The organism is Actinomycetes bacterium (assembly GCA_035489715.1).
Lineage (GTDB): Bacteria > Actinomycetota > Actinomycetes > JACCUZ01 > JACCUZ01 > DATHAP01.
Genome location: DATHAP010000061.1, coordinates 1 through 42,359 on the forward strand (window position 1 = coordinate 1; position 42,359 = coordinate 42,359).

Consider the following 42,359-nt stretch of genomic DNA (forward strand, 5'->3'; position numbering starts at 1 on the left):
GGAACGCCCTGGCCGAGGTCGGCCTCGACGTCGACCAGGTGCCCGTCGACCCCGACCAGGGCGACGCCATGGGTCCGGGCCAGAGCCACGTCAGGCCACCCCGCGCACGTGCTCGACGACCGCCGGGCCGCGGGCCGGACGCAGCACCCCGACCAGGTCGATCCGCACGTCTGGCAGGTGCACACCCGACGCCGAGGTCCACGCGGCGGCCAGCCGGCGCAGCCGGGCCGCCTTGCGCGCGGTCACCGCCTCGAGGGGATGGCCGAAGCCGGTGCCTCGGCGGGTCTTGACCTCGCAGAAGACCAGGACGTCACCCTCGCGGGCCACGATGTCGAGCTCGCCGGCCGGGCAGCGCCAGTTGCGGTCGAGGATCACCATCCCCTGCCCGCGCAGGTGCGCCTCGGCCACCCGCTCGCCGTAGGCGCCTACCGCATCCGTCGCCCGCATGCCTCAACGGTGGCGGCCCGGGCACTCCCAGCAGGGCGCACGATGCCGATCTGTGGACGAGGCGGCACGTCGTCGTGCTGTGGACGGAAGGAGCGGCGCGGTCGTGTCCCAGCGGCGCCGCCGGGGCACGATGGGCCCGTGCCCGGGCAGCTCGACGGACTCCCGCTCGGCTCGCGGAGCCGTCAGTACGCGCGCCGCGGCCGGGGGAACCTGCGCGACCGGGTGCTGCGGCTGCGGCAGCGGGCGTTCCTGATCGCGCAGGTCGCGGTCGCGGCCGCCGCGGCCTACTGGATCGCCCACGACCTGCTCGGGCACCAGCAGCCGTTCTTCGCACCGGTGGCGGCGATCATCTCGCTGGGCATGTCCTACGGGCAGCGGCTGCGCCGGGTCGGCGAGGTCACCGTCGGCGTCGCGATCGGGGTGCTCGTCGCCGACCTGTTCGTCCGGGTCGCCGGCGTCGGCCTGTGGCAGATCGCGTTCGTCGTCGCCGGGTCGATGACGGTCGCGGTGCTGCTCGACGGCGGCCCGCTGCTGGTCACCCAGGCCGCCGTCCAGTCCGTCTTCGTCGCCCTGGTGGTGCCCACCGCCGCGCAGGGCTTCGACCGGTGGGTCGACGCGCTGGTCGGCGGCCTGGTCGCCCTCGCGGCGGCCGCGATCGCGCCACAGAGCCCGCTTCGTCAGCCGCGACAGGCTGCGGCGGCCGTGCTCGAGGAGCTCGCGGCGTTCCTGCACGAGGCCGCCGAGTCGCTGCGGACCGGCGACCGGGCGCGGGCCGGGCGGACGCTGGAGCGGGCCCGTGCGACCGACAGCGTCCTCGAGGACCTGCGGCAGGCGGCCGCCGAGGGCATCGAGGTCGTCCGGCAGTCACCGTTCCGCCGGCGGCACCGCGACCAGGTCTTCGGGGTGGCCGCACTGGCCGAGCCCCTCGACCGGGCGGTCCGCAACGCGCGGGTGCTGGTCCGCCGGGTCGCGGCCGCCACGCGGTACGACGAGACGGTGCCGCCGGCGTACGTCGACCTCGTCGCCGAGCTGGCAGACATGTCTGACCGGCTCTCCGACTGCCTCGAGGACCGTGGCCTGACCGCGGACCTCCGCCCCGGGCTGCAGCGCCTCGCCGCCCGGTCGTCGGCCGTGGCGGAGCCGGCCCAGCTCTCGTCGACCGTCGTCCTCGCCCAGGTCCGCTCGATCGTCGTCGACCTGCTGGAGCTCACCGGGCTGGACGAGGACGACGCGCTGGCGATGGTGCCCCGCCCGGGCGAGGAAGGCTGACCGTCGGAGGCGCCCCAGCGACCGACCGACGGACCGACCGACCGACGGACCGAGTGAAGGAGACGACATGACGCGAGTGGTTCACTTCGAGATCCAGGCCGACGACGTGGAACGCGCCAAGGCCTTCTACGGCTCGGTGTTCGACTGGTCCTTCCAGGACTACGGCCGGATTGCCGGCGCGACGTACTGGGGTGTCGTGACCGGTCCCGAGGACCAGCCCGGCATCAACGGCGGGCTCCTGCAGCGCCCCGCGCCGGCTCCCGCACCGGAGCAGGGCACGAACGCGTTCGTCTGCACCGTCGGCGTCGCCGACTACGACGAGACGGAGCGCCGCATCGTGGAGGCCGGCGGGGTCGTGGCGCTGCCCAAGATGGCACTGACCGGCATGGCCTGGCAGGGCTACTACCTGGACACCGAGGGCAACACGTTCGGCATCCACCAGCCCGACCCCGAGGCGAGGTAGCCGCGCGCGGACCGAGACCTAGGACCCCGGGGGCAGGTCCACCGACAGCTCGGAGCGGGCCAGCTCCTCGACGTTGACGTCCTTGAAGGTGAGCACCCGCACGTTCTTGACGAAGCGCGCCTGGCGGTACATGTCCCAGACCCAGGCGTCGGCCATCGTCACCTCGAAGTAGACCTCGCCGCCCTCCGTCGAGCGCGGCTGAACGTCCACGGAGTTGGTGAGGTAGAACCGGCGCTCGGTCTCGACGACGTAGGAGAACAGCCCGACCACGTCGCGGTACTCGCGATAGAGCTGCAGCTCCATCTCGGACTCGTACTTCTCGAGGTCCTCGGCACTCATCCGACCAGTACCTCCTCCTCCTGCACGCTCCCATCCTCCACGCGGACGAGGGTCCGTGACGGCACCCGGGGGTCCCCGGGCACCCGGCGCGCCACGTTGACGTAGGAGAACCGGTGCTCCGGGCACGGGCCGTGGGCGTCCAGAGCGGCGTTGTGCACAGGGGTCACGTAGCCCTTGTGCCCGAGGAAGTCGTACGTCGGGAAGCGCTCGTGCAGGCCCGCCATGATCCGGTCCCTGGTCACCTTGGCGACGACCGACGCCGCCGCGATCGACGCGCTGACCCGGTCGCCCTTCCACACCGCCAGGGCGGGCGCCGGCAGCCCGCGGATCGGGAAGCCGTCGGTCAGGACGTAGGCCGGGACGACGTCGAGCCGGGCCAGCGCTCGCCGCATGCCCTCGACGTTGCACACGTGCAGCCCCGTCCGGTCCACGTCGCCGGCCGGCACCACCACGACCGACCACGAGACGGCCCGCCGGACCACCTCGTCGTAGACCCGGTCCCGGGCAGCGGGGGTGAGCAGCTTGGAGTCGGCCAGCCCGGGCACCTGGCCGCGGCGGCCGGTCGGCAGCACGACGGCGGCGACGACCAGCGGCCCGGCGCACGCGCCACGGCCGGCCTCGTCGGCCCCGGCGACCGGGGTCAGGCCGGCCCGATCGAGCGCGCGCTCGTACGCCCACAGGCCGCCCTCCCGGCGCACCACGAAGCGCTGTGCCACTCGCATCGGGGGAAGCCTACGACCGGGCTGGCCCGCTCAGGGCCGGGACGCGTCCAGACGCGGCTGGTCGAACGTGTCGGGGCGGCGCAGCAGGCTGGCCCGGTCGAGCGGCCAGACGATCGTGAAGGCCCGCCCGATCACGTCGTCGACCGGCACGAACCCCTCGCCGGGCTGCTGCCGGTGAGCCCGGCTGTCCTCGGAGACCGAGCGATGGTCGCCCATGACCCACAGCTCGCCCTCGGGAACGGTCACCTTGAACTCGTCGAAGGACGGCTCGTCCTTGGGGAAGAGGTAGTCCTCCTCGTCCAGCGGCACGCCGTTGACGGTGACCCGCCCCTCGCTGTCGCAGCAGGCGACGTCGTCTCCGCCGACGCCGATGACCCGCTTGATCAGGTCCTCCTCGCCGGCCGCCGGGGCCAGCCCGACGAAGACCAGCGCGTCGCGCACAGCGCCGAGCACTCCCCCGCGCTCCTGCATCTCGGGCCCATTGAGCCAGCCGCCCGGGTCGCGGAACACCACGACGTCGCCGCGGTGGATCTCGTCGGGCTTGTCGGCCAGCTTGTTGACCAGCACCCGGTCGTTGACCAGCAGCGTGTTCTCCATCGACCCGGACGGGATGTAGAACGCCTGGACGAGGAACGTCTTGATCAGCACCGAGATCACCAGCGCGGTGATGACGATGCCGGGCAGCTCACGGAAGAACGACTTGCGCTTGGCCGGCGCGCGCATGGCCGGGGCCGCGGGCGTGACCGGGGCAGCGGGCGTGACCGGGGCAGCGGACGTGACGGGGGCAGCGGGCGTGACGGGGGCTGCGGGCCTCACGGGGGTCGCCGGAGTCGCAGCGGCCGGCGGCGACGACTCCGCGCCAGCCGGCGGTGGCGCGCCGTCGGTCGTCATGTGGTCCTCTCCTGTCCCCGTGCGGCGTCCATCATGACAGGCCACCCAGGCGGTCGAGGGGCCACACGACGCCGAGGACCCGCCCGATGACGTCGTCCACGGGCACCGTGCCGCCACCCGGGTCACCGAGGTGCGCCCGGGAGTCCATCGAGTCCGACCGGTGGTCGCCCATCACCCAGAGCCGCCCCTCGGGGACCCGGACGTCGAAGCGAAGCTCGGACGGCGAGTCGCCCGGGTAGAGGTAGCGACGCTCCTCCAGCGGCTCGCCGTTGACGGTCAGCCGCCCCCGGGAGTCGCAGCACGCGACCCGGTCGCCGCCGACCCCGATCACCCGTTTGACGTAGTCCGTGCGCACGTCCCCGGCCAGGCCGAAGCTCAGGAAGCGGACCACCCGGTCGCGCAGGGTCGGCTTTTGCGCGGCACCGACCGCCCCGAAGGTGTCGGTGCCGTCGAAGACCACGACGTCGCCCCGGTCGACCGAGCCGAACACGTAGCTCGCCCGGTCGACGAGGATCCGGTCGCCGATGTCGAGGGTGTCGCGCATCGAGCCGGACGGGATGGAGAACGGCGTCACCACGAAGGTGCGCACGAGCAGCGCTGCCAGCAGCACCGCGAGCAGCGTGCCGACGGTCCGGAAGCGCCGGCGCCGCGGCGCGCGCCGGCTCCCTCGGGGACGGCGGTGCCGCACAGGTGTGGCCGGTGGCGCGGGCGCCGGGTCAGCGGGCGGTCGGCCTGCTGTCGCGGCGCTCCTTGATCTTGGCAGCCTTGCCGCGGAGGTCACGGAGGTAGTAGAGCTTGGCCCGGCGGACGTCACCACGCGTCACGACCTCGATCTTGTCGATGACCGGCGTGTGGACCGGGAAGGTGCGCTCGACGCCGACGCCGAAGCTGACCTTGCGGACGGTGAAGGTCTCGCGGACGCCGGCGCCCTGGCGGCGGATGACGACACCCTGGAAGACCTGGATGCGGGAGCGGGTCCCCTCGACGACCTTGACGTGAACCTTGAGGGTGTCGCCGGGGCGGAACTCGGGGAGGTCCGAGCGCTTGCCTGCGGCGTCGAGGGCGTCCAACGTCTGCATGGGGATCTCATCTCTCGCGGTGCCACAGGTCACCCACGGTGGTGGGGGTGCAGTTGTGAGCGGTCCGGTCGTGGTGCCTCGCCCTCCCTGTGGCGGGGGCGCGCTCGCGGTGGGACCGCTGGTCCTTGCGGGACGCGTCAGTCTGCCACAGGCGCCGAGCCGCGGGCCAATCGACCGTCAGGCCCCACGACCCAGCCCAGCTCGCCGAGGAAGGCCCGGTCCGGGGCGTCGAGCGTGGCCGGGTCGAGCGCGGCCAGGAGGCCGGGGCGGCGTTCGGACGTACGTCGCAGGGCCTGGTCGCGCCGCCACCGCGCGATGCGGGCGTGGTCTCCCGAGAGCAGCACCTCCGGCACCGGGTGGCCGCGCCACGACGCCGGCTTGGTCCAGCCGGGCGCTTCGAGCAGCCCGCCCGAGACCACGCTGTGCGACTCGTCCACGAGGGAGTCGGCGTTGCCGATCACACCGGGCAGCAGGCGGGCCACCGCCTCGACGATCGCCAGCACGGCGACCTCGCCGCCGTTGAGGACGTAGTCGCCCAGCGAGACCTCGAGCACCCGTGCCCGGCCGGCCGCCTCGTCGAGCACCCGCTGGTCGATGCCCTCGTAGCGGCCGCAGGCGAAGACCAGGTGCTCCTCCCCCGCCAGCTCGTGCGCGAGTGCCTGGCTGAACGGGATCCCGCCCGGGGTCGGCACCACGACGACCGACGCGTCGGTGAGGACGGCGTCGAGGGCGTCGCCCCAGGGCTCGGGGCGCATCAGCATGCCCGGGCCGCCGCCGTAGGGCGTGTCGTCGACGGTGCGGTGCCGGTCGGTCGTCCACCTGCGCAGGTCGTGCACGGCCAGGTCGAGCAGGCCGTCCTCGACCGCCCGGCCGATCAGCGACAGCCGCAGCGGCGAGAGGTAGTCGGGGAAGATCGTGACCACGTCGACCTTCATCGGGCGTCCGGCCGCATCAGGCGTCCAGCAGGCCGGGCGGCGGGTCCACCTCGACCACGCCGCCGTCGACGTCGACCCACGGGACGATCTCGGCGACGAAGGGCACCAGCACCTCGCGGCCGTCGGGCGTGCGCACCGCGAGGACGTCCTGACCGGGCAGGTGCAGCACCTCGGCCAGCTCGCCGACCGGCTCGCCGCCGACGGTGCGCACGGCCAGCCCGACCAGCTGGTGGTCGTAGAACTCCTCCGGGTCCTCGGGCCGCTCGGCCGGGTCCACGTCGGCGAGCAGCAGGACGCCGCGCAACCGCTCGGCAGCCGCTCGGTCGTCGTGCCCGGCGAAGTGCAGCAGCAGCCGCCCGGAATGCACCCGGCCGGACTCGACGGTCAGCGGCCCGGCGGCCGCGGGGTCGGTGCGCACGGCGGTCCCGGGGGCCAGCCGGCCCTCCGGGTCGTCGGTGCGCACCTCGACCGAGACGTCGCCCTTGATGCCGTGCGGGCGGCCGATGCGGCCGACGATCACCTCCACGGCAGGTCCACCGCCCGTCGTCCGGTGCTCGCGGCCGAGCGCCTCAGCGCTCGTCGACGTCGAGGAAGTCGACCCGCACGCCCCGTCCCTGCGACAGCGCGCCGATGACTGTGCGCAGCGCCTTCGCCGTGCGGCCCGCCCGGCCGATCACCTTGCCGAGGTCGTCGGGGTGGACCCGGACCTCGAGGGTGCGGCCGCGGCGGGTGTTGCGGTCACGGACGGAGACGTCGTCAGGGTGCTCGACGATCCCGCGCACCAGGTGCTCGAGCGCCTCGTCGAGCATGGTCAGCTCTCGTCCGTGCCGGAGCGCTCCACCGAGGTGGTCTCCTCGATCGCCGGAGCGCCCTGGGCGGTGCCCTGGGTGGCCTTGGCGGCCGAGTCGTCGGCCGCAGCGGCCTCCGTCTTCGGCTCCTCGGTGACGGTGGCGTCGGCCGGTGCCCCGGTGGCGTCGGCCGGTGCCCCGGCGGCGTCGGCCGGTGTCCCGGCGGCGTCGGTCGGCGTCCCCGCGGCGTCGCTGCCCGCGGCCCGGACGTCACCGTCGGCTGCCGCCTCGTCGGCCGTCGGGCGGGCCGCCTTCGGCGTGCCCTCGGCGGCCTCGGTCGCGACCTTCTTGGCGGCCCGCTTCTTCGGCGTGGTGGCGCCGTCCTTGGCACCCCCGGTGCCGGCCGAGTCCTTGGCGGCGGCCTCGAAGACGGCCTTCTTGTCGGCCCTCGGCTCGGCGGTGCGCAGGGTGCCCTCGGCGCCCGGCAGCCCCTTGAACTTCTGCCAGTCACCGGTGATCTTCAGGATCGCGGCCACCGGCTCGGTCGGCTGCGCGCCGACGCCCAGCCAGTACTGCGCACGCTCGGAGTCGACCTCGATCAGCGAGGGCTCCTGGGTGGGGTGGTACTTGCCGATCTCCTCGATCGCCCGGCCGTCGCGCTTGGTGCGCGAGTCAGCGACGACGATGCGGTAGTACGGCGCACGGATCTTGCCCATGCGCATCAGCTTGATCTTGACAGCCACGGGTGTGGGGCTCCTGGTCTGAAGAGGTGGCGGACCTGCGCCGCGTGGGGTGCGGTGCCCGGCCCGGCCGGAGTGGACACGGCGGCACGCGGAGAGAGGGCCGCGAGACGCCGGGTTCAGCCGGGTCATCATGCCAGACCGGCCAGCCACCCCCGAAATCGCCGCCGCCGCACCGTCAGCTGTGCGATGACGCACCGGTCCGTAGGCGTGTCCGGTGCGTCGGCGCTGAGGGCGTCAGGCGACGACGCGGCCGCGCAGGACGACCAGGCGGGGGTGCGCGAGGACGCGCAGGTCGGCGCGAGGGTCCTGGTCGTACGCCACCAGGTCGGCCGGCGCCCCCTCCTCGAGGGCCGGCCGCGCGAGCCAGGACCGGGCCGCCCACGACGCGGCACCGAGCGCGGCCTCGGCGGTCATGCCGACCTGCTCGTGCAGGGCCAGCACCTCACGCCCGATCAGCCCGTGCGGCAGCACTCCCCCGGCGTCAGTCCCGGCGTAGACCGGCACACCGGCCTCGACCGCTGCACCCAGCACCGTGTCGCAGCGGGCGTGCAGGTCGCGCATGTGCGCCGCGTAGGTGGGGAACTTCGGACCGGCCTGCGCGGCGTACGCCGGGAAGTTGTCCAGCTGGACCCTCGTGGGCACCAGGGCCGTGCCGCGGCGGGCCATCTCGACGACCACGTCGTCGGTGATGCCGGTGCCGTGCTCGACGCAGTCGATGCCGCCGGCCACCAGCTCGGCCACCGACTGCTCGCCGAAGCAGTGCGCGGTGACCCGGACGCCGAGCTCGTGCGCCCGGGCGATCGCGGCGGCGGCCAGGTCGGCGGGCCAGCAGGGGGTGAGGTCGCCGGCGTCGCGGTCGATCCAGTCGCCGACCAGCTTGACCCAGCCGTCGCCGCGGGCAGCCTGCCGCTCGACCTCGGCGACCAGCTGCTCCGGCTCCACCTCCTCGCCGTAGTTGCGGATGTAGCGCTTGCTGCGCGCGATGTGCCGGCCGGCCCGGATGATGCGCGGCAGGTCCGGCCGCTCGTCGACCCAGTGGGTGTCGACCGGCACGCCGGCGTCGCGCAGCAGCAGCGCGCCGGTGTCGCGGTCGGCGACGGCCTGGGCCTCGGTGATGGCCTCGTCGACGCCCCCGTGCTCGTCGAGGCCGACGTGGCAGTGCGCGTCGACCAGGCCGGGGAGCAGCCATCCGACGTCGACCACGGTCTCGGCCTCCCGGCGGGTCGCGGCGTCCGGGTCGCTGCGGACGTGCCCCTCGGCGTCGACCCACACGTCCCGCGGCTCGCCCTCGGGGAGGACCACCGCGCGCAGGTGCAGGGCGTTCACGTCGACTCCCGGCCCGCCGGCGTCAGTTCGACGATCCGGGGGGCAGCAGGCCCTTGAGCTCGGCAGGCAGCTCGAAGTCGGCCGGCTGGTCGGGCACCGGCTCGCCGGCCGCACGCGCCTCCGCCTGCCTCTGCTCCAGCGCGCGCTTGGCCGGGTTGCCCGAACGGCCGCCCTTGACCTTGCGCTTCTGCTGCGCCTTGCCCTTGGACTTCTTGCCGATGCCCATGCCCGGCATGCCCGGCATCCCCGGCATGCCGCCGCCCGCCGCGAGCTGCTTCATCATCTTCTGCGCCTCGGTGAAGCGCTCGACGAGCCCGTTGACGTCGGCGACGGTGCGTCCGGAGCCGCGAGCAATCCGCTGCCGGCGGGACGCGTTGAGGATCTTGTGGTTGCGGCGCTCCTCCGGCGTCATCGACTTGATGATCGCGGTGGTGCGGTCGACCTCGCGCTCGTCGAGGTTCTCGATCTGCTCGCGCATCGCGCCCATGCCCGGGAGCATCCCGAGCAGCTTGGACATCGAGCCCATCTTCCGGACGCTCTCCATCTGCGCCAGGAAGTCCTCGAAGGTGAAGTCCTCGCCGCGACCGAACTTGCCGGCCATCTCTTCGGCCTGGTCCTTGTCGAAGGCCTTCTCGGCCTGCTCGATCAGGGTCAGGACGTCACCCATCCCGAGGATGCGCGAGGCCATCCGGTCGGGGTGGAAGGTGTCGAAGTCCTCGAGCTTCTCGCCGGCGCTGGCGAACATCACCTGCCGGCCGGTGACCTTGGCCACCGACAGGGCGGCACCGCCGCGGGCGTCGCCGTCGAGCTTGGTGAGCACGACGCCGTCGAAGCCGACGCCGTCGAGGAAGGCCAGCGCGGTGGTGACGGCGTCCTGGCCGATCATCGCGTCGACGACGAAGAGCGTCTCGTCGGGCTGCACGGCGTCGCGGATGTCGGCGGCCTGCTGCATCAGGTCGGTGTCGACGCCCAGCCGGCCGGCCGTGTCGACGACCACGACGTCGTACATCTTGGCGCGGGCGTGCTCGACCGCCCGCCGCGCCACGTCGACCGGGTCGCCCACCCCGTTGCCCGGCTCCGGCGCGAAGACCTCGACGGCGGCCCGCTCGCCGACGACCTGCAGCTGGGTGACGGCGTTGGGGCGCTGCAGGTCGGCCGCGACGAGCAGCGGCGCGTGCCCCTGGCTCTTGAGCCAGAAGCCGAGCTTGCCGGCGAGGGTCGTCTTGCCGGAGCCCTGCAGGCCGGCCAGCATGATCACCGTCGGCGGGTGCTTGGCGAAGCGCAGCCGGCGGGTCTCCCCACCGAGGATCGCCACGAGCTCCTCGTCGACGATCTTGATGATCTGCTGCGCGGGGTTGAGCGCCTGGTGCACCTCGGCGCCGCGGGCCCGCTCGCGCACGGCGGCGATGAAGTCCTTGACCACCGGCAGCGCGACGTCTGCCTCGAGCAGCGCGACCCGGATCTCCCGGGTCGTGGCGTCGATGTCGGCGTCGGTCAGCCTGCCCTTGCCGCGGAGGTTCTTGAACGTGGCGGCCAGGCGGTCGGAGAGGGTCGCGAACACGTGGCCAGCCTAGGCGACCGGCCCGGGCGGCCCTGCCGTGCAACGCTTCCTCGCGGTGGTCCGTAGTGAGAGGTGGACAGGGGCGGCAGCGGACGGCAGGAGGCGGCATGGCGAGCGGCACCGGCTACGACGGCGGGCGCGACCCGCAGTTCGCCGCGTTCGTCCATGCCCGGCGGCCGGCGCTGCTGCGGCTCGCCACCCTGCTCGCGGCTGGCGACCCGCATCTTGCCGAGGACCTCGTGCAGACGGCGCTCACCCGGCTGTACGTCGCCTGGTGGCGCGTGGAGCGCGACCAGGGTCCCGAGGCGTACTGCCGACGGATCCTGGTCAACGCCGTCGTCGACGAGCGGCGCCGGCCGTGGCGGCGCTCCGAGACCAGCCGGGCGGAGCTGCCCGAGGTCGCGGACCGACGCGGCGACCGCCCGGGCAGCTCCCCGGAGGACCGCGACGCGATGCGCGCAGCCCTCGCCTCGCTCGGCCCGCGGATGCGGGCGGCGGTGGTGCTGCGGCACTGGCTCGGCTACGACGTCGCCGAGTGCGCCGCGCTGCTGGGCTGCTCCGAGGGCACCGTCAAGAGCCAGACCGCCCGCGGCCTCGACCGGCTGCGCGCCCTGCTGTCCGACGACCTGACGCTCACCCCTGCCACCCAGACCTCCACCGGGAGCACACGATGACCGACCTCACCGACCTGCTCGACTCGGCCGCCGGCCGGCACCCCGCGCCCGGTCCCGACGTCGTCCGCGACGACCTCGCGCGCGGCCGGCGGGCGCTCGTCCGGCGGCGCTGGACCCGGACCGGGCTGGCCTTCTCGGGCGCCGTGGCGGTGGCCGTCGCCGCCTTCGCCCTCCCCGCCGCCCTCGACACCGAGCCGCAGGTGCACAGCGTCGTGCCGGCCGCCGGCGGCAGCGGGGGGTCGGCGGCGGACGCGCCGAACCCCGGCGTCGACCTGGTGGCATTCGACGCCGGACCGGTCCGCAAGCCGATCTCCCCCGGGCTGGTGCCGGACGGCTGGTCGGTGTCGGGCGACGAGTTCGCGCTGGTGGTCGCCCCGCCCGGGTCCGACACGTCCCCGGCTGACTACCGGGGCAAGCTCGTCGTGTACCTCGACGCCAACACGATCCCGAACGAGTCGCTGCCGATGAAGATCGCCGTCGACGTCGGCGAGCGGACCGGCTTCGCGATCCGCGCCGAGCCCTCGATGCTGCAGGTCTGGGTGCCGCAGGAGGACGGGACGGCGCTGCGCGCCCAGGCGCCGAAGTCGCTCGGCTGGGACGAGGCAACCCTGGGCCGGTTCCTCGGCGCCGTCGTGGTCGGCGAAGGAGCGACCGCCGGCGTGGGCTGACCCCGTCGGGGGTGGCGCACTTCGCCGACCGGGCGCATCGTGGTGCTGCCCGCGTTCTGCCCGGCCCCTGCGGTGCGGCGGCGCGAGTAGGGCTGCGCCGCCGCCCCCCTCTTCCGGTGGTGCCGACCCTGCGGGGGCGGGGCGCGGCGAAGAGTGCGGTCCGTCGATCGCGAACCACGTCCGCCCCGCCTCCGTGCGGCCTCCGTCATCTCCTGACACCACCGGTGGGCCCGCGCACGCATCCCTCACGTCCGGTGACATGGGCCGAGCCCTGGGGGGTAGAGCCAAGGCGTGCCGCACGTCGTCGTCGACCTGGACTCCGATGTCCCGGCCGAACGTGTGCTGGCAGCTGCGACCGATTTCAGCGAGCGCCGGCCGGAGCTGTGGCCGAACATCTCCCGCGACTTCTGGCGCCTCCACGATCGTGGTGAGAGCTGGGCCGAGGCGACGGAGGGCAGCCCGTCCGTCTGGGCGCGGGAGCGCTACGAGTGGGCCGGTAACCGCGTCGTCGGGACCACGCAGGAGTCCAACGTGTGGCGTCCCGGTGGCACCTGGACGTTGACCGCCGAGCCGCGCGACGGCGGCAGTCACGTCCGGGTCGTCCTGGACCGACGCTTCAAGGGCAGAGGGTGGGTCTTCTACCCGATGGTTGCGCTCTTCGGGCGGCAGATGTTCGAGCGGAACCTCGCCAAGACGCTGACAGTCCTGCGCAGCTCGAGCTGAGCCCGCGTCCGCCGGGCTGCTCCCTACGCCGTGCGAGTAATGCCGCCGCCCGGCGGCCGGACCGTCTTCGAAAGGACCGCGCGATCGAGCATCCTGGTGCAGTGATCTTCCATCGCCAGGACCGGGTGGGGGCCCGGTGGCAGTCCCCCGGCGCTCCGGTGGCGTCATGACCGGCGCACCGGTCACCGGCGCCATCCGCGAGCTGACCGTCGACGGCGTGCGGCTGGCGGTCCGCGAGTGGGGCGAGCCGAGCGGCCGGCCGCTGCTGTTCTGGCACCCGCTCGGCACGGTGACGTCCGGCGCCTGGCTGACCGAGCTCGCCCCGACGCTGGTGGGGCACGGCTACCACGCGGTCGCCGTCGACGGCCCAGGGTTCGGCGGCTCCCAAGCGGTCGACCCGGCGGAGCTGCGCGTCGACCGGCTGGCCGCCCTCCTGTGGGGCGTCGGCGACGCCCTCGGGCTGGACCACCCGGTCGTCGTGGGCCACTCCTGGGGCGGGGTCGTCGCCCTGCGCGCCGCGGCGGAGCGGCCGGCCGAGGTCGCGGCGCTGGTGCTGCTCGACAGCGGCCACCGGGACTACGCCGACGACCCGCGCACCCGGCCGGACCAGCCACTGGCCGAGCGCGCGGCAGAGACCGAGAGCCAGCTCGAGGTGTGGCCGGACCTGGCAGCGCTGCACGCCGACGTCGAGGGAGTCCTCCGCCGCCCGGCGACCGACCTCCTGCTGGCCGCGCTGACGCCGGCCGTCCGGCAGCGGGACGACGGCTCCCTGGTCCCGGTCGTCTCGGCGGAGACGGTCGCCGGCGCCCGGCACGGCCTGGTGCGCGAGCGGTGCAGCGAGCGCTGGCCGGTCCTCGCCGCGGCGGCCACGCCGGTCCTCCTCCTGCTGGCCGACCAGCCGCCCGAGCTCGCGGCCGGCAACGTCGCCGACGCGGAGCGCATGCGCGCCTCGCTGCCCCAGCTCGAGGCGCGGGTGATGACCGGCTGGGGGCACGACCTGGTCGGCGACGGCGGGCCGGAGGTGGCGGAGGTCGTTGTGGAGTGGCTGTCGGACGTACGTCGCTGAGGTCGGTCGGACCTCAGGCTGCGGCGTCGGTGAGCAGCCGGACGACCTCGCGCGCCGCGCCGTCGTCGAGCGGGCGGCCGGCGCCGTCCTGCAGGTAGAACACGTCGACCGCCTCGGCCCCCAGGGTGACGACCCGGGCGCCGCGGACGCTGATGCCCATCAGCGCCAGTGCCCGGCCGAGCCGGTAGAGCAGCCCCGGCCGGTCCGCGGCGCGCACCTCGACCACGGTGGCGGACTCGGAGGCGCCCGGCACCACGTCGACCCGCGGGGCCGGTGGCTCCACGGCCGGGACCCGACGGCTCGCGTCCCGTGCGGCGAGCCGCTGGGTCACGTCCAGGTCGCCGCTGAGCGCCCGGCCGATGTCGGTGCGCAGCGCGACGGCCCGCGGGTCGTGGTCGCGGTCGGGCACCACCGTCCAGACGTCCAGCGCCATTCCGTCCTCGGTGCGCACCTGGGCCGACCGGACCGACAGCCGGTGCAGGGCCAGGACGCCGGCGATGGTGAAGAACAGGCCGGTCCGGTCCGGGGCGGCGACCGTCACCGTCCAGGTGATGGCCTCGTCCGGCTCGGCCAGGACCTCGAGCCGGCCCTGGTCGACCAGCCGGGTCTGCCCCGGCGTCAGCGGGGGCGGCGGGGGCGGCGGTGCGCCGCCCAGCTGCAGTCCGGTCCGGCGCACGAGCTCGTCCACGAGTCCCGCCTTCCACTCGCTCCAGGCAGCGGGCCCGGTGGCCCGGGCGTCCGCCACGGTCAGGGCGGCCAGCAGCTCGAGCGAGCCGTGGTCGCCGACCTCCGCCGCCACCGTCCCGGCGGTCGCCGGGTCCGCCAGGTCGCGCCGGGTCGCAGCCTCGACGAGCAGCAGGTGCGATCCGACGAGCCGGGTCAGGGTCCGGACGTCGTCGGGCGGGTAGCCCATCCGGGTCGCGACCCGCTCGGCGAGGACGGCGCCGGCCGCGCTGTGGTCGACGCCGTCTGTCTCCGACCCCTTGCCGATGTCGTGCAGCACGGCCCCGACCAGCAGCAGGTCGGGCCGCGACACCTCGCGAACGAGGGGGGCCGCGCACACCGCTGCCTCGAGCAGGTGGCGGTCCACGCTGAAGCGGTGCACCGCGTTGCGCTGCGGCCGGTGGCGCACCAGGGCCCACTCGGGCAGCAGCCGCTGCCCCAGCCCGGCCTGGTCGAGCGCCTCCCAGACCGGCACCAGCTGCGGGCCGGCACCCAGCAGCTCGACGAACAGCTGGCGGGCGTTCTCCGGCCACGGCTCGGGCAGCAGTGGGCCGTCGGCGGCCAGGCGGTCCACCGAGCTCGCCGACAGCGGCAGCCCGGCACGCGCCGCGCGCGCGGCCATCCGCAGCACCAGCAACGGGTCGGAGCGCGGGTCCGCCTGCGCGGTCAGGACGGCCTCGCCGTCGTGCTCGGCGAGCCCCGGGCCGAGCAGCCGCAGCACCGGCTTGCGGCCACGCACGAAGCGCGACCGCTGGGGCCGGGTCGCCTGCAGCGCGCGCCGCCAGGTGACGTCGGCCGCGTGGGTGACGGAGGCGGCCGCGCCGCCGACGACGCGCAGCAGGTCGTCCGGGCCGTCGATGCCGAGCAGGGCGGCGACCGGCTCCTGCTCCTGCTGCACGAGCACGTTGCTCGCGCGGCCGGTGGTGCGGTGCAGCGCGTCCCGTACGTCGGCCAGGACCCGGACCGCCTCGTCCGCGTCGCGGTGCGGCCGGTCCGCGACCCACGACGCGGCCACCGCGCGGAGGGACACCAGGTCCCGGAGCCCGCCCCGGCCCTCCTTGAGGTCGGGCTCGAGGTCGTGGCGCAGGTCGCCGTGCCGCGCGCCGCGGTCGTCCCACATCTCGCGCAGCTCCGGCAGCCGGCGCCGCGCCCCGGCCCGCCAGTCGGCGAGGACGCTGGACCGCAGCCGTGCCGCCAGCGCCGGCTCGCCCGCGACCGGCCGGGCGTCGAGCAGCCCGAGCAGGACCGCCAGGTCGCCGCTGGCCAGGCGCCGGGCCTCGTCGAAGGTGCGGACGCTGTGGTCCAGCTTCACCCCGCTGTCCCACACCGGGTACCAGACCTTGTCGGCGAGGGCGGCGACCCCGGCCAGGCCGTCGCGGTCGGCGTGCAGCAGCAGCAGGTCCAGGTCGCTGCCCGGCGACAGCTCTCCCCGGCCGTAGCCGCCGACCGCGACCAGCGCGACGCGGGTGGTCGGGACGCCGGTCTCGCGACAGGCCGCGCCGAAGACCTGCCGCAGCCAGGAGTCGGTCAGGGCGGCCAGGCCGCGCCGCCGCTGCTGGCCGCCCGCGCCCGGCGCCGGGAGCTGGTCGAGCAGCTCGCGGCGCCGGGCGGCGTAGTCGGCGGGAGAGGTCCCCGCCGAGGGGGTCAGGTCCTCAGAGCGCGTCGACGCCACGGTCACCCGTGCGCACCCGGACCACCGTGTCGACCGGGGAGGACCAGACTTTCCCGTCGCCGATACGGCCGGTCTGCGCGCTCTTGACCACGACCTCGATGACGTCGTCGGCGTCGGCGTCGTCGACGAGCACCTCGATGCGCACCTTGGGCACCAGGTCGACGGTGTACTCCGCCCCCCGGTAGACCTCGGTGTGGCCCTTCTGCCGGCCGTAGCCGCTGGCCTCGGTCACGGTGATGCCGTGGACCCCGAAGGACTCCAGCGCGCTCTTCACGTCGTCGAGCTTGAACGGCTTGATGACTGCGGTGACGAGCTTCATCGGGGCCCCCTCGGAGGTGCGAGCGTGCGAGCAAGTGCGTGGGGAGACTTCATGCGTCCACCTTCTCCTTCGTGCTGGTGACTCCGGTGCCCGTGTGGAAGCCGCTCCCCGTGAAGGACCCGAGCTCGTAGGCCGACTCGGCGTGCGTCCGCAGGTCGACGCCGCTCACCTCGGACTCCGCGTCCAGGCGGAAGCCGATCGTCTTCTCGATGACCTTCCCGATCAGGTAGGCCAGGACGAACGAGTACGCGAGCACCGCACCGGCGGCGACGGCCTGCCGCCACAGCTGGTCGACCCCGCCGCCGTAGAGCAGCCCGTCCACGCCGGCCGGCGCGGCCGAGGTGGCCAGGAGGCCGATCAGCAGGGTGCCGACGATGCCACCGACCAGGTGGACGCCCACGACGTCCAGCGAGTCGTCGTACCCGAGCTTGAACTTGAGGCTGACCGCGAGCGCGCAGAGCACGCCCGCGATGGCGCCGACCAGGATCGCGCCGACCGGGTTGACCGCCGAGCACGCGGGGGTGATGGCGACCAGGCCGGCGACGACACCGGAGGCCGCGCCCAGCGACGTCGCGTGCCCGTCCCGGATCTTCTCCGTCGCGCACCAGGCCAGCGACGCGGCCGCGGTGGCGACCAGGGTGTTGATCCAGGCGACGGCGGCGACGTCGCCGGCACCGAGCGCGGATCCGGCGTTGAAGCCGAACCAGCCGAACCACAGCAGCCCGGCGCCGATCATCACCAGCGTCAGGTTGTGCGGCCGCTGGGCCTCCTTGCCGAAGCCGATGCGCTTGCCGAGCACCAGGGCGAGCGCCAGCCCGGCGGCGCCGGCGTTGATGTGCACCGCGGTGCCGCCGGCGAAGTCGATCGCCTTGAGGTCGTTGGCGATCCAGCCGCCGACCTCGGCGGTGTAGCCGTCGAACGAGAAGACCCAGTGCGCGACCGGGAAGTAGACGAGGGTCGCCCAGACGCCGGCGAAGACCATCCACGACCCGAACTTGGCGCGGTCGGCGATGGCGCCGCTGATCAGGGCCACGGTGATGATGGCGAACACGGCCTGGAAGCCCACGAAGGCCAGCGGCGGGATGCCGGCCGCCTCGCCCTCGACGCCACCCAGCGGGGCGGCGGAGAGCAGGCCCTCGAGACCGACGAAGTCGAGGTTGCCGATCAGTCCGCCCACGACGTCGTCGCCGAACGCGAGCGAGTAGCCGTAGAGCGTCCACAGCACGGTGATGAGCCCCAACGCGCCGAAGCTCATCATCATCATGTTGAGGACGCTCTTGGCGCGGACCATGCCGCCGTAGAACAGGGCGAGGCCCGGCGTCATCAGCAGCACGAGCGCGGCGCTCGTGAGGACCCAGGCGGTGTCGCCTGAACTCGGTGTCACGGATTGCCTCCTGGAAGGGACGGGGAAACCTGTCCCAGAGGCTGGGGCGGCGCGGTTTCGTCGGGTCGCCGCCCGGGTTTCCGGCGTGTGACGTTTCCGCCCGCTGCGTTACACCCAGGTAACACTCGCCGCAGCGGTCCGGATCACGAGACCAGCTCGTCGCCGATCCGGACCACCGCGGCCACCATGGCGTCGACGTCGTCGTCGGTGCTGCGCGGGTTGATGAAGCACGGCCGGACCACCACCCGGCCGCGCACCAGGGTGGGGCTGGGGACGTACGGCGTCTCGAGGTGCAGCCGCCGGACCAGGGCCCGGTTGAGGGTGTCGAGGGCCGCGTCGTCGAGCCCCGCGTGCACGTAGCGGAACGAGCAGATCGAGAGCACCGGCTCGCTGCAGAGCTCCAGCGACGGGTGTGCCCGGACCTGCGCGGCGACCCGGCGGGCCTGGTCGTCGTTGCGCACCACCCGGTCCCGCATGCCCTCCACGCCGATCTCCTGCAGGGCCGCCCACACCACCATCCCGCGGGACGGGGCGGACAGGTCGACGCTCCAGTCGTGGTAGGGCAGGCCCATGGCCGCCCACGGGGACTCGACGTCGGTGACCGGGTCGAAGGCGCCCTCGATGTAGTCGCTCGGCTCGCCGGTGAACGCCCGGCCGAGCACCGCGCTGTCGCGGACGAACGTCGCCCCGACCCCGGTGGGAACAGTCAGCCACTTGTGCGCGTCGACGACCCACGAGTGCGCGCGCTCGACGCCCGCGTAGCGGTCAGCCAGCCGCGGGTCGAGCCGGCCGAAGAGCCCGTAGGCGCCGTCGACGTGCAGCCAGGCGCCGTGCTGCTCCGCGAGGTCGGCCAGGGCCGCGACGTCGTCGATCGCGCCGGTGTTGGTCGTGCCCGCGACGGCGACGACGGCCACGGGCACGACGCCGGCGGCCACGTCGGCCTCGACAGCGGCCCGCAGCGCGGCCACGTCGACCTGGTCCTGGTCGTCGACCGGCACCAGCGTCACGGCCGACCTGCCGAGCCCGAGCAGGCCGGCCGACTTGAGCATGCAGTGGTGCATCTCGGCGCTGCCGTAGATGCGGCCGGCCGGCAGCCCGGCCATGCCGTCGCGCGCCGGGTCGTGCCCCACCCGCTCGTAGGCGTGCTGGCGGGCCGCGCCGAGCGCGAGCAGGTTGGCCACCGAGCCGCTGCTGGAGTAGACGCCCTGCACGCCGGCGGGCAGCCCGCAGGTCTCGGCGAGCCAGCGCAGCGAGACCTCCTCGAGCAGGTTGCCGGTGTGGCCGAGGTAGCGCTGCGTCCCGGCGAACGTGGTCGCCAGCCGGGCCACCGCGGGCACCACGGTGGACCCGGTGGTGATCCAGCCCCAGAAGCCGGGCGAGGTCATCCGCATCGCGTCCGGCAGCACCGTGTCGGCCAGCGTCCGCAGGGTGGCCTCGGCGCCGGCCCCGCGCTGCGGCACCGGCTGGTCCAGCGCGGCCCGCCACGCGGCGCCCGCGCCGGCAGCGGTGCCGGTCGCCGGCGCGGCCAGGTGCGCCTCCAGGGCAGGGACGACGAGGGCCAGCGCTTCTGCCAGGCCGTCGGTGCGCGCGGCGTCGGTGCTGTCGGTCGTAGGTCCGGAGGTCGCTGTGGTCACGCGTGCAGCGTGCCAGCGCGGGCCGACAGCGGCCAGACCTGTCCCGCTCCGGGGTTCGGGGGGCTGCGCCGGAGGGTCAGTCGGCGAGCAGCGCGTCGACGAACACCTCGGGCTCGAACGGCGCCAGGTCGTCGGCGCCCTCGCCGAGCCCGACCAGCTTGACCGGGACGCCGAGCTCGCGCTGGACGGCGACGACGATGCCGCCCTTGGCGGTCCCGTCGAGCTTGGTCAGCACGATGCCGGTCACGTCGACCGCCTCGGAGAACACCCGGGCCTGCACGAGCCCGTTCTGCCCGGTCGTCGCGTCGAGCACCAGCAGGACCTCGTCGACCGGGCCCTGCTTCTCGACCACCCGCTTGACCTTGCCGAGCTCGTCCATCAGCCCGACCTTGTTCTGCAGCCGCCCCGCGGTGTCGACCAGCACGACGTCGTAGCCGCCGTCGGCCCCCTGCCGGACCGCGTCGAAGGCGACGCTGGCCGGGTCACCGCCCTCGGGTCCCCGGACGACCGGCGCGCCGACCCGCTCCCCCCAGGTCTGCAGCTGGTCGGCGGCCGCGGCCCGGAAGGTGTCGGCCGCCCCGAGCAGCACGCTGCGGCCGTCGGCGACCAGCACCCGGGCCAGCTTGCCGACCGACGTGGTCTTGCCGGTCCCGTTGACCCCGACGACCAGGACGACCGCCGGCCGCCCGTCGGCACCCCCGGTGTGCAGCGTCCGGTCGAGCTCCGGGCCGACCAGGGTCACCAGCTCCTCGCGGAGCAGCGCACGGGCGTCGCCGCCGGGCGTGTGCCGGGCGCGCAGCCGCTCGACCAGCTCCTGGGTCGGGCCGACTCCGACGTCGGCGGTCAGGAGGGTGTCCTCGACCTCCTCCCAGGTCGCCTCGTCGAGGGTGTCGCGGGAGAGCAGGCCGAGCAGGCCGCGGCCCATCGAGCGCTGGCCGGCCAGCCGGGAGCGCAGCCGGGTGAGCCGGCCGGCGACCGGCTCCGGCCGCTCGAGGTCCGCCTCGGGCGCTTCGGGCGCCTCGGGGGCGAGGACCTTGACGTCGCCGCTGGGGACGTCGACCCGCTCGACGGAGGGTTCGGTGAGCGGCGGCAGCGTGGCCTTGCGCGGGCGACGGCGCAGCAGGGCCGTGGTGCCGAACGCCAGCACGACCACCGCGAGCACGGCGATGACGACGACGAGGGTGAGGGTGTCCATCGCGGACAAGTCTCTCAGCCTCGGAGGACGCCGCGTGACGTCCCCTCGGCCGGGCCAGCGCAGGCAGAGCCGCGTCGAAGGTGGGACCGTCCCTGCGCTAGGTCCCGCAGAGCGCTCCGGCAGGGTTGTCCCTGTCGCAGACGTTCCGCGCCCAGGTGTTGCCGTTGGTCGTGAACGCCAGGTCGCTCAGGTCGTAAGCGGTCGCCGTGCTGAACCAGCCGTTGCCATCGGCGACGTTGTCCGTGACGACGTTCCCGGTAGCGCCGGCTGCCGCGCGGATGCCGTCGAGCCGGTTCGTCAGCGCCATGTTCGCGACGACGGCGTTGCCTGTGTTGCCCTGCCTCAGGACGATGCCCTCGACGTTGTTCTCGACGACGTTGTGGGACACGACACCGTGCTTGAGACCCCCGTCCGCAAGACCGATGCCCGCCCCCGGGTTTCCGAAGGATCCCCGGATCGAGTTCTCACTCACCACGGAACCGACGTTCGACTCAGCCGGAACGCCGAGATTGCGGAACGAGGCGATCGCGATGCCGACGAGGTTGCTGCTGGTGATGCGGTTGCCGGTGATGAGCAGGTCAGTGTTGCCCCCGAAGATCCTCATCCCCCTCTGTGCCCCGTCCACGACGTTGCCCGCGATCACGGTCCCCACGGTGCTGTCCGCCATGTAGGGGTTCCGGTCGCCCCTGGACGCGTTGCCACGGAGCTCGACGCCCTCGGCGCCGGACGTCAGCTCGAAGGTGTACTCGAGGTGAAGGTAGGTGTCGTTGGCGTCGATGACGGCGTCGACGAGTGGTGCGAATTCGTTGGCGACGCCCCAGCTGTTGGCACGAAGGCAGTTGTGGTCGAACCTGGCGGGTCCGCTGCTGCGGAGATGGACACCGATCCGGTTGCCGGTGATGAGGTTGCGGTGGAGCCGGAGGTCCGAGTACACGGACGACGTGTTGATGGCCGCCGCAGGTCGGACGGTCGACCCCGACGTGCCGGTCGCCCCACGGAGGACCAGTCCCTCCACCTCAACCCCATCGTGCTCGATCGTCAGGAGCGCATCCGACGGCATGCCGTCGACCGCCTGGACAACCGGATGCCGCGCGGGGTCGACAGGCAATTCGGGAGCGAAGCAGTCCCAGGGCCCCGACTCCGTGGACTCGCCTTCGATGTCGAGCCGCTTGTCGACGAGGACTCCCTCCGGGTAGAGCCCGGCACAGACCTTGACCTTGTCGCCGTCGCTGGAGTCGGCGATGGCGCTCCGGATGGTCGTGTACCCGGCCTCCGGGCACTGCGCCCGGTCGTCGTCGACGAGCCGGGTCACCCGGTCGACGGACGCCGGCGCTGCAGACGCGTGCGCCCAGCCGGTGGCCGTCCCGGCCGTGATAACCACCGCCACGGCAGCGACCAGCGCCGCTGGCCTTCGCCAGCCGGCGCGCTGCCGAAGACCGTTGACGCGTCGTTCGCCCACGACGTCCCCCATGGCGGTCGCACCGCACGCCCGATCACTCTTCGTCCCCGACGGGATCCCTCTACCGTGTGCGACGGCCCGGCTTCGGTATAGGTCGTCCGACGGGCAGGTGCAACCAACGCGAGGCAAAGACAGCAGGGGTGCCGCTGACGGTCTCCCTGCGGTGGGCGGACGAGGTCAGCGGCGGCCGGTGCCGGTGAGCACCCGGGCGCCGCGGCGCAGCCGCTGCTCGACACGCTCGAACCGGGCCGACATGGCGCGCGACTTCTCGGGCGTGCTCAGGACGCCCAGCGGCGGGGCCTCGCCGGGGTCGACCCGGTCGGCGACGGAGGCCACCGCGTCGGTGAGCCGCTCGGTGTGCGGCACCGGTGACCGCCGTCCCCGGTAGGGGTAGGCGACGAAGCCGACGACGAGCAGGGCGACCACGCCGAGCAGCACGTGTGCGGCGAGGAGCTCAGTCATTGCGCAGCGCCTTCCCGGGACGGATCTGGCCAAAACGTCCACCCCAGCGTACGCAGCGTCGCGCTGAGCGCCCGCACCACGACGACCCGCCCGCGTGTCGGGAGCGCTCGCCGCCGCCGGCCGGGCCGGTAGGGGACGGTCAGGCCGGCTGCGCCTCCCGCATCCGCTGACCGATCACGGTGGTGATGCCGTCGCCCCGCATCGACACGCCGTACAGCGCGTCGGCGACCTCCATCGTGCGCTTCTGGTGGGTGATGACGATCAGCTGGCTGGCCTCGCGCAGCTCCTCCATGATCGCGATCAGCCGGCCCAGGTTGACGTCGTCCAGGGCGGCCTCGACCTCGTCCATGACGTAGAACGGGCTCGGCCTGGCCCGGAAGATCGCGACGAGCAGCGCCACCGCGGTCAGCGACCGCTCGCCGCCCGAGAGCAGCGAGAGCCGCTTGACCTTCTTGCCCGGCGGCCGGGCCTCGACCTCGATGCCGGTGGTGAGCATGTCGGACGGGTCGGTCAGCACCAGCCGGCCCTCGCCGCCAGGGAACAGCCGGGCGAAGACGCCCTCGAACTCGCGCGCCGTGTCCTGGAACGCAGCGGTGAAGACCTGCTCCACCCGCTCGTCGACCTCGCGGACGATGTCGAGCAGGTCGCGCCGGGTCGCCTTGAGGTCCTCGAGCTGCTCGGCGAGGAACTGGTGCCGCTCCTCGAGCGCGGCGAACTCCTCCAGCGCCAGGGGGTTGACCCGGCCGAGGAGCGCCAGGCTGCGCTCGGCGCCGCGCAGCCGCTTCTCCTGCTCCGCGCGCACGTAGGGCACTGGGTCGGGCTCCACCTCGCGGACCTCGTCCGGGGCCGGCGGCGAGGGCGGCACCAGCTGGTGCGGGCCGTACTCCTCGACCAGCGTCCCTGGCTCGACGCCGTGGTCCTCCAGCGCCTTCTGCTGCAGCGACTCGATGCGCAGCCGCTGCTCGGCCCGGGCCACCTCGTCGCGGTGGACGCTGTCGGTCAGGCGGTCCTGCTCGGCACTCAGCTCGCGCAGCCGGCCGCGCAGTGCGGCCAGCTCCGCGTCGCGCTCGGCCCGGGCCCGCTCGGCCGCCTCGCGGGCGGCAGCGGCCCGGGCCAGGGAGTGCTCGAGGTGGGCCAGGGCCGCCTGCGCGGCGAGCGCCACGTCCTGCGCGACGGCCGCCTCGCGGGCCCGCCGCTCGCGGCGCGCGGCGGCGCGGGCGCGGGACTCCCGCTCGTGGGCGGCGGCCCGGACGAGGGAGTCGGCGCGCCCGGCGAGGGCGCGCGCCCGTTCCTCGCCGGTACGGACCGCCAGCCGGACCTCCATCTCGGACTGCCGACCCGCGCGAGCCCGCTCCTCGAGTCCGTCGCGCAGGGTGGTGTCGGGCTCCGCCTCGTCCGGCTCCGGCGACTCCTCGGCGACCCGCAGCCGCTCGGCGAGCTCCGCGAAAGAGCCGGTGTCGGCCTCGATCGCCGCCTGGGCGCCCGCGATGGAGCGCTCCAGGCGGTCGGCCTCGCCGCGCGCGGCCCGCGCCTGCGCGCCGAGCTGGCCGAGCTGCTCCGCGACGGCGGACATCCGGGCGTCGGACTCGTGCAGCCGGTCCAGGGCGCCGTGGACGTCCCGGTTGGCCCCCGCCTGCTCCTCGGTCAGACCGTGGATGGCGAAGCGCACCCGGTCCAGCCGGTGCCCCGCCTCGCCGAGCCGGGTCTCCGCCTCGTCGACGGCGGCTTGCACCTCGAGCCGGCTGGGAGTGCCGTGCGATCCGCCGGCGGCGTGGTGGCGGGCCAGCAGGTCGCCGTCGCGGGTCACGGCCGACAGGTGAGGAGCGGCGGCGACGACCGCCCGGCCGGCGGCCAGGTCGTCGACGACGACGACGTCGGCGAGCAGCCGGGTCAGTGCGGGGCGCAGAGCGGCCGGGGCGGTCACCAGCTCGAGGGCCCGCCGGGCACCGGCCGGCAGAGGGCGGTCCCCCGTTGCTGCTGCCGCACGCGGGTCGTGGAGGTCTTGGGTGGCGGGGGCGGCCGGGTCGCCGGAGCCGACGAGCAGCAACGCGCGCCCGGCGTCGTCGTCCTTGAGCAGGCGGATCGCGGCCTCGGCCGCGGCCAGGTCGGCGACGGCGACGGCGTCGGCGGCCGAGCCCAGGGCCGCCGCCACGGCGGTCTCGGCGCCGGGCGTGACCGTCAGCAGCGCCGACACCGACCCGATGACGCCGGTCAGCCGGTCGGAGGCGGCGAGCAGCGCGCCTGACGCGTCCTTGCGGGCCAGCCCCATCTCGAGCGCGTCCTTGCGCGCGACCAGCGCCGCCCGCTCGCGCTCGGCCGCGCGCTCCTCCTCCCGCAGCTCGGCCAGCCGGTCCTCGGCCGCCGCGAGCCGCAGCGCGGCCTCCTCGTGGGCCGAGTCCAGGTCCTCCTCGCCGGCGTCCAGGCCGGCCACCTGGGTCTCCAGCGCGGTGAACTCGGACTGCGCCCGCGCGGCCCGCTCCCGGGCCTCGTCCACCGCCGGGGTCAGCCGGCCCAGCTCGGCCTCGCCCGCCTCGACCCGGCTGCGCGCCGCGGCGACCTGGCCGGCCAGGCGGGCCAGCCCCTCGCGGCGGTCGGCAGCCGCGCGCGCGGCTGCCGCGACCCGCCGCTGCTCGACGGTCAGGGCCTGCTCGGCCGTCTGCCGGACGGTCACGGCGTCGGCCAGGCGGGCCCGGTCGCGCTCGACGGCCTCCTGGATCTCCTGCTCCTCGGCTCGCACCTGCTCCGCCTGGCGCTCCAGCTCGTCGGGGTCCCGGGTCAGCGGCCCGGCCGCCGGGGCCTCGTCCGGCTCGCCCGCGAGGTGACGGACCCGTTCGGCCGCCAGCGACCCGGTGCCGCGGAACCGCTCGCGCAGGGACGACAGGCGGTACCAGGTGTCCTGCGCCCGGGCCAGCGTCGGCGCCTCGGCCGCGGCGACCGTCTCGAGCTCGGCCTCGCGGGCGCCCGCCTCCGCGAGCTGCCCTTCGACCTCGGCCCGCCGCGCGCGCAGCGCCGTCTCGTCGGCCACCTCGGCCTCGAGGGTCGCCGTGAGCTGGACCAGGTCGTCGGCAAGGAGTCGGAGCCGGGCGTCGCGCACGTCGGATTGGATGACGGCCGCCCGCCGCGCCACCTCGGCCTGCCGGCCCAGCGGCTTGAGCTGGCGGCGCAGCTCGACGGTGAGGTCCTGGACGCGGGTCAGGTTGGCCTGCATGGCGTCCAGCTTGCGCAGCGCCTTCTCCTTGCGCTTGCGGTGCTTGAGGACGCCGGCCGCCTCCTCGATGAAGCCGCGGCGCTCGTCCGGGCCGGCCGAGAGGACGGCGTCGAGCTGGCCCTGACCGACGATCACGTGCATTTCGCGGCCGATGCCCGAGTCGGACAGCAGCTCCTGCACGTCGAGCAGCCGGCACGGCTGGCCGTTGATCGCGTACTCCGAGCCGCCGTTGCGGAACATGATCCGCGAGATGGTGACCTCGGCGTAGTCGATGGGCAGCGCGCCGTCGGTGTTGTCGATGGTCAGGCTGACCTCGGCGCGGCCCAATGGAGCCCGGCCGGCGGCGCCGCCCGGCCCCGCGCTGCCGGCGCTGCCGGCGAAGATGACGTCCTCCATCTTGCCGCCGCGCAGCGACTTGGCGCCCTGCTCGCCCATGACCCAGGCCAGGGCGTCGACCACGTTGGACTTGCCGGAGCCGTTGGGCCCGACGACACAGGTGATGCCCGGCTCGAAGTGGAAGGTGGTGGCCGACGCGAAGGACTTGAAGCCCTTGAGGGTCAGGCTCTTCAGGTGCACGCGGAAGATCTCCTCACGTCCGGGCACCGGGGGAGGTGTGCGGTGCCGCTCGGACGTACGTTCGGCGGGGAAGGCCGGGGCCGAGCCTACCGGCCGGGCCCGCCGGCTCCGGCCATTGCCGCCTCGCCGCGCCGGTCCCGGACGTGCGAGACGGGACGCCCCGGGGGCGTCCCGTCCAGTCCCTCGCGGGCCGGCCCCTGCCGGGGCTCAGGCCAGTGCGGGCTCCTTGGCCACCTCGAGCGAGATGAGGTGGGCCTCGGCGTGCGAGGCGACCAGGGCGTCGTTCTCGGCACGCAGCCTGATGTTGTCCGCCTCGAGGCTGCGGACCCGCTCCTGCAGGCGACGCAGCTCCATCACCGTCCGGGGGTCCGGACCACCGACGTGACCGATGAGGGCTTTCGCCATGCGTGATCCTCCACCTGCTGCTCGACCCCGCTGTGGCGGGTCTGGCCTCTAGTTGTCAGGTCCCACGTGGCCGGGCGCGCAGGGGGTCGGCGGCACCGGTCGTCACGACGTGAACGTGGGGTTTCCAGGGTCGCACCCGCGGCGCAGAGGGTCAATAGGTCACGGCTTGATCACATCGGGGGTTGCGCCGAACGGGTGGCCCGAACCACCCGAACCGGCCCAACCTCACCCGCAGCCGCAGACCACCCCGGCCCCCGGCGGCACCGCCGGCGCCCGCGCCGACCGCACGAGGGCCGGCCGGCCCGGGGCCCACGCGCGCACCACGCCGTCCGACCCCCGCTCCTCGCGAACGACGAGGTACGCCGTCCCGTCCAGGTCGTCGACCAGCCCGGCGGCCGGGTCCACACCAGCGCTGCCCCGCACCAGCAGGGTCGCGGCGCCCCCGGCCACCACCCGGGCCAGCGCCGGGCGGGTGCCCGCTCCGTCGACCACCAGCAGGTTGGACACCGAGCCGCCGGCCAGCGCGATGCCGGTGAAGGCCCGGCCGGGCGGCGCGGCCACCTCGCGGCCCAGCACGTCGTCACGGGTCACCGTCACGACCAGCACCTCCTGCCCCGGGCAGCCGTCCCTCGAGCAGCCGGCCGAAGGTGCGAGGACCGAGTCCGGCCCGAGGGCCAGCACGCGGGGCACCGTGGCGATCGGGCGGACCTCCGGCTGGGTGCCCAGCTCCACCGGGCGGGACGGAGCGGCGAGCACGAGGTCGACCGGGTCGGTCGCCGTGGCCGCGTCGCCCGTGGACGTCCCCGGCGCGGCCATCAGCAGCGAGCGGGCCGCGCCAGGAACCGACAGCAGGCCCACCGCGCGCCAGCCGGGTCCGGACGGCTGGCCGGGGAACGGCGCCGGGTCGCGCACCGCGCCCGTGGCGGCGTCCACCTCGACCACCCGCCCGTCGCCGCGCTCGACCAGGGCGCCGCCCAGCCGACCGGAGCCGGCCACGACGCGGCGGGCCCGGCCGAGCGGGGTCGGCGTGTCCTCCGGGTCGGACGGGTCGATGCTGAACAGCGTCCGTCCCGCCACCCCGACGAGCACCGACCCGCCGGTCGAGCTGAGCACCGGCACCAGCGACGCGCTGGCGGCCAGGCGGCCGGGCAGCTCCGGGCCCTCCGACCAGTCGTCGCCCGCCTCGACCAGGAGCCGGCCCTCCGAGCGGAGCACCAGCAGCCCGCCGGCCGACCGCAGGGGCTCGGGCTCACCCGGGCCGCCGGGGGCCGACAGCAGCCCGCTGCGCAGCGCGAGCAGCGCGACCAGACCGGCGGCGACGACGGCGGCCAGACGCCATACCCGGCCCCGGCGCGGGGGACGCTCCCCGGTCCCCTCGTCGTCACCGCCGGGCACCGTGCCCAGGACGTCGGGCCGGTCCTCGGGCCGGTGGCCGGGCCGGTCGCCGGTGCTCACCCGTGCGCGTCCGGCGGGCGGCGCTGGCAGCGCGGGCAGCGGAAGGAGGACCGGTTCATGAAGTGCTCCCGCACGACGAGCGCCCCGCAGCGCCGGCAGGGCAGCCCGGTCCGGCCGTAGACCGCCAGCTCACGGTCGAAGTACCCGCTCTCCCCGTTGACGTTCACATAGAGCGAGTCGAACGACGTACCGCCCTGGTCGAGCGCCTCGACCATCACCTCGCGCGTCGCGGCGAGGACCTCGGCGCTGCGGGCACGGGTCATGGTCGACGTGGGCCGGGCCCAGTGCAGGCGGGCCCGCCACAGCGCCTCGTCGGCGTAGATGTTGCCGATGCCGCTGACCAGCGTCTGGTCGAGCAGGGCGCGCTTGAGGCCGGTCCGGCGGCGTCGCAGGGCCCCGGCGAATGCCGCGTCGTCGAACTCGGGGTCGAGCGGGTCGCGCGCGATGTGCGCCACCGGCAGCGGCAGCCCGGCCGGGTCGGTGTCGACGAGCGCCAGCCCGCCGAACGTCCGCTGGTCGACGAAGCGCAGCTCGGGCCCGCCGTCGGTGAACGACAGGCGCACCCGCAGGTGCACCTCGTCGGGTGAGCCGGGCGGCCGGACCAGGAGCTGCCCGCTCATGCCGAGGTGGGCCAGCACCGCCTCCCCCGCGTCGCTCCCGTCGATGCCACCGCTGCCGCCGCTGCCAGGGACCGCCTCGAGCGGCAGCCAGAGGTACTTGCCCCGTCGCTGCGCGCCGGCCAGCGTGCGGCCGGTGAGGCGGGCCGCGAAGTCCGCGGAGCCGGCGGCGTGGCGGCGGACGGCGCGCGGGTGGCCCACCGCGACGGCCGCGACGGTGCGCCCGGCCGCCCAGCGGTCCAGTCCGCGCCGGACCACCTCGACCTCGGGCAGCTCGGGCAGCGCGAGCCCCCTACGCGCTGGTGCCGTCGGTGCCGCCGGTCCCACCAGTGTTGCCGGCACCGTCCTCGGGCAGCTCGGCCCGCAGTCGCCGCCAGGCGGTCGCCGCGGCCTCCTGCTCGGCCTCCTTCTTGCTGCGCCCCCGGCCCTGGCCGTAGTCCTCGCCGGCCACCCGCGCTACGGCCGTGAACAGCTTCTGGTGGTCCGGACCGGTCTCCGTGACGACGTACTCCGGGACGCCCATCGAGGCGCTCGCCGTGAGCTCCTGCAGGCTGGTCTTCCAGTCCAGGCCGGCGCCCAGCGTCGCGGCCTGCTCGATCAGCGGGTCGAACAGCCGGTGCACCAGTGCCGCGGCCTCGGTCAGCCCGCGGCCGATGTACACCGCGCCGAGCACCGCCTCGAGGGTGTCGGCGAGGATCGAGGTCTTGTCGCGGCCGCCGGTCGTCTCCTCGCCGCGGCCGAGCCGGACGTAGTCGCCGAGGCGCAGCTCACGGCCGACCTCGGCCAGCGCACGCATGTTGACCACGGCGGCGCGCAGCTTGGCCAGCTGCCCCTCGGGGAGCTCGGGGTGGCTGCGGAAGAGCGTGTCGGTGACGACGAGGCCGAGCACCGAGTCGCCGAGGAACTCCAGGCGCTCGTTGGTCGGCAGGTTGCCGTTCTCGTAGGCGTACGACCGGTGGGTCAGCGCCCGCTCGAGCAGGGTGGGCTCGACCGTGACGTCGAGGGCCGCGGACAGGTCGGCGTGCCAGTCCGGACCGGCTGCCTCGACCTGCGCGCTCACGCCTCGCCCCCCGCCCGGCTGCTCAGACGTCCAGGACGTCGCGGTCGTTGTACGTGCCGCAGGTGGGGCAGGCGACGTGGGCGAGCTTGGGCTCGCGGCAGCGCTTGCACGGCGCGAGGGGAGCGGCGGTGGTCTTCCACTGCGCCCGTCGCGACCGGGTGTTGGCGCGCGACATCTTCCGCTTCGGGACGGCCACGGGGGTCTCCTTGTCCGGGGTGGTGCCTGTCAGGTGGTCCGGGTCTGTGCGGTCGTGCAGGTGGTGCGGGTCGTGCGGGTCGTGCGGGTCAGCTGTCGTCCGTACGGCCCGGCAGCTGCCTCAGGGCGGCCCACCGGGGGTCGAGCGTCTCGTGCCGGTGCCCCGGGTCGTCCGCCAGGCGTGCCCCGCACTCGGAGCACAGTCCCGGGCAGTCGTCCCGGCACAGCGGCTGCAGCGGCAGCGCGAGCACCACCGCGTCCCGCAGCACCGGCTCGAGGTCGAGCAGGTCGCCGTCGAGCCGCGGCAGCGCGTCGGTCTCCTCCGCCTCCTCGCCGGCAGGTGCCGGGCGGCCGGCGTCGCGGCCCTGGTGGGTCCAGAGCTCCTGCACGTCGACCTCGAGGTGGCGGCTGACCGGGTCGAGGCAGCGCACGCACTCCCCCGTCACGGTCCCGCTGACCGTGCCGGAGACGAGGACGCCTTCGACCACGGACTCGAGCCTGAGGTCCAGCTCGAGCGCCGACCCCTCCGGGACGCCGAGGACGTCGACCCCGAGGTGTGCGGGTGCCGGAACAGATCGGGAGACCCGTCGCATCGACCCGGGTCGCCGGCCGAGCTCGCGGGTGTCGAGCACGTAGGGCGACCGTGGGTCGAGGTGGGCGCTTCTCCTGGTCTCTTCGGGCATGCTCACGTCACGGGATCGGGGCGTCTCAGGCCCCGGGCGGGACCGGCACAGGCTACCCGACGGCTCCGGCCGGTCCCAAAACGTCGCAGGTCGGCACCCCGACGAGCACAGGTCAGCGCAGGTCCGGGTCCTCGCCGAGGGGGTGGCCCTGCTCGGCCGGCGCGTCCGACCAGGTGTCGGCGGGAGCCCGCCCGCTGACCTTCTCCCGGCCACGGCGCACCGCACCGATGGTCTTCTCGAGGACGACCTCGAAGTTGGCCAGCTTGGTGTCGACGTAGTCGTCGACCTCGCGGCGCAGGGTCTCGGCCTCCTGCACCGCGTCGGAGCGGATCCGCTGGGCCTGGCGGCGGGCCTCGCTGACCACCTCGGTCTCGGAGGTCAGCGCGAGCCGCTCCTCCTCGGCCCGGTTGATCAGCCGCTGCGCCTCCCGACGGCCCTCGTCGACGACGCTCTCCCGGTCGGCCAGCAGCATCTGCGCGTGCCGGAACTCCTCGGGGAGCAGCGCCCGGATCTCCTCGATCAGGCCCAGCACCTCACCCCGGTTGACCACGCAGGACGCCGACATCGGCATCGAGCGGGCCTGCTCCACGATCGCGGTGAGCTCGGCGAGCTTCTCGTGCACGTCCACAGGCGCAGTCTCCCAGCAGGTCCGGGTCGAGGTGGGACGGGTCGGCCCAGCGGGCCGGCGGGTGGTCACCAGCGTCGGGTCACCGGGACAGCCGCTCCCGGAGCCGGCGCAGCACCGGCTCGGGGACCAGTCCGCTGACGTCCCCTCCCCAGGTCGCCACCTCCTTCACCAGGCTGGAGGACAGGAAGGAGTACTCCGGGTTGGTCGCGACGAAGAGCGTCTCGAGGCCGGTGAGCCGGTTGTTCATCTGCGACATCTGCAGCTCGTAGTCGAAGTCGCTGACCGCGCGCAGGCCCTTGACGACGACCGGGATGTCCCGCTCGCGGCAGTAGTCGACGAGCAGTCCCTGGAACGAGTCGACGGTGACGTTGCCGAGCTCCTCGGTCACCTCACGGAGCATCGCGATCCGCTCGTCGACCTCGAAGAGGCCGCGCTTGGACACGTTGACCAGCACCCCGACCGTCACCTCGTCGTAGAGGCGGCTGGCCCGCTCGATCACGTCGAGGTGGCCGTTCGTCACCGGGTCGAAGGACCCGGGGCAGACGCAGCGCCGCACGGTCACTCCCCAGGGCTGTCCGACAGGGCGGCGCGACCGTACCAAAGCGTCGCCTCGCCGTACCTGCGGGAACGCAGCCCGTCGAAGCCCTCCGGCCAGGCCCAGGTGCCGCCCCTCGTCGCCCGCTCGACCACCACCAGCCCACCCGGCGCGACCCAGCCGTGCGCCAACGCGTCGCGCAGCACGCGCTGCAGGTCCGCGTCGGCCACCTCGTAGGGCGGGTCCAGGAACATGACGTCGTACGTCGCCGCGCCGGACGGTCCGGGGCCTCCGCCGACGACGCGCTCGACCCGGCCGGACCGGACCTCGGCACCGGGCAGCCCCACGGTCTCCACGTTGGCCCGCAGGACCCGGACCGCCACCGGGTCGGACTCGACCAGGAGCACGGCGGCAGCCCCACGGCTGAGCGCCTCGAGCCCGACCGCGCCGGTGCCGGCGTAGAGGTCGGCGACCCGGCGGCCGGCGAACGACCCGAGCTGTGCCTCAAGCGCGGAGAACAGCGCCTCGCGGGCCCGGTCGGCAGTCGGCCGGGTGTCCCGGCCGGGTGGCGCGGCGAGCCGGCGCCCCCGTGCTGCCCCGGAGATGATCCTCGGCACTGCGACCTCCAGCTCGGGCCGGACCACCGCGGTTCGGCCCGAGCCGGGGCGGCGTCAGCGGGAGATGGTGATCTCCCGGCTGTCCGAGATCGTGCCGCAGAAGCTGAAGCCGCAGGTGAACGCCTCCGCCGTCGCGACCGCGGTGCCCTTCTTGAACACGCGGTCACCGGCCGTCACGGTGACGGTCGTCGACTGCGGACCGCCGGTGCACGGTGCGGTGCGCGAGCCGTAGGCGTACGTCGTGCCGCTGCCCGACCGCTGCACGACCTCCACCGAGATCTCGATCTCCTGGTCACCGGCGGCGCACTGGTAGGTGACCGGGACCGACACGCCGGCGCCTCGCGCCAGCAGGTCGGCGGAGGACTGCAGCTGGATGCCGGCCCCCTGCGGCGGCGAGTCCTCGGCGACGGCGGCCCCCACCGGCACGAGTGCGGCCATCGCACCACCCACCAGGAGAGCCAGCGCGGCGGGATGCCGGGTACGGATGCGGTTCATGGAGTTCCCCCTCACGGGTCGGTCGCCGGCCGCCAGGTCACCGCGACCAGGGCCACGGCGGTGAGCGGCACGACAGGGACGTGCCAGACGAAGTCGAGACCGCCGTGGACGGCGGCCGCGACGAGCGCTGCCAGCACGCCGGCCGGCAGCAGGTCGGGCGAAGGCTCGCGCGACCCGACTGCGGCGGCACGCACCAGCAGCGCGACCAGGAGCAGCAGGAGCAGCAGGGCGAGGACGCCCAGCTCGAGAAGGATCTGGACGTACTCGTCGTGCACGAAGCGGATGACGCTGAACGGCACCCCGGCCGGGCCGAGATCGAGCCACCCGGCGCCCGGGCCGGTGCCCCACCAGGGCTGGTCGGCGACGGTGCGCAGGGCGGCGACGTGGGCACCCCAGCGGACCGAGCCACCCGCGGCGAGGCGCTGGCCCAGCACCGTGGAGCCCTGCACCGCGACGGCCGCCGTCACCGCCGCACCGGCCACGGCGGCGACCAGGGCCAGGGCCATGGGGGCACGCCGCGGGGCCAGCCAGGCGGCGAGCGCCATCCCGGCCGGCAGGCCGAGCAGCGCCGGCCAGCGCCCGGCCGGGGCGTCCAGGGGGACCGAGCCGAGCAGACCGGCCACGCCGACCAGCGCCCCGAGGGCCGGCGCGAGCGCGCCCTGGAGCAGGGACCGCCACCCGGCGCAGGCCGCGAGCACCACCGCTCCGACCGCCAGGGACACGGCGCCGGCGCGGCTGAGGGTCGCGACGTGCCCGACGAGCAGGAGGGCGCACAGCGCTGCCGGCCAGCGGTCGGCCGGCCGGGACAGGCGCAGGGCCAGCGCCGGCAGGCACAGGAGAGTGAGCAGCGCCGCCGCCGCGTTCGGGTAGGTGAGCCAGCTGCCCGCCCGCCACATGCCGTCCTGGGTGACGGCCAGCCGGTCGAGGTGGAGGACGACGCCGGCCCAGCCGGCCGCCGCCGTGACCGCCCCCAGACCGAGCAGGCCGCGGACCGTCACCCGGCGCGCGTCGGCCGGCAGGCGACGGCCGACGACGAGCAGCAGCACGACGGCGGCCATCAGGGCAGCGGCCGCGACGCCCGACGTGCGGTCGGCCGACAGGCCGCCGCGCAGGAGTGCCCAGCCACAGAGGAGCCCGGCCACGACCGCGGCCCGGCCGGTCCAGCGCGCCGAGGGCGAGGGGGCGGGCCGGTCGCGGACGACCAGCAGGGCGGCGACCGGCAGGGCCACGAGCAGCGGGAGCCGGCCCGCCGGGTGGTAGCCACCCTGCGCGAGCGCGGCCGCGGCCAGACCGGCGACGACCAGCTGGGCCGCCAGGATCCCGCGACCCTTGCGGTCGGGCCGGTGGCCGCGCGCGACCGGTCCCCCCGGCTCCTCGGTCCCCCGCCCGCGAACTGCAGGGCGGGGTGCCGCCGGCTGCTGCACCCGTGCCGTCATGCGCGTCCCCCTGCATCCCCACCGCCCCCCGGCGGCGACCTGTGCCAAGGACTCCGGCCGGTCGTGCCGGGTTCGGTCGCGGGGCCAGGTCCTGTCAGGTCTTGTCGAGGTAGTCCGCGCGCTGCTCGGCCAGGGCCCGGTCCACCGCGCCGCGCAGGCCGGGGTGCCCGCGCAGCTCCGGGTCACTGCCGACCAGCTCGGCGGCGTCGTCGCGCGCGTCCACGATGAGGTCCTCGTCGCGCAGCACGCGCAGCAGCCGCAGGCTCGACCGGCGCCCGGACTGCGACGCACCGAGCACGTCGCCCTCGCGGCGGGCCTCGAGGTCGAGGCGGGACAGCTGGAAGCCGTCGAGGGTTGCGGCGACGGCCTCCAGGCGCTCGCGAGCCGGGCTGCCGGCCTCGCTGTCGCTGACCAGGAGGCACAGCCCGGGAGCGGTGCCACGACCGACCCGGCCGCGGAGCTGGTGCAGCTGCGAGACACCGAAGCGGTCGGCGTCGAGCACGACCATCCCGGTCGCGTTGGCGACGTCGACGCCGACCTCGACGACGGTCGTGGAGACGAGCACGTCGTCCTCCCCGGCGGCGAAGCGCCGCATCACCTCGTCCTTGGCCTCGGACGGCAGCCGGCCGTGCATGACCTCGACCCGCAGCCCGGCAAGCGGGCCCTCGGCGAGCATCGGCGCGACGTCGAGCACCGCGACGCCGGGCCGCACCACGCGCTCGGGCTCACCGTCACCGTCGCCACCGGCCGGCGCGTCCACCGGTGCGTCGTCGGGGTCGCCGTCGTCGGTGCCGGCCGAGCGACCGTCGTCCGTACCCCCGATGCGCGGGCACACCACGTAGACCTGGTGGCCCGCGGAGACCTCCTCGCGCACCCGCTCCCACGCCCGGTCGAGGAAGTGCGGCTTCTCCGCCGTCGGCACGACGTGGGTCGCGATCGGCGAGCGGCCGGCCGGCAGCTCGGTCAGCGTCGACACGTCGAGGTCGCCGAACACCGTCATCGCCACGGTCCGCGGGATCGGCGTCGCGGTCATGACCAGGACGTGCGGCGACACCTTGGCCTTGCTGCGCAGGGCGTCGCGCTGCTCCACGCCGAAGCGGTGCTGCTCGTCGACGACGACCAGCCCGAGGTCGTGGAACTCGACGGCGTCCTGGATCAGGGCGTGCGTCCCGACGACGATGCCGGCGTCGCCGCTGACGACGTCGAGCAGCGCGGTCCGGCGGGCCTGGGTCGCCTGCGACCCGGTCAGCAGAGCGACCCGGGTGCCGATGTCGGAGCCGCCGAGCAGTCCTCGCTCGGCGAGCGGGCCGAGCATGGCGCTGATCGAGCGGTGGTGCTGCTGGGCCAGCACCTCGGTGGGTGCCAGCAGGGCGGCCTGGCCGCCACCATCCACCACCGCGAGCATCGCCCGGAGGGCGACCACGGTCTTGCCGGACCCGACCTCGCCCTGCAGCAGCCGGTGCATCGGGTGCTCCTGCGCCAGGTCGCCGGCCACCGCAGCGGCCACCTCCTGCTGGCCCGCGGTGAGCGTGAACGGCAGCCGCTCGTCGAAGGCCTCGAGCAGCCCTCCCCCGGCGGTGCGGCGCGGGGTGGCGGGCAGCGCGGCGGCCTCGGCGCGGCGCAGCGCGAGCACCGTCTGCAGGACGAACGCCTCGTCGTAGCGAAGCCGGCGGACCGCGCGACGTACGTCGTCGCGGGTGTCGGGACGGTGCACGAGCCGCAACGCGTCCTCGAGTGAGAGCAGGCCACGCCGGAGCCGCACCTCCGGGGGCACCGGGTCGAGGAGGCTCCCCCTGTCCGGCAGCACGACGTCTAGAGCGACGGCGACCGCCTTGCGAAGCCGCCACGACGGCAGCTTGGCGGTGGCCGGGTAGACCGGGATCAGGCCGCCGGCGAAGTCCTCCGCGTCCTCGCCGAGGGCGACCTCGGGATTGGTCAGCGTCACCTCGCCGCGGAACACCTCGACCTTGCCGGCGAAGAAGACCTCTTGGCCGGCGGCCAGCAGCTTCTGCCGCCACACCTGGTTGAAGAACGTGACGGTGACCCGCGAGCGGCCGTCGGTGATGACGACGTCGAGCTTGTGCAGCTTGGGACGCAGCTGCCGCCCGCTGACCGATGCGATCGTGGCCTGCACGGTCACCATCTCGCCCGGGACGAGGCGGCTCAGGTCGGTGAGCTCGCCCCGCTCGTAGTAGCGGCGCGGGTAGTGGCGCAGCAGGTCCTCGACGGTGGCAACCCCGAGCGCGTCGAGCTGCTTGGCCGTCTTGTCGCCGACGACGGTCTTCGCCGGGGCGGAGAGCGACACCACCGGGTCACTCCACCCCGATGAGCAGCGGGTAGCGCGACTGCCCGCCCTCGTAGACGACGGTGTCGACCTCCGGACGGGCCGACCGCACCCGGCGGGCCACCGCGTCGGCCAGGTCGGCGTCGGCGTCGGCGCCCCGCACCAGGGTCACGAGCTCGCCGCCAGAGCCCAGCATCCGGCCGACCACGGTGCCCGCGACCTCGACCAGGTCGTCGCCGATGACGGCGAAGTCGCCGTCGACGATGCCCAGCACGTCGCCGGGCTTGCAGACCCCGCCCGTCGTCACCGCGGCGCGCGCGGCCACGGTCACGCCGCCGTGCCGGCAGTGCCCGGCCGCCGCGGTCATCGCGACGACGTCGTCCTCGAAGCGCCGGGACTCGTCGTGCACCGCGAGCGCGGCGATCGCCTGCACGCTGGCGCGGGTGGGAATAACGGCGACCCGCAGACCCTCGTCGCGTGCCTTGGCCGCGGCGGCCTCGGCCACGGCGAGGCTGTCGGCGTCGTTGGGCAGCACCACCAGGTCGCGCGCCTTGGCCTGCCGCAGCCCGGTGAGCAGCTCGGCGGTGGACGCCCGGCGCCCCGGGCCGCCGACCACGACCGTCGCGCCGGCCGCCTCGAAGAGCGCCGCCAGCCCGTCGCCGGCGACCACGGACACCACGCCGCGGCTGGCCGGGTGCAGCCCGGCGACCGACGCCCGTGCCGCGTCCCGGAAGTGGGTCACCCGGATCCGGTGCGGACGCCCCGCCTCGACACCGGCCTCGACCGCGGCGCCCACGTCGTCGACGTGGACGTGGACGTTCCAGGTCGGCTCCGCCCCGACCACGAGGAGCGAGTCGCCCAGCGGCTCGAGTGCGGCGCGCAGCGCCCGGATCGCGTCGGCCGGTGCGTCGAGGAGGTACATCACCTCGTAGGTGGGGCCGTGCGCATCCGGGTCCTCCACGTCCAGCCCGCTGCGCGGCCGGGCCGCCTCCACCTCGTGCGCCGGCACCGTCGTGTCCACGACCGCCGGCACGGCGCCGGTCACGGCGGTCGCCAGCGCGTCGAGCACCACGCAGACCCCGCGGCCGCCGGCGTCGACGACCCCGGCCCGGGCGAGGACGTCGAGCTGCTCGGGGGTGCGGCGCAGGGCCTCCCGTGCCCCGTCGGCGGCGGCGGTGACGATGCGCCCGAGGTCGGCGGCGGGTTCGGCGGCGGCCGCGGCCCGCTCGGCCTCCTCGGCCGCCACCCGCGCGACCGTGAGCATCGTGCCCTCGACCGGCCTGGCCACGGCGTCGTACGCCGCGCGGGCGCCGACGGCCAGGGCCGCCGCCAGCTCGGCCGGCCCGACCTCCGAGGCCTGGCCGACACCGTCGGCCAGGCCGCGCAGCAGCTGGGACAGGATGACGCCGGAGTTGCCGCGAGCTCCCATCAGCGCGCCCTGGGCCAGCGCACCGAGCACCGCCGCCGGCCCGGGCACGCCGTCCGGGCGGTCCGGGTCGCGCGGCCGCTCTGCGTCGCCCGGACGGTCCGCGTCGTCCGGGGCGGCCAGGGCGTCGACCGCCGCCACGAAGGTCAGGTGCAGGTTGGTGCCGGTGTCACCGTCGGGCACCGGGTAGACGTTGAGCTCGTCGATCTCGGCCCGCGCCTCTCCGAGGGCGTCGCGGGCGTAGGTGGCCCAGCGGGCGAGCGCCTTGGCGTCCAGGCTGGCCAGCGAGCTCACGGGTGGACCCTAGTCGCGGCGGCCGACGCCATCGTCGCGCCTGCTCGGTTGGCGCGCCGCGGCGCGCGTCGGCTACGCTGCTGCGGTTGCCCGGCCGGCGTCCTCCGACGCATCGGTCCACTCGGACGCCGCGGGCCGTCATGTCCGCCCCACCTTCCTTGGAGTTCCCCGTGGCTGCCACCTGCGACGTCTGCGGCAAGGGTCCGGGCTTCGGTCACAACATCTCGCACTCGCACCGGCGCACCAAGCGCCGCTGGAACCCCAACATCCAGACCGTGCGCGCGATGGTCGGTCGGACGCCCAAGCGCCTGAACGTCTGCACCTCCTGCCTCAAGGCGGGCAAGGTCACCCGCTGACCTCCCGCCCCCTCCGACCGGCCGGCTCTCCCGTGGGAGGCCGGCCGTCGTCGTTCCCGGGTCGCGGCGTCGGAGGCGTCGCAGGCGCCGGAGGCGTCGCGGGCTAGAAGCTCGTCCAGCCCCGGGGGCCGGGCCAGGGGGCCCCATCGACGAGGACGTCGTCCCCACGGCCGACCCGGCCCACGACGCTCCAGGCCATCGGCAGGTCCACGTCGGGCGGGAAGGTCGCGGCCAGCGCGTGGTCCTCCCCACCGCCGAGCAGCCAGTGCATCGGGTCGGCGTTGAGGGCCCGTGCGGTGTCGGTCAGCTCCTGCGGCACGTGGAACGCGTCGCTGCTCAGCTCGATGCCCACGCCGCTTGCGCGCGCGACGTGACCCAGGTCCGCGACCAGGCCGTCGCTGACGTCGATCATCGCCGTCGCGCCGAGCGCCGCGGCCCGGGGTCCCTCGCCGTACGGCGGCGCCGGTCGCCGGTGCGCGTCGACCAGCACGCGGGGCGAGCGGAAGCCGCGGGACAGGACGGCCAGCCCGGCGGCGGCCCAGCCCAGCCGGCCGGTCACCGCCACCAGGTCCCCGGCCCGGGCGCCCGAGCGGGTCACCGGCTCGCGGCCCTCGAGCGACCCGAGTGCGGTGACCGAGACCACCATCCGGTCGCTGCGGACCACGTCGCCACCGGCCACCACAGCATCGACGCCGGCCGCCTCCGCGGCGACCCCGTCGACCAGCCCCAGGACCCACTCGACCTCGGTCTCGGGCGGGATGCCCAGCCCGACGAGCAGGGCGGTGGGCGCCGCGCCCATCGCGGCGACGTCGGCCAGGTTGGCCCCGGCCGCCCGGGCGCCCACGTCGGCTGCCGTCGACCAGTCGGTGCGGAAGTGGCGGCCCTCGACGAGCACGTCGGTCGTCGCGACCACCCGCCCGTCCGCGGTGGCGACCACGGCCGCGTCGTCGCCCGAGCCGAGCAGCAGCGCGGGCCCGGCCGCCGCCGCCCCGAGGCGCTGCCGGACCGCGTCGATCAGGGCGAACTCGCCGAGATCGGCCACCGTCGCGTCCCGGCCGCTCGGTGTGACCACTCGTCCGCCTCTCGTCCGATCCGATAGGTTCGCTCGCGTTCGAAGCACGTCCCGATCAGTCGACTGGCTCAGGACCTGCCCGGAGGACTGTACGAGCCGCCAGACTCTACGGAAGGGCCCGACGATGGTTGTCCAGGCGTACATCCTGATCCAGACCGAGGTCGGCAAGGCCGCAGCCGTGGCGCGGGAGATCGCCGAGGTCAAGGGCGTCACGCTCGCCGAGGACGTGACCGGCCCCTATGACGTGATCGTGCGCGCCGAGGCCCGCAACGTCGACGAGCTCGGCAAGCTGGTGGTCGCCAAGGTGCAAGGCGTCGACGGCATCACCCGCACGCTGACCTGCCCGGTCGTCCACCTCTGAGCGGACCCGGTCCGGGTCGGCTGGCCCCCGCCGCAGCGGCCGCCGTCCTGCTGCTCGGCGCCTGCGCGTCGCTGCCGCCGGTCGGCGTCGCGGTCCCGACCGCCGGATCGCGCGGCTGCGCCCGGCTGGCCGACGCGCTGCCCGACGAGCTCGACGGCCGGGAGCGCCGTGACGCGGAGCCCGAGTCGCCGCGCACGGCAGCGTGGGGCGACCCCGCGCTCGTCCTGCGCTGCGGGGTCGCCCGGCCGCCCGGCCTTACCGGCTCGGAGGTGGTCGTCGTCGACGGCGTGGGCTGGGTGCTCGCCGAGCGCCCCTCGGCGTACGTCTTCACGACCTCCGACCTGGCGACGTACGTCCAGGTCCGGGTGCCGGGCTCGACGCCCCGCACCGCGGCCACCGCGCCGCTCGTCGACCTGGCCGCTCCGGTGCAGCGCTCGCTGCCCCTCCGGTAGCCGGCGTTCAGCGCAGCAGGCCGGGGTGCCGGGCCAGGGCGGTCTCGACCAGCCGGTCGACGAGAGCCGGGTAGTCGAGCCCGCTCGCCCGCCACATCAGCGGGAACATCGACACCGGGGTGAAGCCGGGCATCGTGTTGACCTCGTTGACGACCAGGCCGGTCGGGGTCAGGAAGAAGTCGACGCGGGCCAGGCCCTCGCAGGCCAGTGCCTCGAACGCGCGGACCGCGAGGTCCTGCACCTGCCGTACGACATCGTCTGGCAGGTCGGCGGGGACCACCAGGTCGGTGCCCTCGTCCGGGAGGTACTTGGCCGCGAAGTCGTAGAACTCGTGCCCTCCGCCGACCACGATCTCGCCGGGGACGCTGGCCTCGGGCGCGGCACCGTCGCGACCCTCCAGCACCCCGCACTCGATCTCGCGCCCCTCCACGCCGGCCTCGACGACGACTCGCCGGTCGTGCCGGCGGGCCTCCTCGATCGCGTCGTCGAGCTCCCCGGGGCCGTGCACCTTGGTGATGCCCACGCTGGAGCCGGCCCGGGCCGGCTTGACGAAGACCGGGAAGCCGAGCGAGGCGACGCTCTCGCGGACCGCTGCCTTGTCGGAGTCCCAGGCCCGGGCGCTGACCACGGCGTACGGCCCGACGGGCAGGCCGGCGCCCTGGAGCAGCGTCTTCATGTGGCCCTTGTCCATCGCGGCTGCCGAGGCGAACACCCCCGACCCGACGTAGGGCACCCCGGCCAGCTCGAGCAGACCCTGCAGGGTGCCGTCCTCGCCGTAGGGCCCGTGCAGCAGGGGAAGCACGACGTCGACCTCGCCCAGCTCCTGGGGCACCGAGCCCGGCTCCTGCACGACCAGGCCGCGGTGCGTCGGGTCGCCTGCCAGGACCACCGCGGCGCCGCTCTCCTCGACCCCAGGCAGCTCGCCGCCGGTGATCGCCAGCTTCTCCGGCTCGTCGGCCGCGAGCACCCAGCGGCCCGCGCGGGAGATGCCGACCGGCACCACGTCGTAGCGGTCGCGGTCGATGGCCGCGAGGACGCTGCCGGCCGAGACGCAGCTGACGCCGTGCTCGGTGCTGCGGCCGCCGAACACCACAGCCACCCGCGGCTTGCGGCGGCCCGTCTGCTCGCCGCAGCGGTCGTCGGAGGTGTCGTCGGAGGACTGCGTGCTCTGGTCGCTCATCGCGCCCCAACGTACCGATCGGCCCGCGGGGCGCTGCCGGGCAGGGATACTCGCTGCCATGCCCCACGAGAGCGAGTCGTCGCTTGCCCCCGCCACGGTCGCGGTCTCGGCGGGCCGGCCGCCGCGTACGCCCGACGGCCCCCTGAACCCGCCGCTGGTGATGGCGTCGACGTACCACGCCGGGGGCGAGGTGGGCTACGGCCGCTACGGCAACCCGACCTGGGAGATGCTCGAGTCGGCGGTCGGCGCGCTCGAGGGCGGGGTGGCGACGTCCTTCGCGTCGGGGCTCGCAGCGGTGGCGGCGGTGCTCGACCTGGTGCCGTCGGGCGGGCTCGTGGTCGCGCCACCGGACGCCTACTACGGCAGCCTCGAGATCGTGTCGCGGCTCGAGTCGCAGGGTCGGATCCGGGTGCGACGCACCGACCTGACGGACACGGCGCGGCTGGCGGAGGCGGTCGACGGCGCAGACCTGGTGTGGGCGG

General features: G+C 75.0%; 43 protein-coding genes and 2 pseudogenes. 10 read left to right on the top strand and 35 right to left on the bottom strand.

Features of this window, described 5'->3' with window-relative positions:
- Window positions 1-90: 90 nt before the first annotated feature.
- On the bottom strand, window positions 91-447 hold the full coding sequence (locus VK640_05195) for a YraN family protein (protein ID HTE72582.1): 357 nt from the start codon (window positions 445-447) through the stop codon (window positions 91-93).
- A gap of 138 nt (window positions 448-585) precedes the next feature.
- On the opposite strand from VK640_05195, the gene VK640_05200 reads away from it, so the two are divergent.
- Both VK640_05200 and VK640_05205 read left to right on the top strand, forming a co-directional pair.
- On the top strand, window positions 586-1,716 hold the full coding sequence (locus VK640_05200; GenBank protein HTE72583.1) for an FUSC family protein: 1,131 nt from the start codon (window positions 586-588) through the stop codon (window positions 1,714-1,716).
- A gap of 67 nt (window positions 1,717-1,783) precedes the next feature.
- On the top strand, window positions 1,784-2,179 hold the full coding sequence (locus VK640_05205) for a VOC family protein (protein ID HTE72584.1): 396 nt from the start codon (window positions 1,784-1,786) through the stop codon (window positions 2,177-2,179).
- 18 nt (window positions 2,180-2,197) lie between these two features.
- On the opposite strand, the gene VK640_05210 is transcribed toward VK640_05205, so the two are convergent.
- The 11 genes and pseudogenes from VK640_05210 to ffh form a co-directional block, all read right to left on the bottom strand.
- Complete coding sequence (locus VK640_05210; GenBank protein HTE72585.1) at window positions 2,198-2,518, bottom strand: DUF2469 domain-containing protein; 321 nt, start codon at window positions 2,516-2,518, stop codon at window positions 2,198-2,200.
- 89 nt (window positions 2,519-2,607) lie between these two features.
- Window positions 2,608-3,240 (bottom strand): annotated as a pseudogene (locus VK640_05215) (ribonuclease HII).
- 30 nt (window positions 3,241-3,270) lie between these two features.
- Window positions 3,271-3,963, bottom strand: a complete 693-nt coding sequence (lepB, locus tag VK640_05220; protein HTE72586.1) for a signal peptidase I — start codon at window positions 3,961-3,963, stop codon at window positions 3,271-3,273.
- Window positions 3,964-4,162: 199 nt separating this feature from the next.
- Window positions 4,163-4,948, bottom strand: coding sequence for a signal peptidase I (gene lepB / locus VK640_05225; GenBank protein ID HTE72587.1), 786 nt, complete (start codon window positions 4,946-4,948; stop codon window positions 4,163-4,165).
- On the bottom strand, window positions 4,848-5,210 hold the full coding sequence (rplS, locus tag VK640_05230) for a 50S ribosomal protein L19 (protein HTE72588.1): 363 nt from the start codon (window positions 5,208-5,210) through the stop codon (window positions 4,848-4,850). Before rplS ends, lepB (VK640_05225) begins: the two co-directional genes overlap by 101 nt.
- A gap of 137 nt (window positions 5,211-5,347) precedes the next feature.
- Window positions 5,348-6,145: a tRNA (guanosine(37)-N1)-methyltransferase TrmD gene (trmD, locus tag VK640_05235; GenBank protein HTE72589.1), complete on the bottom strand. Its 798-nt coding sequence runs from the start codon at window positions 6,143-6,145 to the stop codon at window positions 5,348-5,350.
- Between the two features lie 16 nt (window positions 6,146-6,161).
- Window positions 6,162-6,671 (bottom strand): ribosome maturation factor RimM, encoded by a 510-nt coding sequence (rimM, locus tag VK640_05240; GenBank protein ID HTE72590.1) that lies wholly within the window; start codon window positions 6,669-6,671, stop codon window positions 6,162-6,164.
- A gap of 43 nt (window positions 6,672-6,714) precedes the next feature.
- On the bottom strand, window positions 6,715-6,954 hold the full coding sequence (locus tag VK640_05245) for an RNA-binding protein (GenBank protein HTE72591.1): 240 nt from the start codon (window positions 6,952-6,954) through the stop codon (window positions 6,715-6,717).
- A gap of 254 nt (window positions 6,955-7,208) precedes the next feature.
- Window positions 7,209-7,676 (bottom strand): annotated as a pseudogene (gene rpsP, locus VK640_05250) (30S ribosomal protein S16).
- A gap of 234 nt (window positions 7,677-7,910) precedes the next feature.
- A complete protein-coding gene (locus VK640_05255) occupies window positions 7,911-9,002 on the bottom strand; it encodes an amidohydrolase family protein (protein ID HTE72592.1) in 1,092 nt (363 codons plus the stop codon).
- Window positions 9,003-9,024: 22 nt separating this feature from the next.
- A complete protein-coding gene (gene ffh / locus VK640_05260; GenBank protein HTE72593.1) occupies window positions 9,025-10,563 on the bottom strand; it encodes a signal recognition particle protein in 1,539 nt (512 codons plus the stop codon).
- A 107-nt stretch (window positions 10,564-10,670) separates the two neighbouring features.
- Here ffh and VK640_05265 point away from each other — a divergent pair, with 107 nt between their 5' ends.
- The 4 genes from VK640_05265 to VK640_05280 all read left to right on the top strand — a co-directional run bounded on the left by VK640_05265 (window position 10,671) and on the right by VK640_05280 (window position 13,694).
- Window positions 10,671-11,237, top strand: coding sequence for a SigE family RNA polymerase sigma factor (locus VK640_05265; protein HTE72594.1), 567 nt, complete (start codon window positions 10,671-10,673; stop codon window positions 11,235-11,237).
- Window positions 11,234-11,905, top strand: coding sequence for a hypothetical protein (locus VK640_05270; protein ID HTE72595.1), 672 nt, complete (start codon window positions 11,234-11,236; stop codon window positions 11,903-11,905). Before VK640_05265 ends, VK640_05270 begins: the two co-directional genes overlap by 4 nt.
- A 291-nt stretch (window positions 11,906-12,196) precedes the next feature.
- Window positions 12,197-12,628 carry an SRPBCC family protein gene (locus VK640_05275; GenBank protein HTE72596.1) on the top strand — a complete coding sequence of 144 codons (432 nt, stop codon included), beginning with the start codon at window positions 12,197-12,199 and terminating at the stop codon, window positions 12,626-12,628.
- Window positions 12,629-12,794: 166 nt separating this feature from the next.
- A complete protein-coding gene (locus VK640_05280) occupies window positions 12,795-13,694 on the top strand; it encodes an alpha/beta hydrolase (protein ID HTE72597.1) in 900 nt (299 codons plus the stop codon).
- A gap of 13 nt (window positions 13,695-13,707) precedes the next feature.
- Here the strand turns inward: VK640_05280 and VK640_05285 are convergent, their stop codons facing one another.
- From VK640_05285 to VK640_05385, 21 genes are all read right to left on the bottom strand, one after another.
- Window positions 13,708-16,089, bottom strand: a complete 2,382-nt coding sequence (locus VK640_05285) for a [protein-PII] uridylyltransferase (GenBank protein HTE72598.1) — start codon at window positions 16,087-16,089, stop codon at window positions 13,708-13,710.
- A complete protein-coding gene (locus VK640_05290) occupies window positions 16,070-16,408 on the bottom strand; it encodes a P-II family nitrogen regulator (GenBank protein ID HTE72599.1) in 339 nt (112 codons plus the stop codon). Before VK640_05290 ends, VK640_05285 begins: the two co-directional genes overlap by 20 nt.
- Window positions 16,409-16,457: 49 nt before the next feature.
- Window positions 16,458-17,732 carry an ammonium transporter gene (locus tag VK640_05295; GenBank protein HTE72600.1) on the bottom strand — a complete coding sequence of 425 codons (1,275 nt, stop codon included), beginning with the start codon at window positions 17,730-17,732 and terminating at the stop codon, window positions 16,458-16,460.
- Window positions 17,733-17,935: 203 nt separating this feature from the next.
- On the bottom strand, window positions 17,936-19,426 hold the full coding sequence (locus VK640_05300; GenBank protein ID HTE72601.1) for an aminotransferase class V-fold PLP-dependent enzyme: 1,491 nt from the start codon (window positions 19,424-19,426) through the stop codon (window positions 17,936-17,938).
- Window positions 19,427-19,502: 76 nt separating this feature from the next.
- On the bottom strand, window positions 19,503-20,621 hold the full coding sequence (gene ftsY, locus VK640_05305; protein ID HTE72602.1) for a signal recognition particle-docking protein FtsY: 1,119 nt from the start codon (window positions 20,619-20,621) through the stop codon (window positions 19,503-19,505).
- A gap of 97 nt (window positions 20,622-20,718) precedes the next feature.
- Entirely contained in the window at window positions 20,719-22,092 is a 1,374-nt protein-coding gene (locus VK640_05310) for a right-handed parallel beta-helix repeat-containing protein (protein ID HTE72603.1), read from the bottom strand.
- 165 nt (window positions 22,093-22,257) lie between these two features.
- Window positions 22,258-22,542, bottom strand: coding sequence for a hypothetical protein (locus tag VK640_05315; GenBank protein ID HTE72604.1), 285 nt, complete (start codon window positions 22,540-22,542; stop codon window positions 22,258-22,260).
- Between the two features lie 139 nt (window positions 22,543-22,681).
- Window positions 22,682-26,326, bottom strand: coding sequence for a chromosome segregation protein SMC (gene smc / locus VK640_05320; protein ID HTE72605.1), 3,645 nt, complete (start codon window positions 26,324-26,326; stop codon window positions 22,682-22,684).
- A 207-nt stretch (window positions 26,327-26,533) separates the two neighbouring features.
- Window positions 26,534-26,731: a hypothetical protein gene (locus VK640_05325; protein HTE72606.1), complete on the bottom strand. Its 198-nt coding sequence runs from the start codon at window positions 26,729-26,731 to the stop codon at window positions 26,534-26,536.
- A gap of 225 nt (window positions 26,732-26,956) precedes the next feature.
- Window positions 26,957-28,186 (bottom strand): hypothetical protein, encoded by a 1,230-nt coding sequence (locus tag VK640_05330; GenBank protein ID HTE72607.1) that lies wholly within the window; start codon window positions 28,184-28,186, stop codon window positions 26,957-26,959.
- Window positions 28,183-29,085: a bifunctional DNA-formamidopyrimidine glycosylase/DNA-(apurinic or apyrimidinic site) lyase gene (gene mutM, locus VK640_05335; GenBank protein ID HTE72608.1), complete on the bottom strand. Its 903-nt coding sequence runs from the start codon at window positions 29,083-29,085 to the stop codon at window positions 28,183-28,185. Before mutM ends, VK640_05330 begins: the two co-directional genes overlap by 4 nt.
- A 10-nt stretch (window positions 29,086-29,095) precedes the next feature.
- On the bottom strand, window positions 29,096-29,818 hold the full coding sequence (gene rnc / locus VK640_05340; GenBank protein ID HTE72609.1) for a ribonuclease III: 723 nt from the start codon (window positions 29,816-29,818) through the stop codon (window positions 29,096-29,098).
- Window positions 29,819-29,885: 67 nt separating this feature from the next.
- Window positions 29,886-30,059 carry a 50S ribosomal protein L32 gene (gene rpmF / locus VK640_05345; protein ID HTE72610.1) on the bottom strand — a complete coding sequence of 58 codons (174 nt, stop codon included), beginning with the start codon at window positions 30,057-30,059 and terminating at the stop codon, window positions 29,886-29,888.
- Between the two features lie 88 nt (window positions 30,060-30,147).
- Window positions 30,148-30,741: a YceD family protein gene (locus tag VK640_05350; GenBank protein ID HTE72611.1), complete on the bottom strand. Its 594-nt coding sequence runs from the start codon at window positions 30,739-30,741 to the stop codon at window positions 30,148-30,150.
- A 112-nt stretch (window positions 30,742-30,853) separates the two neighbouring features.
- Window positions 30,854-31,369 (bottom strand): hypothetical protein, encoded by a 516-nt coding sequence (locus VK640_05355; protein ID HTE72612.1) that lies wholly within the window; start codon window positions 31,367-31,369, stop codon window positions 30,854-30,856.
- 79 nt (window positions 31,370-31,448) lie between these two features.
- Window positions 31,449-31,925 (bottom strand): pantetheine-phosphate adenylyltransferase, encoded by a 477-nt coding sequence (gene coaD, locus VK640_05360; protein ID HTE72613.1) that lies wholly within the window; start codon window positions 31,923-31,925, stop codon window positions 31,449-31,451.
- Window positions 31,926-31,927: 2 nt separating this feature from the next.
- Window positions 31,928-32,521: a 16S rRNA (guanine(966)-N(2))-methyltransferase RsmD gene (gene rsmD / locus VK640_05365; protein ID HTE72614.1), complete on the bottom strand. Its 594-nt coding sequence runs from the start codon at window positions 32,519-32,521 to the stop codon at window positions 31,928-31,930.
- Window positions 32,522-32,575: 54 nt separating this feature from the next.
- Window positions 32,576-33,016, bottom strand: a complete 441-nt coding sequence (locus tag VK640_05370) for a hypothetical protein (GenBank protein ID HTE72615.1) — start codon at window positions 33,014-33,016, stop codon at window positions 32,576-32,578.
- An 11-nt stretch (window positions 33,017-33,027) separates the two neighbouring features.
- Complete coding sequence (locus VK640_05375; GenBank protein ID HTE72616.1) at window positions 33,028-34,452, bottom strand: hypothetical protein; 1,425 nt, start codon at window positions 34,450-34,452, stop codon at window positions 33,028-33,030.
- Window positions 34,453-34,546: 94 nt separating this feature from the next.
- Entirely contained in the window at window positions 34,547-36,760 is a 2,214-nt protein-coding gene (locus VK640_05380; protein ID HTE72617.1) for an ATP-dependent DNA helicase RecG, read from the bottom strand.
- 4 nt (window positions 36,761-36,764) lie between these two features.
- Complete coding sequence (locus VK640_05385; protein ID HTE72618.1) at window positions 36,765-38,456, bottom strand: DAK2 domain-containing protein; 1,692 nt, start codon at window positions 38,454-38,456, stop codon at window positions 36,765-36,767.
- 170 nt (window positions 38,457-38,626) lie between these two features.
- Between VK640_05385 and rpmB the strand changes: the two genes are divergently transcribed.
- Entirely contained in the window at window positions 38,627-38,812 is a 186-nt protein-coding gene (rpmB, locus tag VK640_05390; protein ID HTE72619.1) for a 50S ribosomal protein L28, read from the top strand.
- 103 nt (window positions 38,813-38,915) lie between these two features.
- On the opposite strand, the gene VK640_05395 is transcribed toward rpmB, so the two are convergent.
- The gene (locus VK640_05395) at window positions 38,916-39,884 is read right to left on the bottom strand and encodes a thiamine-phosphate kinase (GenBank protein ID HTE72620.1); all 969 of its coding nucleotides are present in this window, start codon (window positions 39,882-39,884) and stop codon (window positions 38,916-38,918) included.
- A gap of 124 nt (window positions 39,885-40,008) precedes the next feature.
- Between VK640_05395 and VK640_05400 the strand changes: the two genes are divergently transcribed.
- A complete protein-coding gene (locus VK640_05400) occupies window positions 40,009-40,245 on the top strand; it encodes an Lrp/AsnC ligand binding domain-containing protein (GenBank protein ID HTE72621.1) in 237 nt (78 codons plus the stop codon).
- A gap of 71 nt (window positions 40,246-40,316) precedes the next feature.
- On the top strand, window positions 40,317-40,697 hold the full coding sequence (locus VK640_05405) for a DUF3515 family protein (GenBank protein HTE72622.1): 381 nt from the start codon (window positions 40,317-40,319) through the stop codon (window positions 40,695-40,697).
- Between the two features lie 7 nt (window positions 40,698-40,704).
- Here the strand turns inward: VK640_05405 and VK640_05410 are convergent, their stop codons facing one another.
- Complete coding sequence (locus VK640_05410) at window positions 40,705-41,877, bottom strand: D-alanine--D-alanine ligase family protein (GenBank protein HTE72623.1); 1,173 nt, start codon at window positions 41,875-41,877, stop codon at window positions 40,705-40,707.
- A 58-nt stretch (window positions 41,878-41,935) separates the two neighbouring features.
- On the opposite strand from VK640_05410, the gene VK640_05415 reads away from it, so the two are divergent.
- On the top strand, window positions 41,936-42,359 hold a 424-nt coding region (locus VK640_05415), incomplete at its 3' end, for a PLP-dependent transferase (GenBank protein ID HTE72624.1).

What these genes read in the sequence shown, in the direction of transcription:
- VK640_05370 (HTE72615.1), bottom strand. Translation starts at nt 33,016, where the DNA reads ATGAACCGCATCCGTACCCGGCATCCCGCCGCGCTGGCTCTCCTGGTG.
- VK640_05310 (HTE72603.1), bottom strand. Translation starts at nt 22,092, where the DNA reads ATGGGGGACGTCGTGGGCGAACGACGCGTCAACGGTCTTCGGCAGCGC.
- VK640_05290 (HTE72599.1), bottom strand. Translation starts at nt 16,408, where the DNA reads ATGAAGCTCGTCACCGCAGTCATCAAGCCGTTCAAGCTCGACGACGTG.
- VK640_05295 (HTE72600.1), bottom strand. Translation starts at nt 17,732, where the DNA reads ATGACGCCGGGCCTCGCCCTGTTCTACGGCGGCATGGTCCGCGCCAAG.
- VK640_05375 (HTE72616.1), bottom strand. Translation starts at nt 34,452, where the DNA reads ATGACGGCACGGGTGCAGCAGCCGGCGGCACCCCGCCCTGCAGTTCGC.
- rplS (HTE72588.1), bottom strand. Translation starts at nt 5,210, where the DNA reads ATGCAGACGTTGGACGCCCTCGACGCCGCAGGCAAGCGCTCGGACCTC.
- VK640_05265 (HTE72594.1), top strand. Translation starts at nt 10,671, where the DNA reads ATGGCGAGCGGCACCGGCTACGACGGCGGGCGCGACCCGCAGTTCGCC.
- VK640_05400 (HTE72621.1), top strand. Translation starts at nt 40,009, where the DNA reads ATGGTTGTCCAGGCGTACATCCTGATCCAGACCGAGGTCGGCAAGGCC.
- VK640_05245 (HTE72591.1), bottom strand. Translation starts at nt 6,954, where the DNA reads ATGCTCGACGAGGCGCTCGAGCACCTGGTGCGCGGGATCGTCGAGCAC.
- VK640_05270 (HTE72595.1), top strand. Translation starts at nt 11,234, where the DNA reads ATGACCGACCTCACCGACCTGCTCGACTCGGCCGCCGGCCGGCACCCC.
- VK640_05205 (HTE72584.1), top strand. Translation starts at nt 1,784, where the DNA reads ATGACGCGAGTGGTTCACTTCGAGATCCAGGCCGACGACGTGGAACGC.
- VK640_05350 (HTE72611.1), bottom strand. Translation starts at nt 30,741, where the DNA reads ATGCCCGAAGAGACCAGGAGAAGCGCCCACCTCGACCCACGGTCGCCC.
- lepB (HTE72586.1), bottom strand. Translation starts at nt 3,963, where the DNA reads ATGCGCGCGCCGGCCAAGCGCAAGTCGTTCTTCCGTGAGCTGCCCGGC.
- VK640_05315 (HTE72604.1), bottom strand. Translation starts at nt 22,542, where the DNA reads ATGACTGAGCTCCTCGCCGCACACGTGCTGCTCGGCGTGGTCGCCCTG.
- VK640_05410 (HTE72623.1), bottom strand. Translation starts at nt 41,877, where the DNA reads ATGAGCGACCAGAGCACGCAGTCCTCCGACGACACCTCCGACGACCGC.
- trmD (HTE72589.1), bottom strand. Translation starts at nt 6,145, where the DNA reads ATGAAGGTCGACGTGGTCACGATCTTCCCCGACTACCTCTCGCCGCTG.
- ftsY (HTE72602.1), bottom strand. Translation starts at nt 20,621, where the DNA reads ATGGACACCCTCACCCTCGTCGTCGTCATCGCCGTGCTCGCGGTGGTC.
- VK640_05195 (HTE72582.1), bottom strand. Translation starts at nt 447, where the DNA reads ATGCGGGCGACGGATGCGGTAGGCGCCTACGGCGAGCGGGTGGCCGAG.
- VK640_05325 (HTE72606.1), bottom strand. Translation starts at nt 26,731, where the DNA reads ATGGCGAAAGCCCTCATCGGTCACGTCGGTGGTCCGGACCCCCGGACG.
- VK640_05280 (HTE72597.1), top strand. Translation starts at nt 12,795, where the DNA reads ATGACCGGCGCACCGGTCACCGGCGCCATCCGCGAGCTGACCGTCGAC.
- VK640_05210 (HTE72585.1), bottom strand. Translation starts at nt 2,518, where the DNA reads ATGAGTGCCGAGGACCTCGAGAAGTACGAGTCCGAGATGGAGCTGCAG.